The following is a 56,733-nucleotide window of genomic DNA, read 5'->3' as shown; positions in this document are numbered from 1 at the left end:
CGGACACCGACGGCGTCGCCAGCAGCCACATGACCACGCGCACGACGTCGTCGACATAGATGAAGTCGCGGCGCTGGTCGCCGTCTTCGATGCCCTCGCGATGCGACTTGAACAGCTGCACGACGCGGCCCGCCTTGACGTCGTCGAAGCGCCGCGCCAGCACGCTCATCATCGAGCCCTTGTGGTATTCGTTGGGGCCGAACACGTTGAAGAATTTCAGCCCGGCCCATTGCGGCGGCAGCGGATCGCCGTTCGCCACGCGCCCGGCAACCGCGAGATCGAACATGTGCTTGCTCCAGCCGTAGAGATTCATCGGCCGCAACTTTCTCAGTGCCGGTAGCGAAGCGTCGTCGCCAAAGCCGGCCTCGCCGTCGCCATAGGTCGCCGCCGAGGATGCATAGATGAACGGCACCGCGTTCATCGTGCACCAGTCCAGCAGGCGCATCGACAGGCGGAAATTGGTCTCGAACACGAGGTCGCCGTCGGTCGCGGTGGTCGCGGAGATCGCCCCGACATGGATCATGGCGTCGAGCTTGCGGCCCTCAAGCCAGTCGGGCAGCTCGGCCGGGGGAACGATATCCACAAGCTGCCGCTTGGCGAGGTTGCGCCACTTGCCCTCGGTGCCGAGCAGGTCGCAGACCACGACGTCGCTGCGGCCGGCCTCGTTCAGCGCGGCCACGACATTCGATCCGATAAAACCGGCCCCGCCGGTCACCAGCAACATTCCAACTACCTGCCCGATTTTCTTAGTGCCCGGTCCTGCCGTAGCGCATGATCCGCCAAAGTGTAAGCGGTTTTGGGATCGTCGCTTCTGCCGGCTTTACCTGCCGGCCGGGAGCGGCTACCGAACCGCCAACATCAGCATGTCGTCGGTCCTAATTAACGAATGAATATTGATTCGCAATTTGTTGGAGATGCAGACCGGAGCGACACGCGCCCGATCCTGATCATTCCCTACATGTGGATCGGCGATTTCGTGCGGAATCATACCGTCGTGCGGGTCCTGAAGGAGCGCTGGCCGAACCGGCCGGTCGATCTCCTGACCACGTCGCTGTGCGCCCCGCTGATCGATTACATGCCCGGCGTGCGCGCTGGCATCGTCTGGGACCTGCCGCGCAGCCAGCTCGCAATGGGCCGCCAGTTCGGCCTGGCAAAGCTCTTTCGAAAGCGGAACTACGGTACCGCCCTGGTGCTGCCCCGGACCTGGAAGGCGGCGATCGCGCCGGCGCTGGCCGGTATTCCTGAACGGGTCGGCTTCGTCGGCGAGTTTCGGTTCGGCCTGATCAACCGCTGGCGCTGGGGCGAGAAGAGACTGCCCCGCTTCATCGACAAGAACGCCGCCCTGGCCCAGCCCGACGGCGCACCTCTCCCTCCGGAATGGCCGGTGCCGCAACTGCGGGTCCCGGCCGAGGAGATCGTCCGCTGGCGCGAGGCCAATCGCCTCGGCGCCGGAGCCGCCGTGGCGCTCGCCCCGGGCTCGGTCGGGGTCTCAAAACGCTGGACCTACTATCCCGAGGCCGCCCGCCTCCTGGTCGAGCGTGGCCTGGAGGTCTGGGTGGTCGGCGGCCCCGCCGAAAAGGGTCTGGCCCAGGAGATCGTTGCCGCGGGCGGCAAGGGGGTCCGGGACCTCACCGGCAACGATCTGCGCAACGGCGTCCTCGCCATGGCCGCCGCCGGCGTGGCCATCTCCAACGATTCCGGCCTGATGCACGTCGCCGCAGCCCTGGACACGCCCACCATGGGCATCTTCGGCCCCACCAGCCCCTACCTCTGGGCCCCCCTCAACCGCCTTGCGGCAACGGTGGTGCAGGACAAGGAAATGCTGCCCTGCCAGCCCTGCCAGAGCACGATCTGCAAGATGAACGATCACCGCTGCATGCGGGACCTCGCGGCGAGCGAGGTGGTGGCGATTGCGCAGCGCGTGCTGAGGGAGGCGGGAGCAAGGGCGATGACGTGAGGCGATCGGGGCTCGCGCCGATGGTGGCATCATGCCAGTGTTTTGCCCGACAAGTCAAAATCTGATTCGAAAAATCCGCAGTAGATCAAGCGCTCCGCCAAGCCATTGATTTTGCTGACCCGGCCTACTGTGCATGGGGTTGTTTTCGCGGTTTTTGTTGCTGCGCGCGCGAAAACCGCGTCACAGCAGCGGCCGATAGACCGCGCCGATCCGGGCGGCTTCGGCATCGAGGCTGAAGCGTTCGAGCACCCGCGCCCGCCCGCGCTCACCCATCGCGGTCGCCGCAGCCACATCACGCATCAGCGGCTCGAGCGCCGCAGCGAGCGCGTCGGCATCACCCGCCGGGACCAGCACGCCGGTGACGCCATCCTCCACCACGAGCTCGGCCGCGCCGGCGCGTGACGCGACGAGCGCGCTGCCCGCCGCCATCGCCTCGATCAGCGTCAGGCCAAAGCCTTCGTTGCGCGAGGTGAAGGCGTAGATCGTCAGCCGTTGATACCAGCGCTGCACCGCTTCGATCGGCAGCTCGCCTGTGATGACGATGCGCGATTGCAGGTTGGCTGCGTCGATCCGCTTCTTCAGGTCATTGGCAAAGGGCATCTGCTCGGGCGTGACCTGACCGACGATGACGGCGGTGAAATCGGGATAGCGCGGCAAGAGGCGGCACATCGCATCGACGAACACGTCGGTGCCCTTCTGCGCCCGCACGCGGCCGAAGCAGCCGATGGCGTAGCGGCCCGGCAGCGCGGCTTCCGCGAACGCGCCAGCGCGATCGGTCGGCGGCGCATAGACGTCGGTGTCGACACCGTGCGGAATCACCGTCGCCTTCACCTTCAGGAACGAGGCCGAGATGTCGCTCGTTGCGATGATCGCGTCCATGCGCCGGATCAGCCAGCGCGTGATCCAGCTGTGATGCCGCTGCGCCGCCGAGGTGAACACCAGCTTCAGCGGCCAGCCGAGCGCGCGCAACGCCACGCCTGCGATCATCTCGTTGTTGCGGCGCGCATGCCAGATCACGGGCCGCTTGCGGCGCCACAACTTCAGAAAATCGGCAACGCTCAGCCGCGCGATCCCCTCCGGCACGTCCGAGCCGAACCAGGCCGCGCGGTACAGTTTCGCCAGCCGCGGCGCCACCATCCGGTTGGTCGCGGTGACCCCGGAATAGCGCCTGTGCAGATTTGGCACGATCACGTCGAGATCGCCGGGGAAACTCGCCACGTCACACTCCATTTAGCAAATTCCCTATACGCAACATTAAGCATAGTGACCAGTTCAGCCGCGCCGATACCCCCTCTTCACCACGCAAGCGCTAGCTTCGCGCGTTGATCGAAGACGGGTGAGATCATGACTGTGCTAGTCACCGGCGGCGCCGGCTACATCGGAAGTCACACGGTCCTGGCGCTGGCGGAAGCCGGCGAGGACGTCGTCGTGATCGACGATCTCTCCACCGGTTTCTCCGCTTACCTGCCCGAAGGCGTGCCGCTGTTCATCGGCGATGCCGGCGATGAAAACCTGCTCGAAGGCGTGATCGCCCAGCACGACGTCGAGAGCATCATCCATTTCGCGGGCTCGGTCGTCGTGCCGGATTCGATGCGCGATCCGCTCGGCTACTACCGCAACAACTTCACGACCGCGCGCAACCTGCTCAACGTCGCGGTCAAGCGCGGCATCGGTCGCTTCATCTTCTCCTCGACCGCCGCCGTCTATGGCAATCCGGACCAGGTGCCGGTGCCCGAGCACGCGCCGACGCGGCCGCTGTCGCCCTACGGCTCGTCGAAGCTGATGACCGAGATCATGCTGCACGACGTCGCCGCCGCCTTCGGCATGCAATACGTGACGTTGCGCTATTTCAACGTCGCCGGCGCCGACCCGCAGGCGCGCATCGGGCTCGCCACTGTCGGCGCCACGCATCTGCTCAAGATCGCGGTGGAAGCCGCGACCGGCCAGCGCGCCAAGATCGACGTGTTCGGCACCGACTATCCGACCCCGGACGGCAGCTGCATCCGCGACTTCATCCACGTCACGGACCTCTCGCAGGCCCACCGGTCGGCGCTCGCCTACCTGCGCAACGGCGGCGCCTCGACGACGCTGAATTGCGGCTACGGCCGCGGCTATTCGGTGCTGGAGACCATCGACGCGGTGCGGCGGGTTTCGGGCCGCAGCTTCGCCGTGCAGTACGCCCCGCGCCGGCCCGGCGACATCATGACCATGGTCGCAGACACCAGCCGCATCCGCAGCCTGCTCGACTGGCGGCCGCAATATGACGACCTCGAGACCATTGCGGCGCACGCCCTGGCCTGGGAGGACAAGCTGTTCCGCGAACGCCATGGCGAGCTCCGCCACGCCGTCTCGGCCTAGAATCATCCCAAGCGCAAGCCCTTAATTGGGCTTGAAAAACCCGGCTTGAGCGGGCACAGAGGCCCATCGATCCCTGACGCACGGGCAGGTCTTGTCCCGCGCCGTCAATGGACACCGGATGGCCCAGTTCCCGAAGAAAATCACCGACGATCCCTACGCGGCAGCGGTCCTGATTCGCCGCCTGGTCACGGAACAGGGCATCGTCTACTGGCGGCGCTACCTCGTCGCCTTCGCGCTGATGGCGCTCGCCGCAGGCGCGACCGCAGGCGCGACCTATGTGCTCGGCCAGGTCATCAACCAGGCCTATGTCGGCAAGAACATCCCGGGCATCGCGATGTTCTCGGGCATCACCGTCGCGTTGCTCTTCATCAAGGGCGTGGCGACCTACGGCCACATGGTGATCCTGACCAAGATCAGTAACGCGATTCTTGCCACCAACCAGCGCCAGCTGTTCGCCAAGCTGATGCGCGAGAGCGTCGGCTTCTTCTCCGAGCGGCATTCGTCCGAGTTCCTGGCCCGGCTGACGGCGGGCGCCAAATCCATCACCGACGTGCTCAACATGCTGGTCAACGCCATCGGGCGCGACCTGTTGATGCTGCTTGCCATGATCGGCGTGATGGTATGGCAGGATCCGCTGATGTCGTTCATCGGCCTCGTCGCGGTGCCGCCGGCAATGCTGGTGCTGCGCAAGCTGGTCAAGCGCATCAAGGGCCTCGCCTTCAACCAGTTCACCGGCACCGCCGACATCATGGAGACGATGCAGGAATCGCTGCAAGGCATCCGCACCGTCAAGGCGTTCACGCTCGAAGAGACCATGCAGAAGCGGATCGACGAGAACATCGCGGTCGTCGAGCGCAACGCCAACAAGATGGCCCGCGTCGCCAACCGCTCCAACCCGCTGATGGAAATGCTCGGCGGCTTCGCGGTCGCCGGCTGCCTGATGTACGGCGGCTATGCCGTGGTCGCGCTCAACGCCACGCCCGGCGCGTTCTTCTCCTTCATGACCGCGTTCCTGATGGCGACCGAGCCGGCCAAGCGGCTGGCGCGGCTCAACATCGACCTCAACAGCCAGCTGGTCGGTGCGCGCATGCTGCTCGAAGTCGTCGACAGCCCGGCGAGCGAGCAGTCCGACGACGACAAGCCGTCGCTGAAGCTGTCAGATGCCCGCATCGAGCTGCGCGACGTCAGCTTCTCCTATCGCGACGGCGAGACCGTGCTCAACCGCATGAGCTTCACGGCCGAGCCCGGCAAGGTCACCGCGCTGGTCGGTCCCTCCGGCGGCGGCAAGTCGACCGTGCTGGCGCTGCTCCTGCGCTTCTACGAGGTGACGCAAGGCGACATCGTGATCGACGGCCAGTCGATCGGTGCGGTCTCGCGCAAATCGCTGCGGGCACAGACCGCCTATGTCGGCCAGGACGTCTATCTGTTCCGCGATACCATCCGCAGCAACATCGCCTTCGGCCGGCCGGGCGCGAGCGAGGACGAAATCGTCGACGCCGCCAAGGCTGCCTGCGCGCATGATTTCATCATGGGCTTCCCGCTCGGCTACGACACGCCGGTCGGCGAGCACGGCACGCAGCTCTCCGGCGGCCAACGCCAGCGCATCGCGGTGGCCCGCGCGCTGATCAAGAACGCGCCGATCATCCTGTTGGACGAAGCCACCGCCGCGCTCGATTCCGAATCCGAGCGGCAGGTGCAGGAGGCGATCGAGCATCTCTGCCGTAACCGCACCACCATCGTGATCGCGCACCGCCTGCACACCATCATGCACGCCGACGCCATCCTGGTGGTCGAGGGCGGCGAGATCGTCGAGCAGGGCCGGCATGACGAGCTGCTCCGCCGCGGCGGGCGCTATGCCTCGTTCTTCCGGTTGCAGCATCGGGACAGCAGCCCCTTGGAGCTGGCGCCGATCAGCGCAACCGCCTAGAATTCTCTTCACCTCAAGTCCAGCGAGACCGCTTCATGAACGCCGCCTCCTACGTCATCCCGCTTCCGCCGCAGGCCTCGCTTCCCGTCGTCGGGGAGAGCGGCCGTTATCCGGTGCGCCGCATCTGGTGCGTCGGCCGCAATTATCTCGAGCACATCCGCGAGATGGGCAATGACGAGCGCGCCCCGCCGTTCTTCTTCGCCAAGCACGCCGACATGCTGGTGCCCGATGGCGCCACCATTCCCTATCCGCCGCTGACCAAGGACCTGCATCACGAGGTCGAACTGATCGTCGCGATGAAGAGCGGCGGCCTCAACATTCCCGCCGAGAAGGCGCTGGACCACGTCTACGGCTACGCCGTCGGCATCGATCTCACCCGCCGCGATCTCCAGATCGCCTCGCGCAAGAAGGAGCGTCCCTGGGAGATCGGCAAGTCGTTCGACTATTCGGCGCCCTGCTCCGCGATTCAGCCGGCCTCGAAAATCGGCCATCCTTCCAAGGGCAAGATCTGGCTGACGGTCAACGGCAAGGAAGCGCAGAAGGGCGACCTCACCGAGCTGATCTGGAACGTGCCCGAAATCATCTGGCAACTCTCGCAGCAGGTGAAGCTCGCCGCCGGCGACATCATCATGACCGGCACGCCCGCCGGCGTGTCGCAGCTCCAACCCGGCGACAAGCTCGAATGCGGCGTCGAAGGTGTCGGCACGCTGAAGGTGAGCATCGGCCAGCCGGAATAGCAGCGGCGAACGCATCAAAGCAAAAGCCCCGGAGCACGCTCCGGGGCTTTTCATTTCGCGAAGGCGCATCGCCGCCCGATCACCGCAGCGCGGACCACACGATGAGGCCGAGGATCAGCGCCGTCAGCGAGTATTTCAGCGTGTAGTAGACGTTGCGGTTCCACTCCTTGACCTTGCGGCTGGCGAGATGGATCTCGTAGAGCTTGCCGAACATCTTGTTGAGCACGCCGACATTCTCGCCATCGACGTTCTGGGTCGCCGACGCCTTGACGATGTGATGGCTGACCCAGCGGTTGATCGCGGTCATGAAGCCGTACTTCATCGGACGCTCGACGTCGCAGAACAGGATGATGCGGTTGACGTCGGTCGCATTCTCGGCGCTGTGAATGAAGGTCTCGTCGAACATGAAGGCCTCGCCATCGCGCCAGACGCATTCGACGCCGTCGACGACAATCCGACACTTGTTCGAGTTCGGGGTGACCAAGCCGAGATGGTAGCGCAGCGAGCCCGCGAAGGGATCGCGGTGGGCACCGAGCCTGCCGCCCGGGGGCAGCATCGCGAACATCGCGCCGTGCACGCTCGGGATCGCGTTCAGGAGCTCCACAGTCTTCGGGCACAGTGTGCGTGCCGAGGGCAGGAAGTCGTCGTACCATTTCAGGTAAAACCGCTTCCAGCCGCTCTTGAAGAACGAGTAGAAGCCCCAATCGTTGTTCTTCGCGGCAGCGCGAATGAAACCTTCGTCGAACAGGCGCACCGCCTCGTCGCGGATGGTCTCCCAATTCTCGCTCAGGGGCTTCAGCTCCGGAAACTGATCGACCGAGATCACCGGCTTGTTCGGCACGGCCGAGCCGGCGTACATCAGCACGTTGTAGGGCGCGAGATAGGTCGAGTGATCGCCGAGCTGGCGCGCGAAGCGCAGCCGCTGCTTGCCGCGGAAGTGAACGTAAATCGTCGAGGCCGCCAGCACATAAAGAATGACGAGTTGCGGCGCAAAAAGCTGTTTCAGCATTTCCCCAGTTCCCAAGTGAACCCAGCCGGGGACGTCATCTACTCCGGCCGAGCCCGAGCGACAAGATATTCACCGGAAGGTTGCAATCACGCTGGGGAGAGCGTTCGGCCCGGAACTTGGGGTTGAAAGGGCCGAAACCGTCCGAAATCAGGCCCGCGACAGCGCCTGCAGCCCCTTGAAGGTCAGGCGCTTCGGATCGGTGACGCCGGCCAGGTAAAGTCGGCGGATGAAGGCGATGACGGCCTCGCGGTCGCAATCGGTCAGCGCGACGACAGCGTCGACCGCGATCTTCTGGGCTTCCATTGGGCTCACCTCGGCTTTGCGAGTAACCCCGGCCGAGACAGGCTAGGACTCATCCGTTAAATCGGCGTTAACCGTTTTGGAACCCTCGCCGATTCAGCCGGGCCGCCGTATACGCAAAACAACGCATTGCGGGGGCGCGAAGCGGCTCAGCGCGCCTTGATGCTCTTCTTCAGCAGCGCAAACTGCTTCTTCAGCCGGGGCACGGCGAAGTCGGTGAAGGCCCGCACCTTCGGCACCGAGAGCCGGCCCTGCGGGCAGATCAAATGCGCAGGCATCTCCGGGTCCTCGTCGCCGGCCAGCACGATCTCGAGCTCGCCGCGCGCGACCTGCTCGGCGACCTGGTACGAATACATCCGCGCCACGCCGCGCCCGGCGACGGCAGAGGCCACTGCCGCATAGGTGCTGTTGACGACGAGCCGCGGGGTGAACTGCACCGAGCGCGGCACCGATGACGCCGCCTGCGGCGCGAAGGTCCAGGAATTGGGCAGATGCGCCATGGCGACGATCTGGTGCTTGGCGAGATCGCCGGGCTCGGCGATGCGCGGATGCTGCTTCAGATAGCGCGGCGCTGCCACCACGACACGGCTGATCTCTCCGACCCGCATGGCAATCATCGCCGAATCCGCCAAGGGACCGATGCGAAGCGCGACGTCGATCCCCTCCTCGATCAGATTGACCGCGCGATCGAACAGCAGGAGCTTTGCCGACACGGTGGGATAGGCATCGAGAAACGCATCCAGAATCGGCCGCAAGACCATCTCCCCCGAGACCACGGGAGCGGTGATCGTGAGCAGGCCGCGCGGCGCCGTGCGCGGTCCCGCCGCGATGTCGTCGGCTTCCTCGAGCTCGGCGAGCACACGGCGGCAGATCGCGGCATAGCGCTCCCCCTCCTCGCTCAGCTTGATCGAGCGCGTGGTCCGGTGCAGCAGTTCGGCGCCGACGCGTTCTTCCAGAAAGGCGATGGCCCGGCTCACCGCCGCCGGCGAGCGGCCGAGCTTGCGTCCTGCGGCGGCCAAGCTGCCTTCGTCCACTGCCAGGACGAACACTTTCATCGCATCCAGACGATCCATTCCCTTCCCGTCTTGCTCTGAGCTTCCGCTCGCAGGCTAGGCGTTCGCTGCAACCTCGACAACTACCGCCGGGCGCCGGCGCCGCATTCGTTCGCGCGGCGAAAGAGTGTGTGCCGGACGGCGGCTATTCGCGACCGGGCCGCCGCGGCGTACCTCAGCACGCAAGCCAGCCGCTGCTGGCGCAGGTCTCAAAGCCAACAACAGGAGCCCATCATGGGTATCGAGCAGAAGGTCGCCATCGTCACCGGTGCATCGCAGGGTATCGGCGCCGCGCTGGTGCAGGGTTTTCGCGATCGCAACTACCGCGTCGTCGCTACGGCGCGCTCCATCAAGCCGTCTGGCGACGATGATGTCCTCGCCGTTCCCGGCGACATCGCCGACCGTTCCACTGCCGAGCGCGTAGTCTCGCAGGCGATCGCCCGCTTCGGCCGGGTCGACACGCTGGTCAACAACGCCGGCATCTTCGTCGCAAAGCCGTTCACGCAATACACGGCCGAGGACTATGCGGCGGTGATGGGAACGAACGTCGCAGGCTTCTTCAACATCACGCAGCTCGCCATCGCCGAGATGGAGAAGCAGGGGTCCGGCCACGTGGTGCAGATCACGACCACGCTGGCGGATCAGGCCGATTCCAACGTGCCATCCGTGCTGGCCTCGCTGAGCAAGGGCGGGCTGAACGCTGCGACCAGATCGCTCGCGATCGAGTACGCCAAGCGCGGCATCCGCGTGAACGCGGTCTCACCCGGCATCATCAAGTCGCCGATGCATCCGGTCGCGACGCATGCGCAGCTCAGTGCGCTGCACCCGGTCGGTCACATGGGCGATATGTCCGACATCGTCGATGCGGTCCTCTATCTCGAGGGGGCCTCCTTCGTCACCGGCGAGATCCTGCATGTCGACGGCGGCCAGAACGCCGGTCATTGAGACGAGGAGAAGCACGATGCCCATCGTCACTATTCAAGTCACCCGCGAGGGAACGACGCCGGGAGCGGCGTCGCTCACTGCGGTGGAGAAGGCCGCGCTGATCAAGGGTTCAAGCCAGCTCCTGCTCGACGTGCTCGGCAAGCCGCTCGATTCCACCTTTGTGGTGATCGAGGAAGTGGACACCGACAATTGGGGCTGGGGCGGCCTGCCGGTGCAGGAATTCAGGCGCCGCCGCGCCGCCCGGACAGGATGATCCCGCCCGTCACTACGCGTAGGAGGTCGACAGGACCGACGCAGACACGAAGCAGCAATTCGTGAGCCGGCCGAAACCGCATTGCGGAGGCGCCGTCAGGAATAGCGCATCACACCGTCGTCGATCCGGCCAAGGCGCAGGGAGACGATGTCGAGCGCGTAGTTCTGGTGCAGCCGCCACGGCCGCTTCGAGCCCTGCTTCGGCATCTTGGCCACCGCGCGCTGCACATAGCCCGAGGTGAAATCCAGCGACGGCTGCGCTGTGATCGTCGAATCGTCGTTGTGCGGCACGCATTGACGGAAATTGTGCCGGTCCATGTAGTTGATGAGACGGCAGACATATTCGCAGGTGAGATCGCATTTCAGCGTCCAGGACGCGTTGGTGTAACCGAAGGCCGAGGCCATGTTGGGCACGTCGGCATACATCATGCCCTTGTAGGTCAGCGTATTGGCAAAATCGACGGCGCGACCGTCGACACTGACCTCGAGGCCGCCGACGACCTGGAGCACCAATCCGGTCGCCGTCACGATGATGTCGGCCGCAAGCTCGCTTCCGTCCTTCAGGCGGATGCCGTCATGCGTGAACGTGTCGATCTCGTTGGTAACGACGCTGGCGCGCTGCTCACGGATCGCCTTGAAGAGGTCGCCGTCCGGCACCAGGCATAGCCGCTGGTCCCAGGGATTGTAGCGCGGGGTAAAATGGGTTGCGACGTCGTAGTCGGGGCCGAGCGCCATTCGCACGCCCTTGAGAATGAGGTCCTTGACCTTGGCAGGCTTGCGCCGGCTGAGCTGGAAGAAGAACATCCCCCACATCACGTTGCGCCAGCGGATCAAATGATAGGCCAGCTGCGCCGGCAGATTGCGGCGCAACTTGTTGGCGAGGGGATCCTGCGCCGGCCGCGATACCACATAGGTCGGCGAGCGCTGCAGCATGGTGACCTGCGCCGCCTTCTTGGCGAGCTCCGGCACCAGCGTGACCGCGGTCGCGCCCGAGCCGATCACGACGATGCGCTTTCCCGCATAGTCGATGTCCTCGGTCCACTTCTGCGGATGCACGATGCGGCCGGCGAAATCCGCAGCGCCCTTGAACTCCGGCGTGTAGCCCGCCTCGTATTTGTAATAGCCCGAGCACATGAAGAGGAAATTGCAGGTAAAGCGAACCAGCTCGCTCGCGCCCTCGCCCGAGATGCGCTCGGCCTCCACCGTCCAGCGCGCGTCCGGTGTCGACCACACCGCGCGCTTGACGCGGTGATGATAGCGGATGTGCCTGTCGATGCCGTTCTCGGCTGCGGTCTCGCGCACATAGTTCAGGATCTGCGGCCCGTCCGCGATCGCCTTCGGATCGGTCCACGGCTTGAAGGAATAGCCGAGCGTGAACATGTCGCTGTCGGAGCGGATGCCGGGATAGCGAAACAGGTCCCAGGTGCCGCCGATGCAATCGCGCCCCTCCAGGATGACGTAGCTCTTGGTCGGACACCTGGTCTGCAAATGATAGCCCGCGCCGATGCCGGATAGCCCGGCACCGACGATGAGGACGTCGAAATGTTCTTTCGCTTCCGTCATGGCGCTCTCCCTCGCCGCAGCATGGCAGGGCCGCGCCGAATTGCAACCATCACGGGACGGTCGCGCCGTAGACCTTGGCGGTGTCGAAATACTCGTGGAATTCGACCGCCTTGCCGTCCTTGAAGCGCCAGTAATCGATCTTCGGCGTCTTCGCGACCTTGTTGGTCTTCTTGTTGGTCCATGCGCACTCCCCGCGCGCGACGACGGTGTCGCCCTGCGCGACGAATTCGTTCATCGTGTAGTACTGCATGCTCCAGTCAGCCAGCAGACCCTCGAAATAGCCGCGCAGTGCATTGCGGTCGTCATAACGCGTGGCAAAAGGCACCGCCGCATCCCCCTGCGGAATCGAATCGAACTTGATCTGCGGGCCGATGACCTTGTCGAACCAGTAGTCGACGTCTTGGCCCTTGCTGTCGCTCCACTGGCGATAGGCTTCCCTCAACAGCTGAACATTGGCTTCGCTGGACATCGCATTCCCTCCATATGCATTTCCGACAATGAACGTGGGAAATCGGCCGCCGGCTCTGGAAAGTGGCAGGCTTGTTTCGGCTCTACCTGAAAGCGTACCACAGGCAGACCCAACAAAAAAAGGCCCCAGATCGCTCCGGGGCCTTTGTGTCGCAACTGCGTACGGCTCAGTAGCGGTAATGATCCGACTTGTACGGACCTTCCTGCTTCACGCCGATGTAGTCGGCCTGGTCCTTGCGCAGCTCGGTGAGCTTGACGCCGATCTTGGCGAGGTGCAGGCGGGCGACCTTCTCGTCGAGCGTCTTCGGCAGCACGTAGACCTTCTTCTCGTACTTTCCGTCCTTGTTGTTGGCGAACAGCTCGATCTGCGCCAGCGTCTGGTTGGTGAAGGACGCCGACATCACGAAGGAAGGATGGCCCATCGCGTTGCCGAGGTTCACGAGGCGGCCCTCCGACAGCATGATGATGCGGTGCTTGTCGGGGAATTCGATCTCGTCGACCTGCGGCTTGATGTTGGTCCACTTCAGGTTACGGAGAGCCGCGATCTGGATCTCGTTGTCGAAGTGACCGATGTTGCAGACGATGGCGCGATCCTTCATCGCGCGCATGTGCTCGATGGTGATGATGTCCTTGTTGCCGGTCGCTGTGACGAAGATGTCGGCGCGGGGCGCGGCGTCTTCCATGGTCACGACCTCGTAGCCTTCCATCGCGGCCTGCAGCGCGCAGATCGGATCGACTTCCGACACCATGACGCGGCAGCCAGCCTGGCGCAGCGAGGCGGCCGAGCCCTTGCCGACGTCGCCGAAGCCGGCGACCATCGCGACCTTGCCCGACAGCATCACGTCGGTGCCGCGGCGGATGCCGTCGACCAGCGATTCACGGCAGCCATAGAGGTTGTCGAACTTCGACTTGGTGACGCTGTCGTTGACGTTGATGGCCGGCCACAGCAGCGTGCCCGCCTTCTGCATGTCATAGAGACGATGCACGCCCGTGGTGGTCTCCTCGGACACGCCCTTGATGCTCTTGGCGATGGCGGCGAAGTAACCCTTCGGCTTCTCCTTGAGCTGCTTCTTCAAAAGCGCGAAGAAGACTTCCTCTTCCTCGGAGCCGGGCTTGTCGAGGAAGGCGGCGTCGCCGTTCTCGGCGCGCAGACCGAGATGGACGTACATGGTGGCGTCACCGCCGTCGTCGAGGATCATGTTCGGGTGACCGCCGCCGTGCCAGTCGAACAGCTTCGCGGTGTAGTCCCAGTACTCGGTCAGCGTCTCGCCCTTGACGGCAAAGACGGGAATGCCGGCGGCCGCGATCGCGGCGGCAGCGTGGTCCTGCGTCGAATAGATGTTGCAGGAGACCCAGCGGATGTCGGCGCCGAGCGCGGCCAACGTCTCGATCAGCACGCCGGTCTGGATGGTCATGTGCAGCGAGCCGGCGATCCGCGCGCCCTTCAGCGGCTGCTTCGGGCCGTACTCCTCGCGGGTGGCCATCAGGCCGGGCATCTCGGTCTCGGCCAGCGAGAGCTCCTTGCGGCCGAAATCGGCGAGCGAAATGTCCTTGACGATGTAATCGGTGAAGCCGGGCTTCGCGTTCATGGGGGGTTCCTGTTTGTTGGCTCGTCATTCCGGGGCGCTCGTGAAACGAGCGAACCCGGAACGACGCAAGAGAACTAGAGCGCGCGCTTGAGCGGCTCGACGAGATCGGTCTTCTCCCAGGAGAAGCCGCCCTCGTTGTCGGGCGTGCGGCCGAAATGGCCGTAGGCAGACGTCCGCGCGTAGATCGGGCGGTTGAGGTCGAGATGGGTGCGGATGCCGCGGGGCGTGAGATCCATCGCCTGGGCCGCCGCCTTCTCGAGCTGATCCTCCGGCACCTTGCCGGTGCCGTGGGTGTCGATGTAGATCGACAGCGGACGCGCGACGCCGATGGCGTAGGCGAGCTGGAGCGTGCAGCGGTCGGCAAGACCGGCCGCGACGATGTTCTTGGCGACGTAGCGCGCAGCGTAGGCCGCCGAGCGGTCGACCTTGGTCGGATCCTTGCCGGAGAACGCGCCGCCGCCGTGCGGGGCCGCGCCGCCATAGGTGTCGACGATGATCTTGCGGCCGGTCAGGCCGGTGTCGCCGTCGGGACCGCCGATGAAGAACTTGCCGGTCGGATTGATGTGCCAGATCGTCTTCGGCGTGATCCAGTCCCTCGGCAGCGCCTCGCGCACATAGGGCTCGATGATGTCGCGGATTTGCTTGGAGGTGAGGTCCTCGACCAGATGCTGGTGCGAGACCACGATCTCGCGCACGCCGACCGGCTTGCCGTTCTCGTACTGCACGGTGACCTGGCTCTTGGAATCCGGACCGAGCACCTTCTCCTTGCCGGAGTGACGGGCTTCGGAGATCAGGCGCAGGATCTTGTGGGCGTAGAAGATCGGCGCCGGCATCAGGTCGGGCGTCTCGTTGGTGGCGTAACCGAACATGATGCCCTGGTCGCCCGCGCCTTCTTCCTTGACCTCGCCCGGCTGAAGCGCATCGACGCCCTGGGCGATGTCGGCCGACTGCGGATGCAGCAGGATCTCGATGTCGCAGGTCTTCCAGTGGAAGCCCTCCTGCTCGTAGCCGATGTCCTTGATCGCGCCCCGGACGACGCTCTCGATCTGCTCGTTGGTCACCGACTTCGGACCACGGGTCTCGCCGGCGATCACCACCTTGTTGGTGGTTGCGAGCGTCTCGCAGGCGGCGCGGATGGCCCACGGATCGATGCCCGCCTTCGGCCCTTCACGATAGAACAGGTCGACGATCTCGTCGGAGATCCGGTCACAGACCTTGTCCGGATGGCCCTCGGACACGGACTCGCTGGTGAAGAGATAGGACGCGCGCATCAGTAACCCCTTGTTCCGCCGCTAGCCGGCGGGCGTTTGCGATGTTTACCTTTAATGATGTCAATCACGCCGGCGCGAGATGACGTAGGATTCGTCGAGAAACCAGAGCCCATTGTACTTTCGAAGCACGTCCCTGGCGGCGTCCAGGGTGCGGCTGTTTTGAGTCATTTCCGTCAACCGGTCGTCCTCAATCTGAGCGACATACACTGCCGCATTCCACGCTGCAAAGGCCGTCGAGGTTCCGATAGTGCCCGTGACCTCGTTGGGCAGAGCTTCCATATCATACCTGAAGATCGAACGGTTGTCCGCGTAGGCATTAAAATTTAAGTCGCGGCCCACCGATCCAAGTTCATACTTAACTGCGCGCAATAGCTCATGACGGCTCACTGAGAAAGGGTTTTCTCCCGGCCAGATCGCCTGGATCATTTCCATGCCCGGATCCTGGCCATGGGAGTGGATTCCGATCAGCCGCCCCCCCGGTCGAAGCGCCCGCGCCAGGGGGGCAATGATGCGTTTGGCCCGGAAATTGACCGAGGACAGGGCCCGGTAGGGCTGGGAAGCGATGACGAGGTCGAAATTGGCCTCGGCCTGGCCCGGCCGCGGAATGGTCGCATCCAGAAGAAACCTATGGTCCTCGCGATAGAGAACGAGGACGACGGGCCGCTCGTAGAGCGGCATGGCGGTGCGGGGGCTGATCGCGGCGCGCCAGTTCTGCTCCAGGAATGGCCTCAGCTCCGCGATCTGCTGCTCGAACTCGCCCGACGAAGCGCCGCGGAGCGGCACCTCATGCCAGACGGTAGCGGCCGCCGCAGCCGGCGATGCCGGCGTGAGCCAGGGCGCCTCCGCGTAGAACATGTTGGTGAAGACGAATACCGACGCCGGATGCTCGAAAATGCGATCCGGCACCTTTTCCAGCGTCAGGCGCAGGTCCTCCAGACTGAGCTCCTTGCCGGCGACATAGAACGGCATGTGCGGAAAGCGCTGATGCGTTGCGCGCAGCACCCGCGCCAGCACCGTGCCGTCGCCGACGCCGGCATCGAACAGGCGCAAGGCCGGCGGGCGCGGATGGATGGAGGCCAGTTCCAGCGCGACCCTGTCTGCGATCACTCGCTTTTCGCTGCAGGTGTGGACGAACAGCAGGTATTTCTGGCGGTTCTCGAAGAACCGGAAATTGCCGCGTGGATCGCGCTTCTCGGGCGGGACCTGAAGTCCCCGCGGCGGCGGCATGCCGCCGGCGATCGATGCGGCCATATAGGCCTGGATCCGCTCCAGCGTGTCGATGGTGATGCGTTTTCCCTCGCGCAGGCGGTGCACGAGCTTCCCATCATTCACCGCGCGCCGGCCGAACGTCGATTCCGCCATGTCCGCCTTGCGGCAGAACTCCGTGATCTGGCTCAGGATTTCGTCGTTCTTCATGAGTGGGACACGGTGGGCAGAAGGGTTGGGTTACGCCTCCTAGCAAATTCTGCCCACCGAGGGAATAGCGGGATCGTCGCGACCATGGCGAGCCGGCCGCTTATCGCGTACGCGACGGCGCCGGCCGGGCCGCGCGCAACGCCGAAGGCGCGAAAACGTCGTTCTCCCCGGCTCTCGCGCATGTCGGCAAGCCGGCCTGAGGTGCAGCAGATGGTGAAGCGCGTGCAGGCTGAGGAGTCGCGGCAATGCGGAACACGCAGGTGCCGTGGTCGAACTCGTCGCTGCTGTGCGAGGTTTACTTGGCGGGGAAGCAACGACGCGCCGGCCTTGAACGCCGTGCCATTCGCTGAACATTCAACTGTCATCGCCCGGCCTTGACCGGGCGATCCAGTATTCCAGAGACAGGGGGAGACGCGGAGAAGCCGCGGCGTACTGGATTCCCCGCCTCCGCGGAGAATGACCGTGAGGATGTGGGGAGGCCTCGCCGTACTTACGGCCGGGGCGCGTGGGGCCTCAGTTGCCCCACACTTCCTTCGCGATCTCGACCGCAAGGCTGAGCTTGGCCCATTGCTCCTCCTCGGAGAGGACGTTGCCCTCTTCCGTCGAGGCAAAGCCGCATTGCGGCGAGAGCGCGAGCTGCTCCAGCGGGGCGAACTTGGCGGCCTCTTCCAGGCGGCGCTTGATATCGTCCTTCTTCTCGAGCTCACCGAACTTCGAGGTGATGACGCCGACCACGACGACCTTGTTGCCCTTGGGCAGGAAGCGCAGCGGCTCGAAGCCGCCGGCGCGGTCGCTGTCGTATTCGAGGAAGTAGCCGTCGTAATTGGTGCCGGCGAGCATGGTCTCGGCGACCGGCTCGTAGCCGCCCGAGGAGATCCAGGTAGAGCGGAAATTACCGCGGCAGACATGCGTCGTCACCACCATGTCGGCTGGCTTTTCGGCCAGCGCGTAGTTGATGATGCGCGCATAGATCTGCTGGAGACCGTCGGGATTGTCGCCGCGCTCACGCGCCTTCTGCAGCTCGTCCTGCGAGCAGAGATAGGCCCAGACGGTATCGTCGAACTGGAGATAGCGGCAGCCGGCGTCATAGAAGGCCTTCACCGCCTTGCGATAGGTCTTGCCGAGATCCTCGTAGAACGCATCGAGATCGGGATAGACGTCCTTGGAGATCGACTTGCGGCCGCCGCGGAAGTGGAGCACCGCCGGCGACGGGATCGTCATCTTGGCGGTGACGTGGGCCTGGTCGGCGTATTTCTTCAGGAAGCGGAAGTGATCCAGCATCGGGTGGTTGTCGGGGAAGTCGAGCTTGCCGATGACGCGGACCGCATCGTGACGGGTCTGCACGCCCGCGAACTGGATGCCGGTCTCGGGGTGGAACAGCTCGCAGCCGGTGAGCTTGGCCAGGAAGTCGAAATGCCACCAGGAGCGGCGGAATTCGCCGTCGGTCGCGAGCTTCAGGCCAATCGAGGCCTGCTTGTGCACGACCTTCTCGATCTCCAAATCCTCGATCTTGCGCAGATCGTCGGCCGAGATCTCGCCCTTCTCGAGCCTGGCGCGCGCCTCCTTGATCTTGGCCGGACGCAGGAGACTGCCGACCTCGTCGGCACGGAAGGGGGCTCTGGTTCGCTGCATTTCTGTTTCTCCCGAAATTTCAGTCGGCGCTCGTTGTACTCCTTCTCCCCGCAAGCGGGGAGAAGCGAAGAAATCAGTGGACCGCTACCCCTGCGACGCCGAGGTGGCGTTCCAGGACCGAGGGGTCGGCCTTCAGCGCGGCACTCGGGGCGTCGTGGACGATCGTTCCGCGTTCCAATATCACAACGCGATCGGCGAGCCCCAGAATCTTTTGGGCATTCTGCTCGACGATGATCGAGCAGATGCCGCCCGCCCGGGTGATGGTCCCGATCGCCTTGAGCAGCTCCTCGACGATGATGGGGGCGAGGCCCTCGGTCGGCTCGTCCAGCAGCAGGACCTTCGGATTGAGGGTCAGCGCGCGGCCGATCGCCAGCATCTGCTGCTCGCCGCCGGAGAGCTGGTTGCCGAAATTGCTCCGCCGCTCCTTCAGCCGCGGGAACATCTCGTAGACCTTCTCGACCTTCCAGGCGCCGGGCTGCGCCACCGCCGTCATGTTCTCTTCCACCGTCAGCGAGCGGAAGATGTTGCGCTCCTGCGGCACCCAGCCGATGCCGGCACGGGCCCGCTGGTCGGGACGCAGCGTCGTGACGTCGGCGCCGGCGAGCGCGATCGAGCCGGAGAAGCGGCGGGTGACGCCGACGATGGAGTTGATCAGCGTGGTCTTGCCGGTGCCGTTGCGGCCGAGCAGCGCCAGCACCTGGCCCTCGGCGAGGCGCAGGGACATGTTGGGCAGGACCACCGCCTCACCATAGCCGGCGCGCAGGGAATCGATCGCGAGCAGGTCAGACATTGACCGCCTCCTCGCCGAGATAGACAGCCTTCACCTGCGGATCGCGCGCGACCTGCTCGGGTGCCCCCTCCGTGAGCAGCGCGCCCGAGACCAGCACCGAGATGCGGTCGGCGAAGGAGAATACGAGATCCATGTCGTGTTCGATCAAGAGCACGGTGACGTCGCGCGGCAGCGCGCCGACGACGGCGAGAATGTCGTGGCGCTCGCTCTCGGGCACGCCGGCGGCGGGCTCGTCGAGCAGCAGAACGCGCGGCTTGGCGGCAATGGCAACCGCAATCTCGAGCAGGCGCTGCTTGCCGTAGGGCAGCGTCACGGTCTGTTCGTTCATGACGTCGAGCAGGTGGAAGCGCGCCAGCAGTTCGGCAATCTCGTCATTGACGTCATTGCGCGTGCCCATCCGTCGCCACCAGTCGCCCCCATGGCCGAGACGCTCGGAAACGGCAAGGCCAATGGTCTCGAGCGGGGTCAGGTCGGGATAGAGCTGGTTGATCTGGAAGGTGCGCGACAGGCCGCGCAGCACGCGCTTGTGCACCGGCAGATCGGTGATGTCCTGGCCTTCGAGCAGGATGCGGCCCGAGTTCGGCTTGAGCACCCCGGTGAGCTGGTTGATGACCGTGGTCTTGCCCGCGCCGTTCGGGCCGATCAGCGCGTGGCGGGCGCCCTGCTCGATCCTCAAGGACAAATCGCGGGTGACACGCAGGCCGCCGAACTGCTTTTCGAGATTCTTGGTTTCGAGCGCGATGGTCATGCGTCGCTCTCCGGCACGGCGACCACGGCCTTGCGCCCGGCGACCTGCTTGATCACCAGATTCGGCACATACAGCACCCAGCGATGCAGCCGCTGGCGGCCGACCAGCACGATCACGACCAGCACGAGGCCGATCCAGAACTGCCAGTATTGCGGCGTGATGGTGGAGAACAATTCCTGGAGCATGCGGAACACCACCGCGCCGATCAGCCCGCCATAGAGATAGCCGGTGCCACCGATGACGAGCACCAGCATCAGATCGGCCGATCGCTCGAAGGCGAACACGTCGAGCGAGGCGATCGCGGTGGTCTGGGTGAACAGCGCGCCCGCGATGCCGGCATAGAACGCGGCCAGTGTGTAGATGGCGATCAGGCGGCGATTGACGGGAATGCCGATCGCCGCAGCCCGAAGCGGGTTGTTCTTGATCGCGCGCAGCGACAGGCCGAATGGCGAATGCACGACGCGGCGAGCGAACAGGAACAGCAGGAACAGCACCGCCAGCGAATAGAAGAAGCCGGCCTTGCCGAACATGTCGAACGGAACCTGGCCGAAGATCGGCTGCATCTCGATGCCCTGCAGGCCGTCGGTACCGCCGGTGATGTTGGAGAAGCGCTCGGCGAGCGCTTCCAGCAGCAGTGCGATGCCGAGCGTGACCATCAGGCGGGTCAGGTCGACGCCGCGGATCACCAGGAAGCTGGTGGCAAAGCCGAGCACCATCGCGGCCAGGCCGGCGGCGACCAGTGCCAGCACGGGCTCGGTGACGATGCCGTGCAAGGCAAGCAGCCCCGCGGCATAGGCGCCGACCCCGAAAAAGGCGGCGTGGCCGAGCGAGACGATGCCGGCGTAGCCGAGGATGAGATCGAGCGACATCGTGAACAGCGCCAGCCGCAGGATGTCGGTCATGATCAGATAGCGCGAGGGAAAGGCGAAGCCGCAGGCCAGCACGATCAGCCAGAAGGCGATTTCGCCATAGTGCCAGCGCGCTTGGCGCTGGGCGTGATAACCGACGTCGGAAGCGGCGCTCATGGGCGAACTCAACGCGCGGCCGTGCGGCCGAACAGGCCGTTCGGACGCCAGATTAGGATCACGATCATCATGGTGTAGATCACGAACGGCCCCATCTTCGGCACGTAATATTTGCCGGCGACGTCGCCGATGCCGAGCAGGAGCGAGGCCAGGAACGGGCCGGTGATCGAAGAGGAGCCGCCCACGGTGACCACGATCAGGAAGTAGATCATGAACTTCAGCGGAAAATACGGGTCGAGGCCGAGGATCTCGGCGCTGAGTGCGCCGCCGAGGCCGGCAAGCCCGCATCCGAACGCGAACGTGAAGGCGAACACCTGCGGCACGTTGATGCCGAGGCCGCTGGCGGCGCGCGGGTCATCGACGGCGGCGCGCAGGCGGCTGCCGAAGCGCGTCTTGGCCAGCACCATCTGAAGCGCGATGGTGAGCAGGCCGCAGATCACGATGATCATCAGCCGGTAGCGGCCGATGCCGACGCCGAACAGGTCGAACTGGCCCTGGAGCGCGGCCGGCAAATTGATGAAGACGCGCGAGGAGCCCTGGATGTAGTCCACGGCCGCCACCGACATGAAGGTCAGGCCGATCGTGAACAGAACCTGGTCGAGATGGCTGCGCGCATAGAGGTGGCGGTACAGCGTTCGTTCGAGCACAATACCGATTGCAGCCGAAGAAACGAAAGCGAGCGGCAGGGCGGCGAAGAACGGCCAGCCCATCCGGTTGACTAGCACCATGCAGACATAGCCGCCGGCCATGGCGAAGGCGCCATGGGCAAGATTGACGAAGTTCATCAGGCCGAGCGTGACCGCGAGCCCGCAGGCGAGCACGAACAGCAGCATGCCGTAGGCAACGCCGTCGAACAGGTTGGTGAGGATTGCGGTCATCGGGGGCGGGTCGTTGTCCAGACAATTTGGTCTAGCGGAGCGGGCTGCTGTGCTCCCTCTCCCGCTTGCGGGAGAGGGTTGGGGAGAGGGTATCTCCGCAACGGGACAATCCCCGCATTGAGAGAACCCTCACCCGGCGGCGCTTCGCGCCGACCTCTCCCGCAAGCGGGAGAGGTTTGGAAGAGCGCGTCACTTCTTGGTCTTGCCGAGGTCCTTGACGGCTTCGAAGGTCGCGAACTCGACGTTATAGAGTTCGCCGTCGACCTTCTCGACCTTGCGGATGTAGATGTTCTGCACGATGTCACGGGTCTCGGGATCGATCGAGATCGGGCCGCGCGGGCTCTCCCACTTCTGGCCCTTCATGGCTTCGATCAGCTTATCGCCGTTGGTATCGCCGCCGGTCTTCTTCAGCGCCTCGTAGATCAGATGGATGCCGTCATAGCCGCCCACCGCCATGAAGCCCGGACGATTGCCGAAGGCCTTCTTGTAGGCTGCGACGAAATCCTTGTTCATCTGCGAGGGATGCGCCGCAGAATAGAGGTGCGCGGTGACGGTGCCGAGCACGGCATCGCCCATATTGTTGAGCAGGTCGTCGTCGGTGACGTCGCCGGGCCCGATCACCTTGATGCCGGCCTTGTCGAGGCCACGCTCGGCATACTGCTTCATGAAGTTGCCGCCCTGGCCCGCCGGCACGAACACGAAGATCGCGTCGGGCTTGGCGTCCTTCATGCGCTGGAGGAACGGCGCGAAGTCAGGATTTTGCAGCGGCACCTTGACCTCTTCGACCACCTCGCCGCCGCCGGCCGTGAAATGCTGCTTGAAGAAGTTGAGCGCGTCATTGCCCGGTGCGTAGTCCGAAGTCAGCGTCGCGACCTTCTTGATGCCGTTCTTCACCGCCCAGTCGCCGATGATGGTCGAGGATTGCGCCAGCGTGAAGCTGGTGCGCACGATATAGGGCGAGCGCTCGGTGATGATGGAAGTGCCGGCTGCCATCACGACTTCCGGAATCTTGGCCTGCGTGGCGAGCGGCGCGGCGGCAAGCGCGGCCGGCGTCACGCCGAAGCCGGCGATGAAGTTGACCTTGTCGTTGACGATCAGCTCCTGCGCGGCGGTCTTGGTCTTGTCCGGGATCGCAGCATCGTCCTTGACGATGATCTCGATCTTCTTGCCGGCGACGGTATCGCCCTTCTGCTGCATGTAGAGCTTGATCGCGTTCTCGATCTGCTTGCCGGTCGAGGCCTGGCCGCCGGTCATCGGCAGGATCAGACCGATCTTGACGGTGTCCTGGGCCTTCGCAGGCGCGAGGCCGGCAAGGCCTGCAATGGCCGCAACAGCGGCGGCCCAAGTCGCCTTGTGCGACAGTTGCTTGCGTTCGAACATCAGATGTCCCTCCCCTTCATTCCTGACTCTTGTGCCCTGGACCGAGTGCCCGGCCCTTGCCTTTGATCTTGGACCGCGCCCGAGCGCTCTCGGGTGCCACATGGGCGTCTTTCGCGCCCTGCTTGTCAATCGGACGTTCGGCGGCCCTTCGGCGCAACCCAAGTGTTCCGAAGACCGGTCGACCGGACGCGGTGCTACGATTGCGTCGGAGCAGTTCGAGCAACCCGCTCGTGACCGCCTTCATTTGTACGAATGTACAAACAAAATGGACTTGTCAACGAAAACCCCTGCTCGCGGACCAAGCCATGTTGTCGCGAGGCTCGCACCAAGTCTAGAAATGCGATGGATCGCGTGCATGGAGGATTTCGCCTTTCTTTTGCAGAATCTGTACATCCACGCGCCTCACCCGGCCGCCATTCGGTAACAAATTACCTACCTCGAATAAGTCTATTTTACCTTGTTGAAGGCTACGCTTCTTCCTGCCGGCCCGAACCGGCGTCCAATCACCGAACGCGTACACCATGCCCAAGACTCTTCGTTCCGCCCTCGTCCTCGTTGCGCTCGCCGCGGGGCTGTCCGGCTGCGGGACGGTCAACGAAAAACTCTCCGCCGGCATGGGCGACTACGTCCCGCAATGGGCCGGCGGCCTGCCCGCCGATGCTCCGCCGCGACCGGGCACGCCGCAATACGACGCCTACATGAAGGAACGCGAACGCAAGCGCCTGGTGCCGGCAGCGGATCGCGAGAAGGAAGAGCAGGCGCAGAAGGGTGCAGCGGGGACGACATCGGGGAGCCCGGTGCGCTAACGGAGCGAATGGCGAACAGGGAGTGGCGAATATATCCCTCTTCCTACTCGCCACTCCCCATTCGCTAATCCACGAACACCACCGTCTTGCGGCCGTTGAGGATGACGCGATCGTCGAGATGGTAGCGGATGGCCCGTGCCAGCACGCGGCGCTCGATGTCCCGGCCCTTCCGGACCAGATCTTCCGGCGTGTCGCGATGGCTGATGCGCTCGACGTCCTGATCGATGATCGGGCCCTCGTCGAGGTCGCGCGTGACGTAATGCGCGGTGGCGCCGATCAGCTTGACGCCGCGCTCATGCGCCTGGTGATAGGGCCTGGCGCCCTTGAAGCCCGGCAGGAACGAGTGGTGGATGTTGATGCAGCGCCCCGACAGCTTTGCCGACAGATCGTCCGACAGAATCTGCATGTAGCGGGCGAGCACCACCAGATCGGTCTTCGTCTTGCCGACGAGGTCCATGATCTGCGCTTCCTGCTCGCGCTTGGTCTCCTTGGTCACAGGCAGATGGTGGAACGGGATGCCGCCGAAATCGAGCCCGGCATAGACTTCGCGCGGATGGTTGGAAACGATCGCGGTCGGAATCATCGGCAATTCGCCGGTGCGCCAGCGGTAGAGGATGTCGACCAGGCAGTGGTCGGACTTCGACACCAGCAGCATCACCTTGCGATGCGCGGCGCGGTCGCGCATCTGCCACTCCATGCCGAAACGCTCGGCGATCGCGGCAAAGCCGGTCTGCAGCGCCGACAGTTCCACGGCGAGATCGGCCGCGGTGAACACCACGCGCATGAAGAATTTCCTGGTCTCGACGTCGTCGAACTGCTGGGCATCGAGGATGTTCTGTCCGTTGTGGGCAAGGAACGTCGACACCGCCGAGACGATGCCGGGGCGATCCGGACAGGACAGGGTCAGGACATATTGATGGTCGGGCATGTTGATGACGGGCTTGGCTCTTGATGAAGGTTTGTGCAGCGGAACCATCCGCGATTTGCGCCCTGCTCTAGCACCGACCCCGCCCTTGCGCCAATCCCGGGCGCAGAGTCAGGATGAACGGACGATTGCAACCCATGATCGGAGCACACCCATGGCCGACCGCTTGAACGGCTACCGCATCTTAATTCTGGAAACGCGGGAGGAGGCGCAGTTTTCGAAGCTTCTGGTCGAGCAAGGCGCCGAGGTCGTGCAATGCCCGATGTTCACTATCCATGATGCGCCGGACCCGGCTCCGGTGGAGGCCTGGATCCGCCGCACCATCGACCAGCCCTTCGACGATCTCGTGCTGATGACGGGCGAAGGGCTGCGTCGGATCATGAAGCTCGCCGGCGCCCGCGGGCTCGACACCGCCCTCGTCGCGGCACTTGCCAAGGCGCGAAAATTCACCCGGGGCCCGAAGCCCGGCAGGGCGCTGCGCGAGATCGGTCTCGAGGCGCAGCAGACCACGGAGAAGCCGACCACCGAGGGCGTGATCGAGATGCTGGCCAGGCTCGACCTGAAAGCACGACGCCTCGGTCTCCAGCTCTATCCGGACAAGGACCACAGCGCCCTGACCGGCGCGCTTGCCGCGCAAGGCGCCGCCGTCGATAGCGTGCTGCCCTATGTCTACGATTCCAAGGCGGCGGATGCGAACATCGTCGCCGCCATCGACGACATGGCCTCCGGGCGGATCGATTCCATCGCGCTGACCAATCTCGGCCAGGTCCGCCGCCTGATCGAGGCGGCGAAGGCGCATGGTGCCGAAGCGAAACTGCGTACAGGCCTCGAACGGACGTTGATCGCCTCGGTGGGGCCGGCGGTCTCCGGTGAACTCGCCGCGCACGGTCTGCGCACGGACGTCTCGCCGGCGGATGAAGCCTATTTCATGCGTCCGCTGATCTCGGCGATGGCCGCGGCGCTGGCGGAGCGGAAGCCGAGAGCCGCGGCGAGCTAAGAGCCGAACGCGGGGGCGGCCTGCGGCGGCTGCGATTGACACAAGCATCGCCGGCGCTAGCTTGCCCGACCGCAAGAAGAACAACAAGGCAAGGGAATCGCCGTGATACGCGTCATCGCGTCGTGAGCGTCACCGCACGACCTTCGGCGCTCGCGCCATTCCGCATCCGCAATTATCGTTTCCAGTGGCCGTCCGACCTGCTCACCTCCTGGGCCTTCGAGGTCGAGACGCTGGTGCTCGGCTGGTACATCATTGTCGAAACCGGCTCGGTGCTGCTGCTCACCGTGCTTGCTTCACTCCAATTCGTCGGAACACTGGTCGCGCCCGTGTTCGGCATGATCGGCGACCGCATGGGCCATCGCGATCTCCTGGTCGCAATGCGTCTTGCCTATACGGCGCTGTCGTCGACCATCATGGTCCTGGCGCTGACCGGTCACCTGTCGCCGCTGAGCGTCATGATCATCGTCGCGATCATGGGCCTGATCCGCCCTTCGGATCTCGGCGTCCGGGGCGCACTGCTTGCCGAGATCATGCCGCCTGAGCAGCTGGTCGGCGCCATCAGCGTTGCGCGCACGACCCAGGACAGCGCCCGCATCGCCGGGGCGTTGACTGGCGCCGGGCTGTTCGCCGTCCTTGGCATTGGGCTCGTGTATGTGGCGATTGCCGGCCTCTACCTCATGGCTGCGCTTCTGATGCTCTGCCTGACACGGCCGGAAAGGTCGGTCACCACGAGCAATCTCCCGGCGAACGGCCACGCGGTTTCGAGGTTGCTGGGCGATCTGAAGGAAGGCGTCGTCTATGCCTGGAATGGCCCGGGAATGCGCGCGGCGCTGTGCGTCGCCTTCCTGGCCAATCTCACCGCATTTCCCTTCACGGGCGGATTGTTGCCCTACATCGCGCGGGAGATCTTTCACACCGACCAGACCGGCCTCGGTTATCTCTCGGCGAGCTTCGCCGTCGGCTCGCTGATCGGCTCCATCACGCTCAGCCTGGTCAGTGGCGTGCGCATTGCCCGGCTTCTGATCGGCGCGACGCTGGCCTGGTACGCCATGCTGCTGGTCTTCGTCGAGGTCAGGACCATGCCGGTGGCGATGGCCTGCCTCGTGCTCGCCGGCATCGCCCAGAGCATGTCGATGATCTCGGCCGCCGTCATTCTGATGCGCACCGCGAGCGCACATCTGCGAGGCCGCGTCATGGGCGTGCGCATGATGGTCATCTATGGCTTGCCGATCGGACTGCTCGCAGCCGGCGGCCTGATCGACGTCATCGGCTATTCCGCGACGGGCTCGCTCTATGCCGCCGCGGGCTTCTTCGCGATGCTGGCGATCGCGGTGCGTTGGCGCGCCGACCTCTGGCCGGTCCACGCCCCCGCCAATGCGCGGTGACGAATATCCGCCCTAATCCCCGTACCCGCGCAGCCGCTCGATATCGAGGATGGTGACGCCGCCATATTCCAGCCGCAGCAGCCCCTCTTTCTCCAGCCGGTTCAGCGCGCGGTTGGCGTTCTGGCGGGACATGCCGGAAAGCGCCCCGATCTCCTCCTGCGTGATCTCCAGATGCGTGGTCGATTCGGGATAGAGGATCGGGTTGAACAGCGAAGCAATGCTGCGGGCGAGGCGCGCGGTGGCATCCAGGGTGCGGTTGACCTCGAGCATGCCGATGAACTGGCCGAGCCGCTCGTTGAGTTGGCGCACCAGAAAGCGGTTGAAGCCGACGCTGTTCTCGAACAGCCACATGAAGGCACTGCGCTCCATCAGTGCGACGCGGCTGTCGCGCAGCGCGACCACGTCATAGCGGCGCGGCTCGTTCTTGAGCACGCTGCCCTCGCCAAACCAGGCCCCTGCCGTCAGCCCGGCAAGGCTGGTCTCCTTGCCGTCGCGCGAGACCCCGCCCATGCGGGCCAGGCCGCTCACCATGCCGGCCCAATAGGCAAAAATGTCGCCGCGCATGAACACGGTCTCGCCGGTGCCGTAGGACCGCTCCGTGATTCCGGCACGCGCGACCTCGATCTCCGCTTGCGTGAGCTCGCGCGACCAGGCGGCGACGCGCTTCAGATGATCTTCTGAAATCATGATCTGGCGGCCAGCCGCACGATTTCGTCACTCTGCTTTCTGCTGCATTGCAACATGATGGTTTCGACCGCCATTCGACCAAAGATGAACGCCGCTGCCGCCCTGCAAACTTTGTCGCAGAATTGTCAGCCGGGAGACATTTCAAAATAGCGCTTTCCCCTATTGAGGACCACCTCGGGCGATACGGCTTTCGATCCCCAACGGGAACGAGAGTGCGCGGCTCCGGTCGAGACCATCTGATGCATGGCCTCACCGTCACCGCCGTACTAGGATCGCTCGACAGAACGGACGAAGAGCGCCGCTGAAATGCGCCATGACCGGGAGGGATTCGTTTGGTGGCTACCAGTCTTGAAGTGCGCGGCGTCTCCTTGCGATTCGGCGGTGTTCGAGCGCTGACCGACGTCGGCTTCGCCATTAGGGAGGGCGAGCTGTTCTCGATCATCGGCCCCAACGGCGCCGGCAAGACCTCGATCGTGAACTGTATTTCCGGCCGCTACAAGCCGACCGAAGGCCAGCTCTTCTACCAAGGCCGCGACATCACCGGTTTGCCGCCGAATGCCCGCGCTTCGCTCGGCATCGGCCGCACCTTCCAGAACCTGGCGCTGTTCCACCATATGAGCGTGCTCGACAACATCATGGTCGGCCGCCATCACCTCCTGAAGAACAACTTCCTCACGGGCTCGCTGTATTGGCTCACCGGCGCGCGCAAGGAAGAGCTCGAGCACCGCCGCAAGGTCGAGGAGATCATCGACTTCCTCGACCTGCAGTCGGTGCGCAAGGCGACCGCGGGCACGCTCTCCTACGGCCTGCGCAAGCGTGTCGAGCTCGCGCGCGCCATGGCGCTGGAGCCCCGTCTCATTCTCCTCGACGAACCCATGGCCGGCATGAACTTCGAGGAGAAGGAGGACATGGCCCGCTACATCGTCGATCTCAACGAGGAGTTCGGGATGACGGTGGTGATGATCGAGCACGACATGGGCGTGGTGATGGACATCTCCCATCGCGTCATGGTGCTGGATTTCGGCAAGAAGATCGCCGAAGGCGATCCGGCCACCGTGCTCGCCGATCCCCACGTCAAGCGCGCCTATCTCGGCGAGGAGGACGAGGTGCTGGTCGATCCCGACGACGCGCCGCCGGCGCAGGAGAGCGCGGCATGATGGATTATGCAGGCCGGGTCGCGCAGGCCGACACTTATCCGAAGATGCTACGGCTCAATGCCAGGGAGCACGGCAACGAGATCGCTTTGCGGGAGAAGGATCTCGGGCTCTGGCGCATTTTCACCTGGAACGACTACCAGATCCGCGTGCGCGATTTCGCGCTCGGCCTGGTCGAGCTCGGCCTTGGCCGCGGTGATGTCATCGGCATCATCGGCGACAATCGGCCCGACTGGGTCGCGGCGGAAGTCGCGACCCACGCGATCGGTGGTCTGAGCCTCGGACTCTATCGCGACGTGCTGGACGAGGAGGCCTCCTATCTCCTCAACTATGGCGAGGCGCAACTCGTCTTTGCCGAGGACGAGGAGCAGGTCGACAAGCTTCTCACCCTTGCCGAGCGCGCGCCCAAGCTGAAGCACATCATCTATTCCGATCCGCGCGGGATGCGGAAATATGACGACCCGAGGCTGATGTCGGCGGAGAAGTTTGCCGAGCTCGGCCGGGCACGTGCTGCGCGGGAGCCGGAGCTCTACGACAGGCTGGTCGATGCCACCAAGGGCGAGGACGTCGCGATCCTCTGCACGACGTCAGGCACCACCTCGCATCCGAAACTCGCGATGCTCGCGGCCGGGCGCGTGCTCGGCCATTGCGCGACCTATCTCGCCTTCGATCCGAAGGGACCCGATGACGAATACGTATCGGTGCTGCCGCTGCCCTGGATCATGGAGCAGGTCTACGTGCTCGGCAAAGGCCTCTTGTGCCGGATGAAGATCAACTTCGTCGAAGAGCCCGACACCATGATGAACGATCTGCGCGAGATCGCACCGACCTTCGTGCTCTTTGCCCCACGGGTCTGGGAATCGATCGCGGCCGACGTCCGCGCCAAGGTGATGGATGCGACGCCCTTCAAGCAGCGCCTGTTCGACATCGGCATGAAGAGCGGCCTCGCCGCACTCGAACAGGGCAAGCGCTCCGGCTTTGCCGACGCGATCCTGTTCCGCGCGCTGCGCGACCGCCTCGGCTTCACCCGCCTGCGGTCGGCCGCGACCGGCGGCGCAGCGCTCGGCCCGGAAACCTTCAAATTCTTCCAGGCCATGGGCGTGCCGCTGCGCACGCTGTACGGCCAGACCGAGCTGCTGGGGGCCTATACGCTGCATCCCCAAGGCAAGGTCGACCCTGATACGACCGGCGTGCCGATGGCCGACAGCATCGAGATCCGCATCGACAATGCCGACGTCCACGGCGTCGGTGAGATTGTGGTGCGGCATCCCAACATGTTCCTCGGCTACTACAAGAATCCCGAGGCGAGCGTCGCCGACATCAAGGACGGCTGGATGTGCTCCGGCGATGCCGGCTATTTCAATGCCGACCAGCAGCTCGTCGTCATCGACCGCATCAAGGATCTCGCGGAGACCTCGCGCGGCGAGCGCTTCTCGCCGCAATTCATCGAGAACAAGCTGAAATTCTCGCCCTATATCGCGGAAGCCGTGGTGCTGGGCGCCAGCCGCGACGCGCTCGCGGCAATGATCTGCATCCGCTATTCCATCATCTCGAAATGGGCGGAAAAGAACCGGCTCTCGTTCACGACCTACAGCGACCTCGCCTCGCGGCCCGAGGTTTACGCGCTGCTGCAGAAGGAGGTCGAGACCGTCAATGCCACGCTGCCGCCGGCCCAGCGCATCTCGCGCTTCCTGCTGCTCTACAAGGAGCTCGATGCCGACGACGGCGAGCTCACCCGGACCAGAAAGGTCCGCCGCAGCGTCATCAACGAGAAATATGAGGGCATCATCGACGCCATCTACCACGGCGTCGCGGATATTCCCGTCGACACCATGATCCGCTTCCAGGACGGCACCACGCAGCGGGTACGCACCACGTTGCGTGTGGTGGACCTGGGTGTGCGTGGGCACATGGCGGAGGCGGCGGAATGAGCCTTCCGGCCGAGCGCGCGATGCCAGCCCATGCGCCCTCTCCCCTTGTGGGAGAGGGCATCTCTGCAGCCGACCACACGCTCGCTCGGGTGAGGGGTTCTCTCTCCCTGCCTTCGCTGCCGAGAGAACCCCTCACCCGTCTTCGCTTCGCGAAGCCACCCTCTCCCACAAGGGGAGAGGGAAAGGGCGCGCCGAATTTGTCAACGAGCATCATTGCATGAACACCGCCTTTCTCATCCAGCTCCTGGTCAACGGCCTCGTGGTCGGCACGCTCTATGGCGTTGTCGCGATGTCGTTCGTGCTGATCTACAAGGCGACGCAGGTCGTCAATTTCGCGCAAGGGGAACTGCTGCTGGTCGGCGCATGGGTGTGCTGGGCGCTGCTGGCGAAATACCAGCTGCCGTTCTGGATCGGCATGCCGATCACGCTGGTATTCATGTTCGTGTTCGGCATCGCGATCCAGGTGCTCATCCTGCGTCCGATGATCGGCGAGCCAATCATCTCGGTGATCATGGTCACGATCGGCCTGTCGACAGTGTTGCAGGCGACGCTGAAGTGGCTGTTCGGCGTCAATCCGCAGCCGTTCCCGCGGGTGTTCGAAAGCCAATCCGTCAGCCTGTTCGGGCTCCAGATCCAGACCGTCTATGTCATGAGCCTCGTCGTCTCGGTCGCGATGATGATCGGCATGGCCTGGTTCTTCCGCGCCTCCAAATACGGCCTGGCGATGCGCGCCACCGCGTTCAACCAGCAGGTTGCGCAGTCGCTCGGCATCTCCGTCAAGAGCGTGTTCGCGATGGCCTGGGCGATCTCGGCAACGGTCTCGGCGGTCGCCGGCGTCGTCGTCGCAGTCGTGAACGGCGTGTCCTCGGGCCTTGCCGCCTACGGCATCAAGGTGTTCCCGGCGGCGATCCTTGGCGGACTGGATTCAGTTGGCGGCGCCGTGCTTGGCGGCATCATCATCGGACTGCTCGAGAACGTCGCGCAATATATCGACAGCGAGTACCTGCACTGGGGCAATCTCTACGAGATCGCGCCGTTCTACGTCCTCATCATCGTGCTGATGATCAAGCCCTACGGGCTGTTCGGCACCCACGACATCGAACGGATCTGACCCATGGCCAGCCCTGCCCTCATTCCTGCTGGTGATTTCCGCACCTCCTACGCGGCCGACACCACAATCTTCCCGACCGCGACGAGCCGCAACTTCGCCATCGCAGGCGCGCTTCTGCTGTGTCTGGCGCCGCAATTCTTCAGCGGTTATTGGCTGAGCATCCTGATCCAGATCGGCATCTTCTCGATCGCGGCGCTCGGCCTCAACATCCTGGTCGGCTTCACCGGCCAGATCTCGATCGGCCATGCCGCCTTCTTCCTGCTCGGCGCATTTACCTCCGCCTACATTTCCAACAACGCGCCGATCCCGGTGTTCTTCGCAATCCCGCTCGCCGGCGTCGTCACCGCGCTGGTCGGGCTGATCTTCGGCATTCCGGCTGCGCGGCTGAAGGGTCTTTACCTCGTCATTGCGACGCTGGCTGCGCAGTACATCCTGCTCGACTTCTTCTCGCGCGCCGAATGGTTCTCCGGCGGCTCGGTGCCGGCGAGCGCCGCGCCTTTCTCGATCTTTGGCTATACGCTGCGCGGCGACAGGCAGTACTTCTACGTCGTGCTGGCCTATGTGCTCGTGAGCTACGTCCTCGTCACCAATCTGATGCGCACCCGTGACGGCCGCGCGCTGGTGGCGATCCGCGACCATTATCTCTCCGCCGAAATCATGGGCATCAACCTCACCAAGTACCGGACGCTGTCGTTCGGGCTTGCCGCCTTCTTCGCCGGCATCGCCGGCGCGCTCTATGCGCACTACCAGCTCGTGGTGTCGCAGGAGGGCTTCGGCATCGAGCGTTCGATCCTGTTCCTCGCGATGATCATCATCGGCGGCACCGGCTCGATCATGGGCACGCTGATGGGCACCGCCTTCGTGGTGCTGCTGCCGGAATCGATGGAGTGGCTGAGCCATCATCTGAAGGGCGGAGCGATCGACCAGGCACTCTCGCTCAACAACAACATCACCTTTCTGCGCGAGATCGCGATCGGGGTGATCATCATCGCATTCCTGATGTTCGAGCCCGACGGGCTCGCGCATCGTTGGCGGCAGATCAAGGCGTATTGGAAACTCTACCCGTTCTCGCATTGAGCGCGGGCAACTTCACTTAAACAATAAACAGGAGGAACCGACCCATGACGACGAAGTCCCTTTTGAGCACCGCATCGCTCGTGCTTGCGATCGCCGCATTCTCGGCGAGCGCTCAGGCGCAGATCGCGATCGGGCATCTCGCCGACTATTCCGGCGGCACCTCGGACGTCGGCACGCCCTTTGGCCAGGCCGTCGCGGATACGTTCGCCTGGGTCAACAAGAACGGCGGCATCGGTGGCAAGCAGATCAACCTCGACACCAACGACTATGGCTACCAGGTGCCGCGCGCAATCGCGCTCTACAAGAAGTGGTCGGCGCCGGACAACAAGGTCGCCGCGATCATGGGTTGGGGCACCGCCGACACCGAGGCGCTGACCGGCTTCCTCGCTCAGGACAAGATCCCCGACATGTCCGCCTCCTATGCCGCCGCACTCACCGATCCCGAGGGCGTCAGCGGCAAGGCCAAGCCCGCGCCCTACAATTTCTTCTATGGCCCGAGCTATTCGGACGCGCTGCGCGCGATGCTGATGTGGGCGGCCGAGGACTGGAAGGCCAAGGGCAAGCCCGGCAAGCCGAAATTCGTGCACATGGGCGCCAACCATCCCTATCCGAACGCGCCGAAGGCCGCCGGTGAAGCCATGGCGCAGGAGCTCGGCTTCGAGGTGCTTCCGCCGCTGGTGTTCGCGCTCACGCCGGGTGACTACAGCGCACAGTGCCTGAGCCTGAAATCCTCGGGCGCCAACTACGCCTATCTCGGCAACACCGCCGCCTCCAACATCTCGGTGATGAAGGCCTGCAAGACCGCCGGCGTCGAGATCCAGTTCCTCGGCAACGTCTGGGGCATGGACGAGAATGCGGCCAAGACCGCGGGCGATGCGGCCAATGGCGTGATCTTCCCGCTGCGCACCGCGGTGAGCTGGGGCGGCGATGCGCCCGGCATGAAGACGGTGATGGAGATCTCGAAGATGTCCGATCCCACCGGCAAGGTCTATCGCCCCGTGCATTACGTCGCGGCCGTCTGCTCGTCGCTCTACATGAAGGAGGCGATCGAGTGGGCCGCCAAGAACGGCGGCGCCACCGGCGAGAACGTCGCCAAGGGCTTCCACCAGAAGAAAGACTGGGTGCCGGCCGGGATGGAAGGCGTCTGCAATGCCTCGACCTGGACCGAGAAGGACCATCGCGGCACGCTCAAGGTCGACCTCTACCGTACCAAGGTCTCAGGCGCGACCGACGGCGACCTCAACGACCTCATGGCCAAGGGCACGATCAAGCTCGAGAAGGTCAAGACCGTCGAGCTGCCGCGCAAGCCGGAATTGCTGGGGTGGTGAGCCGAGCATTTGCCGAGCCCAGAACTGTCATCCCCCGCGAAGGCGGGGGATCCAGTACGCCGCAGCCTTTCGGGGAACGTCAGGCGTCTCTGGAATACTGGGTCACCCGCCTTCGCGGGTGACGACACCGAGAAAGTAGCTGATCATGAGTGAAACGGCCCAGATCGAGCGTCCCTCCCCCAGCATCGTCCCCGCCCCGCCGCTCCTCGCCGTGCGCAACATCGAGGTCGTCTACGACGACGTCATCCTGGTGCTGCGCGGCCTCAGCCTCGACGTGCCGAAAGGCGCGATCGTGGCGCTCCTGGGCGCCAACGGCGCCGGCAAGTCGACGACGCTGAAGGCAATCTCCGGGTTGCTCAAGACCGAAGACGGTGAGGTCACGCGCGGCGAGATCCTGTTCGAAGGCGAGCGGATCAACGGCATCGACCCCGACAAGATCGTGCGCCGCGGCATCTTCCAGGTGATGGAGGGCCGGCGCATCGTCGCCGACATGACGTCGCTGGAGAACCTCAAGCTCGGCGCCTTCACCCGCAGGGACCGCGAGGTCGATTCCGACCTCGACATGGTCTTCAACTACTTTCCGCGCCTGAAGGAGCGCACTGGCCTTGCCGGCTATCTCTCCGGCGGTGAGCAGCAGATGCTCGCGATCGGCCGGGCCCTGATGGCGCGCCCCAAGATGATCTTGATGGATGAGCCTTCGATGGGCTTGTCGCCGCTGCTGGTGAAAGAGGTGTTCTCGATCATCCAGAAGATCAACCGCGACCTCGGCGTCACCATTCTGCTGGTCGAGCAGAACGCGCGCGCTGCGCTCTCGGTCGCAAGCCACGGCTACATCATGGAACAGGGCAAGGTCGTGCTCGACGGCAGCGCGGACGACTTGCGCGACAACGAGGACGTCAAGGAATTCTATCTCGGCGGCGCCGGCGACCAGCGCAAGAGCTTCAAGAACCTCAAGAGCTTCAAGCGGCGCAAGCGCTGGCTGTAGCGTTTTCAAGCGAAGCGGGAACCGGTTCGCGTGAAGAAAACGCGTCGATACAAAAGAGCTTCAACTCTCAAGCACCTGCTCCGCTTCCGTGACCGCGCAGAGAACATGATAGAACGACGACGCAGGAATGATGTCGATCAGCGATTTGCCGTCGCGATCGAACTGGTCGTACCAGCCGCCCTTCACGGGATGGCTGAGATAATGCCGTTCGAGCCGCACCAGCGCCGCGCGCGCCTCATCCGCCGCCCCCGCCTCGCCGGACTCGGCTTGCGCGATCCACGCCTTCGCGATCTCGGTCTGCGGCCACAGCCGGCGCGTGCTGCGGCGGATGTTGCCGACGTCGTCCCCCTCGTCGATCAGGCAGCCCGTAACCTCGTCGCGATAGCGCAGCGCGGTCGACAGCAGTTCGGCACGCCGCGGCGCGGTCGGGCAGCCCGTGATGCGCTCGAAACCCTTCAGCAGCCAGACCCATTCCGCCTGGTGACCGGGCTCGACGCTGACGGGCTCGATCTTCGACCAGTCTTCCTCGAAGTACTCGGTCAGGATGCGCTTCTGCTTGTCGTAGAGATTGGCCAGGAACAGTGCGAAGAATTCTCCGGCGCGGTTCTGAAACGACAGATCGTGGGTCGCCTCGAAGCACGCGATCATCGCCTCGAACAGATGCATGTGCGGGTTCTGCCGGCGCGGCAGCGAGATTGGAAGGCCTTCGTGAACGCCGCCATGCGGCGAGCGCAGATGGCCGTCGAGGAAGGCGAGCAGCGCATCGATCTCGGCGCGAACCTGCGCGTCCTGGTCGAGGGCGTAGACGGCCGCGAGCGCAAAGAGGACGAAGGCGTGGTCATAGGCATCGCGCCGGGCATCCAGCACCGCTCCCTCGGGCGTCAGCCGGTGCACGTAGCCGGGCCGGCCGTCGGGCGCCTTCGCTCTGGACAGCAGATGCTCCAGCCCCTTCAGCGCGATGCCACGCCCCTCAGGATACCATCCCATCTGCGCCGCCTTGGCGTAGCACCAGATCTGGCGCGCCTGCACGAACACGCGCCGGGGCGCGGCCGCGTCGGCCGTGCCGTCGCGGTGCAGCCGGTCGATGAAACCGCCCGCAGCCTGATCCCAGCCGACCGTCGACCACAGCGGCAGCGCCTCGTCGATCATGCAGCGCTTCAGGCGCGCGATGACGTTCGACGCCTCGTCCGCCGCAATGATTCCTTCGTCCGCCATCGGGTCCTCTCTAGGCCTCACCAATGGCGGTCTGATACCCATGCTGGTGGCGGCGCGCAACGGATGCCAACACGGAAAGAACAGCCATGACCGCCCACTACGACGCCCGCGAAACCCGTGAACAGGCAGCGCGCGAGGCCGACCTGTTCTCCCGCCTGCCAGGGGTGCTGCGAGCTGCGATGGCCGCTCCGGCCTATGCCGAGCGGCTCAAAGGCTGCGATCCCGCCGCCGTGACCTCCCGGGCGGCCCTGGCGGGCCTGCCGGTGTTGCGCAAATCGGAGCTGCCCGCTCTGCATAAGGCCTTTGCGCCTTTCGGCGGCCTCGTGGCGGGGCCTCCCGGCTCGTTCGCCCGCCTCTTCACCTCCCCCGGCCCGATCTTCGAGCCGGAAGGACGGCAAGGAGATCCCTGGCGCGGCGCGAGGGCGCTGTTCGCGGCCGGGTTCCGTCCTGACGATATCGTCCTCAATACCTTCAGCTACCATCTCACCCCCGGCGGCTTCATCTTCGACGCCTCCGCACGCGCACTCGGCTGCGCGGTCATCCCGGCCGGCCCCGGCAATACGGAACAGCAATTCGAGCTGATCGAGGCCTATCGCCCGGTTGGCTACAGCGGCACGCCGGATTTCCTGAAGATCCTGCTCGACGCCGCAGCAAGCTCCGGGCGCGACATCTCCTCGATCAAGCGCGCGCTGGTCTCGGGCGCCGCGTTCCCGCCCTCGCTCCAGGCCGAGATCAAGGCGCGCGGCATCGACGCCTACCAGGCCTTCGGCACCGCCGATCTCGGCCTCATCGCGTTCGAGACCGAGGCGCGCGAGGGCATGGTCGTGAACGAGGACCTGATCCTGGAGATCGTCAAGCCCGGCACCGGAGATCCGGTTGCGCCGGGCGACGTCGGCGAGATCGTCGTGACCTCGCTCGATCCGCACCATCCCTGGATCCGGCTCGCCCTCGGCGACCTCACCGCGGCCCTACCCGGCACGAGCCCATGCGGGCGCACGAACATGCGCATCAAGGGCTGGATGGGCCGCGCCGACCAGACCACCAAGGTCAAGGGCATGTTCGTCCGGCCCGAGCAGATCGCCGAGATCGGCACGCGCCATTCCGCACTCGGAAGATTGCGCCTCGTCGTCACACGCCAGGGCGAGGCCGACGCGATGACGCTGCGTGCGGAAACGGCGGCCGCGAACGATGCCCTGCGTGATGAGATCGCAGCCAGCCTGCGCGCAGTGACGAAACTCGGCGGAAGCGTCGAACTGGTCAGTCCCGGCACGCTGCCTAACGACGGCAAGGTGATCGCGGACGAGCGGTAACGTCGACCGACGTCGACGGCAAGATCGCTCTCGCGAACGCAACGAACAGGCGACAGTTAAGCGGACTGGTGTCCGCATGGACACCCCGGATGTGCGAAGCGCATTCCTTCCGCGGCTGCGACCAACTCGCCGGCGCGCAGCGGCATGGCGCGGTGTTTCCGCACTTAATCCACGAGCTGATTCCAACATTCATCTCGTGTCGACCCGTTAACGTGCGCCTTCACTAAGAGCCGTGGCCACTATAAACGGGCGCTTCGTGGCCGAAGCGCTTGACAAGCGCCGTTTTCGCGTAGTGCCCCGGGGGCGCAGGAACCTTGCATCGTCCCCGCGGCTCCCGTATTACCAACCGCTGCTACAATATGGCCTGGAATTGGCCCCTTCCGGATCCAAAACGTGCTTGAACCGACCCTCGTCACCATCGCCGAGACCGAGACCATTGAGGAAGCCTTCCGGCGCCTGAATGCGAATATGCTCGGCATCCTGTTCGCACAGGACGCGAGCGGACGAATCGTCGGCGCCGTGACGGACGGTGACATCCGCAGGCGCATGCTGACCGGCATCACGATCCAGGACCGGGTCGCGTCCTGCATCAATCGCAACTTCGTCTGGGCGCCGACCGGCGGCCCGCGCGAGCAGATCCTGAAGCTGCTCGACCAGCGCGTGCACGTGGTGCCGATCCTCGATGGCGAGGGACGGCTGGTCGACGTATTCAGCCGCGAGCTGTTCAACCTCTCGGAAGAGAGCGAGGTGTTCGCGCGTGCCCGATCGCCGGTGCGGATCAGCTTCTCCGGCGGCGGCACCGACCTGACGCATTACTTCGTGGCGAATGACGGCGGCGCGGTCATCAGCGCCACGATCAAGATGTACGCTCACGCGACGCTGCGGCGCCGGAGCGATCCCAGCATCAGGATCTACTCGCACGATTTCCGCCGCACGGTCGAGGCCGACAGTCTCGCAGAACTCGGAACGGGCGGAGATCTCGCGCTGATCAAGTCGGTCGTGCGCCTGATCAAGCCGACTTATGGATTCGAGCTCGAAGTCTCCGCCGACTTCCCGGTCGGCTCCGGCCTCGGCGGCTCCGCTGTGGTCACCTCCGCCATCATCGGTTGCTTCAACGAATTCCGGGGCGATCAGTGGGACCGCCACGAGATCGCGGAGATGGCCTTCCAGGCCGAGCGGCTGATGCTCAACATTCCCGGCGGCTGGCAGGATCAGTACGCCACCGTGTTCGGCGGCTTCAATCACATGGAGTTCTTCTCCGACCAGAACACCATCGTGCCGCTTCGTCTCGATCCCAACATCATCGCCGAGCTCGAGGAGAGCCTGGTGCTCTGCTACACCGGCTCCGGCCGCGATTCCGGCGCCATTCACCGCGACCAGAAGGCTCAGCACGAGACCAGCGACGCCGTCGCCGCCGCTGCCAAGCAAAAGGAAGTGACGCGCGACATAAGGCGGCATCTGCTGCGCGGCCAGCTCCTGGAATGCGGCCGGCTGATCGACGAGGCCTGGCACGCCAAACGGAAGCTGAGCTCGAAGATCTCGTCGGACGCGATCGACGCGATCTATGATTTCGCCAAGCAGCACGGCGCAGTCGGCGGTAAGCTCCTGGGCGCCGGCGGCGGCGGTTATTTCCTGTTCTTCGTACGTCCGTTCGAGCGCTACCAGCTCATCGCGGCGCTGGAACAGCAGGGGCATCGCTGTTCGCGCATCATGTTCGAAGAGAACGGGCTGCGGACGTGGAAGTCGCGCGTTCCCGCACGGCTCGCCTGACGCATATGAGACGAGAATGTTGATGACATCGCCCAAACAGTCTGCTCCGGTCCGCATTGGCAACCGTCTTCTGGGCGAAGGCGAACCCTGCTACGTCATCGCCGAAATCGGCAACAACCACAATGGCGACTTCGACCGCGCCATTGCGCTGGTCGATGCCGCGGTCGCGGCCGGGGCAGATTGCGCGAAATTCCAGATGCGCAAGCTGGACGAAGTCTATCGCGCATCGAGCCTGTCCGGGAAGGACGACGACCTTGCCGTCGAATATACGCTCGATCTCCTTCGCCGCTTCGAGCTGCCGACCGCGCAGCAAAAGAAGATCGCCGAGTACTGCGCAGCCAAGGGTATCGAGTACCTCTGCACGCCCTGGGACGCGAAGAGCGTCGCCGTGCTCGAAGGCTTCGGCGTGCAGGCCTACAAGATCGCCTCGGCCGACCTCACCAACCTGCCGCTGCTCGCTCGCCTCACCGCCACCGGCAAGACGCTGATCGTCTCGACCGGCATGAGCACGACGGACGAGATCAAGGCCGCGGCGAAATTCCTCGACGACCGCAATGCCAGCTACGCGCTCCTGCATTGCCAGAGCACCTATCCGGCAGCGCTCCACAACATCCACCTGCGTTTCATGGAGACGCTGCGCGAGATTCATCCGGTCGTCGGCTATTCCGGACATGAGCGCGGCATCGCCGTTTCGACGGCCGCTGTCGCGCTCGGCGCGGTGATCATCGAACGCCACATCACGCTCGACCGCGAGATGGAAGGTCCGGACCATGCCGCGAGCCTGGAGCCGGAGGAATTCAAGGCGCTCGTCTCCGGCATCCGCGAGGTCGAGGCGGCGCGCGGCGAGAAGCTCGCGGAACGCGCGCTGAGCCAGGGCGAGCTCATCAACCGCGAGAACCTCGCCAAGAGCCTGGTGGCCGCGCGCGACCTTCCGGCCGGTACGATGATCACCGAGAGCGACATCGCCGTGAAGAGCCCGGGACAGGGCCTGTCGCCGTTGAAGATGCCGGCGCTGCTCGGCCGCAGGCTGACGCGGACGATGGCGGCGGACGACTATTTCTTCCAGAGCGACCTCGACGAAGGCGTCGCGAAGGCACGGCGCTACCGTTTCGACCGGCCCTGGGGTGTGCCGGTGCGTTATCACGATACCGCGCGCTTCCTGGAGATCTGCGACCCCGACATCATCGAATTCCACCTCAGCTACAGCGACATGGAGCGCGATCCCGCGGCCTATCTCTCCGGTACCTATGATCTCGGCTTCGTCGTGCATGCGCCGGAGCTGTTTGCCGGCTCCAAGCTGATGGATCTTGCAACCCCCGACGAGGCGCTGCGGCGCTACTCGCTGGAGCAGACGCAAGCGGTGATCGACATCACCCGCGGCCTCAAGAAGTTCTTTCCCAAGACCAAGCGCCCGCCCATCGTCGCCAATATCGGCGGCTTCACCATGGACGAGCCGCTGCCGCCGGAGGAGAAGGCCGAGCGCTATCGCATCTTTGCGCAGAGCTTGACCGAACTCGACATGGACGGCGTTGAGCTGACGCCGCAGACCATGGCGCCGTTCCCCTGGCATTTCGGCGGCCAGCGTCATCAGAACATCTTCATCTTCCCGGAGGAGTCGGCCGCATTCTGCGCCAAGCATGATCTGCGCATGTGCGTCGACATCTCCCACACCAAGCTCGCCGCCAATCATTTCGGCTTCGACTTTGCACAAGGCCTCGCCCAGCTCGGGCCGCACACTGCACATCTGCATTTCGGCGATGCCAAGGGGCTCGACGGCGAAGGACTCCAGATCGGCGAAGGCGAGATCGATTTCGACGAGATCGGACAGGTGCTGCGCAAGCATGCGCCGACGGCGTCATTCATTCCCGAGATATGGCAGGGCCACAAGAACATGGGCGAAGGCTTCTGGACCGCGCTCGAGCGTCTCGAGGGACACATCTGATGGCGCGCAAGACGCTGGCCGTGATCGCCGCGCGCGGCGGCTCCAAGGGCATCCCGCACAAGAACCTGCTCGATCTCTGCGGCAAGCCGCTGATCGCCTGGACGGTCGAGCAGGCGCGCGCCGCACGCGGCGTCGACGTGGTGGCGGTCTCGTCGGACAGTGACAATATCCTGGCCGCGGCCGAGGCCGCCGGCGCCGTCGGCGTGCGGCGTCCGGATGACATTTCGGGTGACCTCGCCTCCTCCGAATCCGCCTGGCTGCATGCCCTCGATGCGACCGAGGCGAGCATGGGACGGTTCGAGCGCATCGTCGCACTTCAGGCCACATCGCCGATCCGCGAGCCGGGCGACATCGAGAACGCGCTTGCAACCTTCGATCGCGACCATCTCGATAGCCTGCTTTCGGTCTGCGAGGTCGAGGATTACTTCAACTGGCGGATCGGCGCGAGCGGACCGGAGCCGATCAATTACGACTATCGCAACCGCCGCATGCGGCAGCAGATCGAGAAGCGCTACCTCGAGAACGGCTCGTTCTACGTCCTGATCCCATCCCTCCTGCGCGAGCAGAACAATCGTCTCGGCGGCAAGATCGGCTTCCACGTGATGGAGCGTCACAAGATGTTCCAGATCGATCGTCCCGAGGACGTCAAGCTTTGCGCCGCCATCATGCGCAGTTACGGCTATGCCTGAGCTCAGCGCCTTCTCTCTCGCAGGCAAGATCGCGGTGGTCACCGGCGCCTCGCGAGGTATTGGCGCAGCGATTGCCAGCGGCTTGCAGGGTGCGGGTGCCACGGTGTTCGGCCTCAGCCGGTCCGGGACCGCGCCGCAGGGCGTCACTGCCATTGCCTGCGATCTCTCCGACGATGAAGCGATCGACAACGCGTTCCGCGCCATTGCGGCAAAAGCCGAACGCATCGACGCGCTCGTGAATGCCGCCGGCATCAGTCTTCCGGCCCAGAGCGCCGAAAGCGAGCTCGCGCGCTTCCGCGCCACGGTGGCAACCGATCTTACCGGCGTCTACGCCACCATCCTCGCCGCCTATCCGCTCCTGAAGAACGCCGGCTCGGCCGCAATCGTCAACGTCACCAGCATCAACTCGATCCGAGGCTTTCCCGGCAATCCCGGCTACGTGGCGGCGAAGGCGGGCCTTGCCGGGCTGACGCGGGCACTCGCTGCCGACTACGCATCCGACGGCATCCGCGTCAACGCGCTTGCTCCGGGCTATGTCGCTACCGAGATGACCGCGAAGAGCTTTGCCGATCCGGTCATGCACGAGGCGAGGCGCCGCCACACCATGCTCGGCCGCTGGGGGCAGCCCGCCGACATGATCGGCGCCGCCATCTTCCTGGCGTCGGACGCCTCCGCCTACGTGACCGGCCAGGAAATCTTCGTCGATGGGGGCTGGACCACCAAGGGCCTCGCCATCAGCTCGGATAGCACATCGTGACCGCAACATTGCAACGCATCGGCTTCATGCAGGGACGCCTGTCGGCACTGGTCGACGGCAAGATCCAGGCGTTCCCGTGGAATGAATGGCGCGAGGAGTTTCCCCGCGCCAAGGCACTCGGCCTGACGCGAATGGAATGGACCATCGATCAGGAGCGGCTGAGGGAGAACCCGCTGATGACCGAGCCGGGACAAGAGGAGATTCTGACACTGTCGCGCGAGAACGGCGTGCGCATCCCGAGCCTGACCGGCGATTGCTTCATGCAGGCGCCGTTCTGGAAGGTCGATGCCGTCGTACGCGACGCGCTCGTCGCCGACCTCGACCTCCTGATCGCCGCCTGCAGCCGGATCGGCATCGAATTCGTCGTGATCCCGCTGGTCGACAACGGCAAGATCGAGCGACAGAGCGAGAGCGATACGTTGAAGCGCGTGCTGCTCGCGCGTTCGGAGACACTTGCGAGGCGCAATATCAGGATCGTCTTCGAGTCCGATCTGCCCCCGCGCGAGCTTGCCCGGTTCATGGAGGCATTTCCGGCGGAGGTCTTCGGCATCAACTACGACAGCGGCAACAGCGCTTCGCTCGGCTACGACAGCGCCGAGGAGATCGATGCCTACGCGCCGCGCATTCTCAACGTGCATGTGAAGGACCGTCTCAGGGGCGGCACCACCGTGCCGCTCGGCACCGGCAATGCTGACCTGGCGAAGACGATCCGTCTGATCGAGCGCTCCGGCTACAAGGGACAATACATCCTGCAGACCGCGCGAGCCGGCGACGGCGATCACGCCGGTGCGCTGGCGAAATATCGCGACATGACGGTTCGCTGGATCGAGGACGCAGCGCGATGAAGCTCGAGCTGAACGATCGCGTCGCCCTCGTCACCGGCGCCAGCCGTGGGATCGGGCTTGCGATCGCAACGACGCTCGCAGCGGAAGGTGCCAAGGTCGCGCTCGCCGCGCGCGGCACAAATGCGCTGGATGCCGCACGGGCCGCGGTCGGCGGGAGCACATCGGTACACGTGGCCGATGTCACCGATCCGGCTGCCGCGGCGACGCTGGTGCAGGAGGTCGAACGGCAGTGGGGGCGCCTCGACATTCTCGTCTGTAACGTCGGCAGCGGAGCTTCCGTACCTCCCGGGAAGGAAACCACCGCGGAGTGGTCGCGGATAATGGACCTCAATCTCTTCGCTACGACCAACGTGGTCGAGGCCGCCCGGCCGTTGATGGCGCGCGGCAGCGGCGACCGGGCCATCGTCTGCATCTCTTCGATCGCGGGCATGGCGGCGCTTGGCGCGCCCGTCACCTACTACGCCGCAAAAGCCGCGCTGAATGCGACCGTGCGCGGCCTGGCCCGGCCGCTGGCGCTCGAAGGTATCCGCATCAATGCGGTGGCACCGGGCAACATCCTGGCCGCAGACGGCACCTGGGCGCGCAAGCTCGCCGAGGACAGCGCTGCGGTCGAGGAGATGCTCGTCCGCGACGTGGCGCTGCGCCGGCTGGGCAAGCCGGAAGAGATCGCCGACCTCGTCGCCTTTCTCGTCTCGCCCCGCGCTTCATTCATCACCGGCAGCGTGATGGTCGCCGACGGCGGCCAGTTGCGTAGCTGAACAGGAGCCTCCGATGGCAAGCCCGTCCTCACGCTATGACCTGACCGGCCGCACCGCTCTCGTGACCGGCGCAGGCGGCCTGCTCGGGCGGCAGCATGTCGCCGCGCTTTCGGAAGCGGGTGCGCGCGTCGTCGTCACCGACGTCGGGCTTGCGCAGGCCGAAGCAGCCGTTGCCGCGCTCAAGCAGAACACGCCGTCCGCCGACCTGATCGCGCTTGCGATCGACGTCACCTCACTTGACTCGGTGCGGGCTGCAAACGAGCAACTTTCCGGCCGCGGCGTCTCCATCGACATCCTCGTCAACAACGCGGCGATCGACCCCAAGGTGACCTCCGCACCCGGCGTGATGCATTCTTCCCGCTTCGAGGCGTTTCCGGTGCCGCAATGGCAGACCGAGATCGCCGTGGGCCTGACCGGTGCTATGCTGTGCGCGCAGGTGTTCGGTGGCGCGATGGCCAAACGCGGTCGCGGCGTGATCCTCAACATCGCCTCCGATCTCGGCGTGATCGCGCCGGACCAGCGAATCTACCGCCAGCCACAGGTGACACGCGAGGAGGAGCAGCCGGTGAAACCGGTGACTTACTCGGTGATCAAGCACGGCCTGATCGGGCTGACGAAATATCTGGCGACCTATTGGGCCGGCCACGGCGTCCGCGTCAACGCGATCTCGCCCGGCGGCGTCTTCAACAACCAGGATCCCGCCTTCGTCGAGCGACTGACGCGCCTGATCCCCATGGCTCGCATGGCCGATGTCGACGAGTACCGCGCTGCGGTGCAGTTCCTCTGCTCCGATGCCTCGAGCTACATGACCGGGCAGAACCTGGTGATCGACGGCGGGAGAAGCGTGTGGTAGCGGCGGCACTATCGTTCGTAACGGAGGCGAGACAACACTGCCCTGCGCTCCGATGATCGATTTCCCTAATGCTGCAAAATACCGGCGAGGTTCATATGCGCTGGCCGCGAATGCTCGATGCCCAGCAGTGTTCGCCGGTTATCGTTCGTGCGCTGTAGATGCAGACTCGCGAGCGTGACGCCTACGCAGGTCGTGACGGTGGATCCGCGGCCGCCGAACGGCTTTAGGAAGTCGAACACCCGACTGCCGAACATGTCGACGACCGACATCTCGCGCGCCCCGAGCGGCGGAATCTCGCCGAAATCGGCCTCGATCTGCTCGCCATCCTCGCGGATCAGCTTCGATGTCGGCCGCGCCGCATGAGCATATTCGGGATCGGAGGAGTGATTGATCAGCATCAGACTGCTGACGATGTCGCTGGTCGCAATGATCTTCGGATTGATCCCGGTGAACCCGATATGCGCCTTGAGTCTGCCTTCGTTCAAGGGCCGGGCAAAGGCTCCGGTGCGATAGATCGCGACGTTATCCTGATCGACATAGGTCATCGAATAGCTGGCAGGCGAGGATCGGAAGCCGTCCATACGCCCGCGCGACATCACGGCGATGACCAGATAATCCTCCTGTGGCAGCTTGAGCGAGGCGAAAAGACGCGACAGCTCGATCTCGACGGAGGAACCCGGCGCATAATTGTCCGGAAACTCGTAGGTCGCACGGTACTCGCCGTCGCGGGACAGGATGTGCAGCTTGAACCTGAGCTTCTTGCTGAAGCCCGAGGCAACCAGGCTGGCGAGCTCGGGAACGAGATCCTTGACTGTTTCGCGGAAATTCTTGCGCAGGCTGCCGGCGACGAGGCTGCGGAGATACCTGATGTCGACGGGGCGATACCAAGCAGGGATCGAGAAACCCATGCGCGACTCGACACCCGCAAAGGTCGGGAACATGAATCTGGGCTCGTAGGGCTTCCAGGGACTGGACGAGAAACGTGTCACGGACGCGCCCCTAAAAATGATGCAAGCTGAATTTGCCGTTGGCAAACTCATAATAGCTGAAAGGGCTGGCGATGTTGGTGCCCTTGAACTCCAGAGCGAAACCTTCGGCTGCGCCGATCAACCTTTCAGCCTCGGGGAAAAGATCAAGCGTGCTGATGCGGACGGCTCCCATCGGCGCGATCTCCGGCAGCGCGCGCTGGCCCAATGCAGTGCCATCCAGGGCCATGAGCCGGGCGGTCCCAACCGAGACGCCCTCGGGCGCCATGCAGGAGTTCACGAGCACCACGCCGGACTCCTTCAGGAATCGCGTAAGATAGGATTGCATCCAGGCCGAGGTCGGGAACGGCGCCGCCGCCACGGGTTCGCGCTCGTGTGACAATGTCACCGCACCGTGCTGCGAGAAATATTGTGCATAGTAGCCGGTGGTCACCTTCCGTCCGGGACGAAGCTTGGTCTCGTGCTTCGGGACCAGCGCCATCGCCACCGTTCCCGAAACCTGCGGACACAGCTCCGAAGTCTGCAACTGCAGCTGTCCGTTGATGCCGAGCTCCCTGTGGAAATACCCGGCCTGCGTGCCCGCTCCGTCGAAGAGCCAGACATGCGCATCCACTTCCGGATGATCATTCATAAAGATCGAGAAGTAGTTGAATGCGCAGACTTGCGTCGTGACGGTCTCGTCGTTGCGCAGGTAGAGCACGGCGGGCGGATAACCTCTCGCGACGGCCTCTCCGATCTGCAGTTCACCGGACATTCGATTAAGACTCGGCGGGAGAGCAATGGACCGGCACAGACCAAATCGACCGGCAGCTTTCGACAAACCATACGCGATTTTCCGGCCCGCATGCTGAAACGTCGACGTAATTTGAGCGTCTGTTTACGCTCAGCCGACCGTTGAATCAACCGGGAATGGCGCGCCACGCCGAGCTGTTCCGAAGACACGGCTCGCCACGAGCATGTCAGCAGCTTGGAGGGCAACCTGTCTCTGCGGCCGCGACGTAGCCGGAAAAGAGGCACTTCGACCTCGGTCGGACTTGCCCCCGAGCCCGCCCCGCAACCTTGCGTTGCGCCTGCCGCTCCCATATAACCAAGCTGGCTATGCGACTTGATCCCTGCCTGAACAGCCGGATCAGGGCCCACCCTGGACACCCAGCATGCTTCAACGACCGTTCGTCAGCGCCACTCCAACCACGGCGTCCTTTCAGCCGAGGAATCGGTGACGTGCGCTGGCAGACAAAGGCGCGAGCATTCTCGGTGCTGTCGAGCATCCCGTTCGGCGAAGACATCCACTACGCCCTGCAGCGCTACGTCACACGGCGGCTGCCGCGGCCCGAGAAGCAGGTCAAATCCGTCTACACGCTCGCGCAGCGGCTGCTGGGCGTTCACGAAGCGTACAGTCTACGGCCGCTACGGGATTCGACCTGCTTCGAGTTCGGCACCGGGCGCGATCTGATCATTCCGCTCGCCTTCAGCGCGCATGGAGCGCAGCGCTTCATCACGGCCGACATCGCGCGCTTGGCCAAGCTGGAGTTGATCCGCTCCAATGCCGCCGTCATTTCCAGACTCAGCGGCACCAGCCACCCCGATATCAATTCCCTAGACGACCTCGAACGTTCCTGGAGGATCGACTATCGCGCGCCAGCCGATGCCCGGACGACAGGCCTGCCGGCCGGTTCGATCGACTGCGCGGTCTCCGTCGAAACGCTCGAACACATTCCCAAGGATGACATCGCGGCGATCTTGAAGGAGCTGCGACGCATCATCCGTCCTGATGGACTGGTCCTCATGCAGATCGACTATGGCGACCACTTCAAAGGCTTCGATCCGTCCATCAGCTCGTTCAACTTTCTGACCTATTCCGAGGAGGATTGGGCGCCCTTCCAGTCGCGCTTCCAATACGTCAATCGTTTGCGCCACAGCGAGTATCTGAAACTATTTAGAGAGGCCGGGTTTGAGCTACTCAGCGATCGGCCCGATCGCCGGCCGCCGGAGCGGCATATTTTGGAACGATTGGCACCATGCTTCAGAGGCTTCTCCGAAGAGGATCTGTTCACGCTTGGCTCCCTGATCATCGGCCGTCCGGCCGATCCATCGAACCGAGATTGAAGATCGCCATTTGCTCGTTGCTTGGCAGAATTGCGGGCTATGTTAGGGCAATTGCCGACGTCCCACCACAAAGCGGCGAAACAATCGAGTCCTGTCGGCCAGCACCCACGGTAGAATGGGCGCCCGCTCCTCGATAATGATTGCCGCAAACAGCGCAGCAATCTTCACCCAATATGTCGGCGTCGCGACAAAGTTCAGCATGCCGCCGATGTACATCACGTAGATGCCGTACAGCACGTAAAAAGATAGAGCCGCCGTCACATATCGTTCGGCGATGATCGACCGGATCATGACAGCTGAGAGGAGCGCAGTGAGCCAACCGGCCCCCAGCAGGAAGATCCAGCCGAAATAAGGACCAAACAGTTCGAAGAAAATTTCGGGAAATCCGCCCGCGAACTGAAAACCGCCTGTGATGTGTTCCGTCGTCCGCGGCTCACCAATGGTTTCGGACATCAGAAGCTGCGGGGTCGTGTTCCGTCCCGCAACGATGGGGCGGTCGAACAGGAAATCGAAGGCGTGGCGCGCGTCCCAATCTCCGTTGACCAGAACGCGTTGATAGGACGCCCATCCTATCTCCGAGGGCTGCACCAGAACGCGCTCGACAAAAGCATCCAGCGCCGCCTGACCTTCGAACCCTCGGACCCTGGTCAGATTCCAATAGAGCGCGAATGCAATCATCATGGCGATCAGCACAATGACGCCGGTGCCGGCCAGCACGATGCGGCGGTCGCTAACCCGGGGCAGCAAGCTGAACAAACTTGCGCTCCCGAGATCTCGCGCCTGAACGATCAGCACCGCGGAAAACGGTATGACAAAGAACGCACAATATCGGTAGAACGGCGAGAAGCGCCCGCCTGCGAGAAACATGTAGAAGGTGAGGACGGCCAGCAAACCCACGAAGCGGTAATCGTATCGCTGGCGTCGCAATCGCTCGGCCACAAACATGGTCCCCCACCAGAAGCAGAGCATGTCGCCTCGCTCGACCACCAGGCGATGGAGGAAGCTGGCCTGTTCGTTGAAGGTCCAACGCTCGATCTTGGCAAACAGCGGAATGACACCTCCCTGAATCAGGGCACCGAAAAGCAAGATCAAGAAGAGGACGGACGCGTAGAACGTGACGTCCGAAAGGGTCAGTTGAGATTGGGACGCAGGCAGTCCGGGAGTTGGAGCCGCCCGTGCCCATTCATCGAGCGCCCTCGAATTGAAGACCCAGAGGAAAGGAAGAAGCGTCAGAAAATACGCGATCGACTGGAACACCGTCATGACGCCGGGTCCAATGAACATCTCAAGCTGGGACGAGAACACGGGCCCCGTGAGATCGATATAGAGCGACGAGATCGTCCGCCATGCGAAGGTAAACAAAAGGAAGGCAAGACAAATGAGGATCGCCGACCTGAACAGCCCCAGCCAGACGAAGAAGAGTAGTATGGAGGCTCCAGCCAGAAGGGTCATTGCCTAAGTCCTAGCCGAGACGCGCCGGCCGCCTCAGAAAGAAGGTCAAAAGACCGACGAAAAGCAGAATGCCCAAGCCCGCCAGGATGGCTCTCTGCACGAGATTGACTTCCCTCGGCCCTTCCGTCGCGGGAGACAAACCATCTTGCGGCCCCGTCATTTTCACGGTGCGTTCGATATAAGCCAGCAGAGCAATGCGCGTATCAACATTGAGCATCCTGTCGACCGAAGCCCCTGGACTCTCAACGAAAGCAGCCCCGATGGAACCCCCGTCCGGCCGAGCCGGCGCCAAGTCCATACTGCTCTTCCTCAATGCATCGTTGAGCAGCACTCTCGCATCTTGCAGGCGCGCGCGCACCGAATGCAACAACTCCATCCTCGGCTCGAATAATCTCTGGTGTGCGGCCTGGATCGCAAGAACAGCCTGTTGAAGCAGGGTCGCCGCCTCCTCCTTCGAGGCGGAGCTCGCCTCCAGGCGGATCGACGAATCGCCAATAACGATCCCGCGCAATGAGGCTCCGCCGAACGCCCCACGCGAGTCGGGAAGCGCCTTTCGAGCATCGGCCAGAACAGTGCTCTGAAATTGGACCGCTCCGATTCGCGTCACCAGATCACGGGCACTCTCCACGGGTTCAACTCCTGCCCCAGCGAGCCCGAGAATACTTTGAAGGGTGGGCATCGTACCAATCGCGATCGTCGAGGTCGCGGTCCAGGATTCCACCTTTCGGCCGACGGCAAGGGAGCCAAGAGCAGCCAACAAGATCGCCCCGATCATGAGCGAAAGGACCCAATGTTTCCGCGCTGCTCGGACAGCAACATGGAACCATCTCGCAAGCTGCAGAAACGCTGGAGCTCGCGGCGTACGCTCGGCCATCGGCATGTGACTCTTGTCCCCGGCAACCCCCACAATACGGATGGGGAACCCGGTCATTATCATACTGAGCTATCTCTGGTTGATCAATCGGCCCATAGCCAAGGGCTCTCGATGATCGACCCTCATATGATCGCCCGCCTGCGCTCCGCCCGGCCGGTTCGTTCGACAAGAGAATCCTCGCCTTCTCCCTTGCTCGTTGCCTCCGGGCGTCGCTAAGCGTAAACAGAGCCCGCAACAGTTCCTGTCGCAGCGGGCAGCTCGCCATTGACGGGCGTTGGTGCGGGGGCTTTTTCACTCAGTGTCGCGTTCGCTAAGCCTTTGTCGACGATCGACCGACGTTGGGAGAAGATCCGGCCACCACAGCTCGATCCAACGAGAGCCAGAACCTTGAGACAAACATTTGCTGCTCACCTTCGACCGAGGCGCCGATGGGGAGAGCCGTCATGCTGAGACAGGCCGCGATCCTCGTCGGGGGACTCGGCACCCGCCTCGGCGAACGCACCAAAACCGTGCCGAAGCCGATGCTCGACATCGGCGGGCGACCGTTTCTCGACACGCTGATCGACGAACTCGCACGCTATGGCGTGTTCGATGAGATCCTGCTGCTGGCGGGCCACAAGGCGGAGATCGTCGAGACGCACTACGCGGCAGCCGCCAGGGGGCAGACGCGAATCGTCGTGTCCCGCGAGACGGAGCCGCTCGGCACCGGCGGCGCGCTCATCCATGCGCGCAACCTGCTGCACGATCGCTTCCTGCTGCTGAATGGAGATTCTCTGTTCGACTTCAACCTGCTCGACCTGATCGTGCGCGCCCAAGGGGGACGCGTTCACATGGCACTGCGCGACGGCGTCGTCGGGGACCGCTATGGACGCGTCGTCCTCGACGGTGACGTAGTGCGTGACTTCATCGCCCCGGGTGCGGGTGCCACGGGACCGGTCAATGCCGGCATCTACGTCATCGACAAGTCCGTTCTTGCCGACATCACGATGCTTCCCGCCTCGCTCGAGCAGGACGTATTTCCTGGCCTGACCAAGTCCGGCGCACTGCGCGGCACGGCCTATCGCGGTTACTTCATCGATATCGGCATTCCCGACGACTTTGCGCGCGCCGACCGCGAATTGCGGAACAAGCTGCGTCGGCCGGCCGTGTTTTTCGATCGCGACGGCGTGCTCAACCATGATTCGGGATACACTTTCGAGACGCACAGGCTCGAATGGATCGAGGGCGCACGCGAGGCCGTGAAGGCCGTCAACGACGCTGGCTATTTTGCCTTCGTCATCACCAATCAGTCCGGGGTCGCTCGCGGCTACTACGAGGAGCATCACGTGGTCGCGCTGCACCGCTGGATGGCGGACCAGATGGCGCTGATCGGCGCGCATGTCGATGCATTCGAATATTGCCCCGATCACCCCGAAGGCACCGTCGCGCGCTATTGCCGCACGAGCGACCGGCGCAAGCCGGCGCCGGGCATGATCATCGATCTCGCACAGCGCTTTCCGGTCGACATGACGCGCAGCATGGTGATCGGCGACAAGCCGAGCGACATCGAAGCCGCTCGTGCGGCCGGCCTCGCCGGCCACTTGTTCGAGGGCGGCAACCTGGAGACCTTCGTGAGACAGCGCCTCATGCCGGCCGGCCAGGCCTAGGGGCGCGTCACGAAAACTGCTGCATCCCCGGGCATTTGGCAGCTTTCTGGCGCTGCTCTGTTGCGCGCAACCGCCAGTGTGCTATAGCGCCATCTTGTTGCGAACACAGGCTTAATCGCCTTCTGGGGTCCGGCATGGCAGATCTAAGGGACGCCCGCGTCCTCGTTACCGGCAGCGACGGCTTCATCGGTTCGCATGTCGTCGAGGAGCTGGTGAAGGCCGGGGCTCGCGTCAAGGCGATCGTCTACTACAACTCCTTCAATTCCTGGGGCTGGTTGGACACGGTTCCCGCTGACATCATGAAGTCCGTGGAGGTGGTCGCCGGCGATATCCGCGATCCGCACTTCATGATCGCAACCGCCAGCGGCTGCACCGACGTGCTGCACCTGGCGGCGCTGATCGCGATCCCCTTCTCCTACGTCGCGCCCGACTCCTATGTCGACACCAACGTCAAGGGCACGGTGAACGTGCTCCAGGCGGCGCGCATGGCGGGCGTGCGGCGCTTCGTGCAGACCTCGACCAGCGAGGTCTACGGCACGGCGCAGATCGTCCCGATCAAGGAGAACCATCCGCTGGTTGGCCAGTCACCCTACTCGGCCTCGAAGATCGCATCCGACCAGATGGCGCTGTCGTTCCACGCCTCGTTCGACATGCCGGTTGTCGTGATCCGCCCGTTCAACACCTTCGGCCCCCGGCAGTCGGCGCGCGCGGTGATTCCGACCATCATCAGCCAGATCGCGACCGGCAAGCGCAAGATCCGTCTTGGCGCCGTCAGTCCGACGCGGGACTTCTCCTTCGTCACCGATACCGCGCGCGGCCTCATCGCAGGACTTACCGCGCCGGCCGAGCAATGCGTTGGCCAGACCATCAATCTCGGCAGCGGCTTCGAGATCTCGGTCGGCGCGACCGTCGAGATGATCGCCGATGTCATGGGGACCGCGATCGAAATCGAGACCGACGAGACGCGCCTCCGTCCGGCCAACAGCGAGGTCGAGCGGCTCTGGGCCGACAATTCCAAGGCACGCCAGCAGCTCGGTTGGAGCCCTGAATTCGGCGGTGTCGAGGGCATGCGTCGCGGCATGGTCAAGACCGTCAACTGGTTCACCAATCCCGCAAACCTCAACCGCTACAAGGCTGACGTCTACAATGTCTGAGGTGATGGTGGACAGTGTCATGACCAGCTCAGACTTCAAGCCGGAGACGATCGTCGATGCCGTGCGGCACGCGGTGGGGACGCCGAACGGCGTCCTCGGCCTGCACGAACCGGTGTTCGCCGGAAACGAGATCGCCTACCTCGAAGAGTGCATCAAGAGCACCTTCGTTTCCTCGGTCGGCCCCTTTGTCGATCGGTTCGAGCGCATGCTGGAGGAGGTCACCGGCGCCAAACGCGCGATCGCCGTCGTCAATGGTACCGCCGCGTTGCATGCCTGCTTCAGGCTCGCCGGCGTCGAGCCCGGCGACGAGGTCATCTCGCCAGCGCTGACTTTCATCGCGACGACGAACGCGATCGCCTATTGCGGCGCAACGCCGCATTTCGTCGACAGCTCGCTTGCCACGCTCGGCATGGATCCCGGCGCACTCGCGGTGCGCCTCGGGGCGATTGCGGAGCGGACCGCAGGAGGCACGATCAATCGCGAGACCGGTCGCCGCATCGCGGCGATCTCGCCGATGCACACGTTCGGGCATCCCGTTGCACTCGACGAGATCGCAGCGATCGCGCACGACTGGGGCATCGCGCTGGTGGAGGATGCCGCGGAATCGCTCGGCTCGACCTACAAGGGTCACGCCGTCGGATCGCAGGCGCGGCTCGCGGCGCTGAGTTTCAACGGCAACAAGATCGTCACCACCGGCGGCGGCGGCGCCATCCTCACCAATGACGAGGAGCTGGGACGCCGCGCCAAGCATCTCACCACGACCGCGAAGCTGCCGCACAAATGGGCCTTCGTGCATGACGAGATCGGCTTCAACTACCGCCTGCCCAACCTGAACGCCGCGCTCGGTTGCGCCCAGCTCGAGCAGCTCGACGGCTTCCTGGCGAGCAAGCGCCGGCTGGCGGCCGCCTACGAGCGTGTCTTTGCCGGCGTGCCCGGCGTGCGCTTCTCGCGCGAGCCCGCGGGTACGACGAGCAATTACTGGCTGAACGCGGTCCTGCTCGACGAGGCGCATGCCGAGCGGCGCGACGACGTGCTCACGGCATTGAACGAGGCCGGCTTCGGCGCGCGCCCGGCCTGGACGTTGATGCACAGGCTGCCGATGTTTGCGCAAAGCCCCCGCGGCGATCTTTCCACCGCGGAATCCATAGAGCGCCGGCTGATCAACCTGCCCAGCAGCGCCAGCATCAGGCCCCGCGATGAGTAGTCGCGCACGAAAAATCTGCTTCGTCACCGGCAGCCGGGCCGATTTCGGCCTGCTGGTCTGGCCGATGCACGCAATCCGTCAGACGCCAGGCCTGACGCTTCAGCTCATCGCCACCGGCATGCATCTCGCGCCAGAGTTCGGCTACACCTTCAACTCCATCCGCGAGGAAGGTTTTGAGGTTGACGAGCGCATCGAGACGCTGCTGAGCAGCGATACCGGCGCCGGAGTCGCCAAATCGGTCGGACTCGGCGTGATCGGCTTTGCCGACGCCTTCACGCGGTTGCAGCCGGATCTCGTTGTCGTGCTCGGCGACCGGTTCGAAATGTTCGCGGCCGCGCAGGCCGCGATGTTCATGCGACTGCCGATGGCGCATCTGTTCGGCGGAGACGTCACCGAAGGCGCGGTCGACGAATCCACGCGCCACGCCATCAGCAAGATGTCGCATCTGCATTTCACCAGCAATCAAGGCTCGACGCGGCGATTGATGCAGCTTGGCGAGCACCCGTCCCGCATCCATACCATCGGCTCGGTCGGCATCGACGCCATCAAGCATCTCGATCTGATGAACCGCGACGACATAGGCGACGCGATCGGGATGCCGCTCGGCGAACGCAATGCACTGATCACGTTTCACCCCGTCACGGTCGAAGCCGGGCGGTCGGTGGCCGAGTTGGAAGAGTTGTTCGCTGGCCTGTCGACACTCGATCCCGCCTTCCGTCTTGTCTTCACGCTCGCCAATGCCGATGCCGAAGGGCGCGCGCTGAACGATCGGACCAAGGCCTTCGCGGCGCGCCGGCCGAACACGATCGCGGTCGCCTCGCTCGGGCAGCTCCGCTACCTCAGCCTGATGAGCCAAGTAGACGTGGTGATCGGCAACTCCTCGAGCGGCGTGCTCGAAGCACCCTCCTTCGGCGTTCCCACGGTGGATATAGGCGACCGTCAGAAGGGGCGTGAGCGCGCGGCCTCGGTGTTTCATGCAGCGCCCGAACGTGGCGCAATTGCCGCCGCGATCTCGGCAGGACTCCAGCGTGGCCGCGAAGCCACCGTCAACCCCTACGGCGACGGCGAATCCAGCCGGCGATTTGCCGACATTATCGCCGACATCCCCGATTTCAGGCGGCTTCTGGCCAAGGGCTTTTACGAACTTCCCGCAAGCGGAGCGCGGCCATGACGACGCACACGCTGATCATCGCGGAAGCCGGGGTCAATCACGACGGCAGCCTGGAAAAGGCGCTGGCCTTGGTCGACGCGGCAGCCGATGCCGGAGCCGACATCGTCAAGTTCCAGACCTTCAATGCAAAGGCGTTGGCGGGCGGCGCGGCGAAGAAGGCCGACTATCAGCAGCGCACCACCGATGCCGGCGAGAGCCAACTAGCCATGCTCGAACGTCTCGAGCTGCCGCAGGCTGCGCATGAGACGCTGATCGCGCGCGCCAAGGAGCGCGGCATCGAGTTTCTGTCGACGCCGTTCGATAGTACTTCGCTCGACT

At 64.2% G+C, this 56,733-nt stretch carries 52 protein-coding genes (2 of these 52 cut by a window edge); 29 read left to right on the top strand and 23 right to left on the bottom strand.

Features of this window, described 5'->3' with window-relative positions; genetic code table 11:
• On the bottom strand, positions 1 to 724 hold the 5' portion of the coding sequence (gene rfaD, locus AC1RQP_RS31340; protein ID WP_492940709.1) for an ADP-glyceromanno-heptose 6-epimerase. 257 nt of this gene lie to the left of the window's left edge; only the first 724 of its 981 coding nucleotides appear in the window; it begins with the start codon at positions 722 to 724; its stop codon lies off the left edge, out of view.
• 162 nt (positions 725 to 886) lie between these two features.
• Here rfaD and waaF point away from each other — a divergent pair, with 162 nt between their 5' ends.
• Entirely contained in the window at positions 887 to 1,957 is a 1,071-nt protein-coding gene (waaF, locus tag AC1RQP_RS31335) for a lipopolysaccharide heptosyltransferase II (protein WP_492940707.1), read from the top strand.
• A 180-nt stretch (positions 1,958 to 2,137) separates the two neighbouring features.
• Here the strand turns inward: waaF and AC1RQP_RS31330 are convergent, their stop codons facing one another.
• Positions 2,138 to 3,175 carry a glycosyltransferase family 4 protein gene (locus tag AC1RQP_RS31330; RefSeq protein ID WP_492940705.1) on the bottom strand — a complete coding sequence of 346 codons (1,038 nt, stop codon included), beginning with the start codon at positions 3,173 to 3,175 and terminating at the stop codon, positions 2,138 to 2,140.
• 126 nt (positions 3,176 to 3,301) lie between these two features.
• On the opposite strand from AC1RQP_RS31330, the gene galE reads away from it, so the two are divergent.
• From galE to AC1RQP_RS31315, 3 genes are all read left to right on the top strand, one after another.
• Complete coding sequence (gene galE / locus AC1RQP_RS31325; protein ID WP_492940703.1) at positions 3,302 to 4,315, top strand: UDP-glucose 4-epimerase GalE; 1,014 nt, start codon at positions 3,302 to 3,304, stop codon at positions 4,313 to 4,315.
• Between the two features lie 118 nt (positions 4,316 to 4,433).
• A complete protein-coding gene (locus AC1RQP_RS31320) occupies positions 4,434 to 6,242 on the top strand; it encodes an ABC transporter ATP-binding protein (protein ID WP_492940701.1) in 1,809 nt (602 codons plus the stop codon).
• A gap of 35 nt (positions 6,243 to 6,277) precedes the next feature.
• Positions 6,278 to 6,979, top strand: a complete 702-nt coding sequence (locus AC1RQP_RS31315; RefSeq protein WP_492940699.1) for a fumarylacetoacetate hydrolase family protein — start codon at positions 6,278 to 6,280, stop codon at positions 6,977 to 6,979.
• 79 nt (positions 6,980 to 7,058) lie between these two features.
• Here the strand turns inward: AC1RQP_RS31315 and AC1RQP_RS31310 are convergent, their stop codons facing one another.
• The 3 genes from AC1RQP_RS31310 to AC1RQP_RS31300 form a co-directional block, all read right to left on the bottom strand.
• Positions 7,059 to 7,988: an aspartyl/asparaginyl beta-hydroxylase domain-containing protein gene (locus AC1RQP_RS31310; RefSeq protein ID WP_239625238.1), complete on the bottom strand. Its 930-nt coding sequence runs from the start codon at positions 7,986 to 7,988 to the stop codon at positions 7,059 to 7,061.
• 147 nt (positions 7,989 to 8,135) lie between these two features.
• Positions 8,136 to 8,291, bottom strand: coding sequence for a hypothetical protein (locus tag AC1RQP_RS31305; RefSeq protein WP_162832013.1), 156 nt, complete (start codon positions 8,289 to 8,291; stop codon positions 8,136 to 8,138).
• Positions 8,292 to 8,437: 146 nt separating this feature from the next.
• Positions 8,438 to 9,361 (bottom strand): LysR family transcriptional regulator, encoded by a 924-nt coding sequence (locus AC1RQP_RS31300; protein WP_492940697.1) that lies wholly within the window; start codon positions 9,359 to 9,361, stop codon positions 8,438 to 8,440.
• A gap of 213 nt (positions 9,362 to 9,574) precedes the next feature.
• Here AC1RQP_RS31300 and AC1RQP_RS31295 point away from each other — a divergent pair, with 213 nt between their 5' ends.
• Positions 9,575 to 10,285, top strand: coding sequence for an SDR family NAD(P)-dependent oxidoreductase (locus AC1RQP_RS31295; RefSeq protein ID WP_492940695.1), 711 nt, complete (start codon positions 9,575 to 9,577; stop codon positions 10,283 to 10,285).
• A gap of 16 nt (positions 10,286 to 10,301) precedes the next feature.
• Positions 10,302 to 10,538: a tautomerase family protein gene (locus tag AC1RQP_RS31290; protein ID WP_492940693.1), complete on the top strand. Its 237-nt coding sequence runs from the start codon at positions 10,302 to 10,304 to the stop codon at positions 10,536 to 10,538.
• Positions 10,539 to 10,633: 95 nt separating this feature from the next.
• Here the strand turns inward: AC1RQP_RS31290 and AC1RQP_RS31285 are convergent, their stop codons facing one another.
• From AC1RQP_RS31285 to AC1RQP_RS31235, 11 genes are all read right to left on the bottom strand, one after another.
• A complete protein-coding gene (locus AC1RQP_RS31285; protein ID WP_492940691.1) occupies positions 10,634 to 12,100 on the bottom strand; it encodes a flavin-containing monooxygenase in 1,467 nt (488 codons plus the stop codon).
• A 49-nt stretch (positions 12,101 to 12,149) separates the two neighbouring features.
• A complete protein-coding gene (locus AC1RQP_RS31280) occupies positions 12,150 to 12,569 on the bottom strand; it encodes a nuclear transport factor 2 family protein (protein ID WP_239625246.1) in 420 nt (139 codons plus the stop codon).
• 166 nt (positions 12,570 to 12,735) lie between these two features.
• Positions 12,736 to 14,157 (bottom strand): adenosylhomocysteinase, encoded by a 1,422-nt coding sequence (gene ahcY / locus AC1RQP_RS31275; RefSeq protein WP_126255762.1) that lies wholly within the window; start codon positions 14,155 to 14,157, stop codon positions 12,736 to 12,738.
• A 74-nt stretch (positions 14,158 to 14,231) separates the two neighbouring features.
• Positions 14,232 to 15,428, bottom strand: coding sequence for a methionine adenosyltransferase (gene metK / locus AC1RQP_RS31270; protein ID WP_492940688.1), 1,197 nt, complete (start codon positions 15,426 to 15,428; stop codon positions 14,232 to 14,234).
• A gap of 60 nt (positions 15,429 to 15,488) precedes the next feature.
• Positions 15,489 to 16,844, bottom strand: coding sequence for a hypothetical protein (locus AC1RQP_RS31265; protein WP_061878907.1), 1,356 nt, complete (start codon positions 16,842 to 16,844; stop codon positions 15,489 to 15,491).
• Positions 16,845 to 17,357: 513 nt separating this feature from the next.
• Entirely contained in the window at positions 17,358 to 18,476 is a 1,119-nt protein-coding gene (locus tag AC1RQP_RS31260; protein WP_492940686.1) for a cobalamin-independent methionine synthase II family protein, read from the bottom strand.
• 73 nt (positions 18,477 to 18,549) lie between these two features.
• Entirely contained in the window at positions 18,550 to 19,266 is a 717-nt protein-coding gene (locus tag AC1RQP_RS31255) for an ABC transporter ATP-binding protein (protein WP_492940684.1), read from the bottom strand.
• The gene (locus AC1RQP_RS31250) at positions 19,259 to 20,014 is read right to left on the bottom strand and encodes an ABC transporter ATP-binding protein (protein ID WP_028180557.1); all 756 of its coding nucleotides are present in this window, start codon (positions 20,012 to 20,014) and stop codon (positions 19,259 to 19,261) included. Before AC1RQP_RS31250 ends, AC1RQP_RS31255 begins: the two co-directional genes overlap by 8 nt.
• Positions 20,011 to 21,039 (bottom strand): branched-chain amino acid ABC transporter permease, encoded by a 1,029-nt coding sequence (locus AC1RQP_RS31245; protein WP_492940682.1) that lies wholly within the window; start codon positions 21,037 to 21,039, stop codon positions 20,011 to 20,013. Before AC1RQP_RS31245 ends, AC1RQP_RS31250 begins: the two co-directional genes overlap by 4 nt.
• Positions 21,040 to 21,047: 8 nt before the next feature.
• On the bottom strand, positions 21,048 to 21,917 hold the full coding sequence (locus AC1RQP_RS31240) for a branched-chain amino acid ABC transporter permease (protein WP_035674417.1): 870 nt from the start codon (positions 21,915 to 21,917) through the stop codon (positions 21,048 to 21,050).
• A 189-nt stretch (positions 21,918 to 22,106) separates the two neighbouring features.
• Positions 22,107 to 23,297, bottom strand: coding sequence for an ABC transporter substrate-binding protein (locus AC1RQP_RS31235; protein WP_492940680.1), 1,191 nt, complete (start codon positions 23,295 to 23,297; stop codon positions 22,107 to 22,109).
• A gap of 521 nt (positions 23,298 to 23,818) precedes the next feature.
• Here AC1RQP_RS31235 and AC1RQP_RS31230 point away from each other — a divergent pair.
• A complete protein-coding gene (locus AC1RQP_RS31230) occupies positions 23,819 to 24,103 on the top strand; it encodes a hypothetical protein (protein ID WP_239625263.1) in 285 nt (94 codons plus the stop codon).
• Positions 24,104 to 24,167: 64 nt separating this feature from the next.
• On the opposite strand, the gene purU is transcribed toward AC1RQP_RS31230, so the two are convergent.
• Entirely contained in the window at positions 24,168 to 25,031 is an 864-nt protein-coding gene (gene purU, locus AC1RQP_RS31225; RefSeq protein WP_492940815.1) for a formyltetrahydrofolate deformylase, read from the bottom strand.
• A gap of 151 nt (positions 25,032 to 25,182) precedes the next feature.
• Here purU and AC1RQP_RS31220 point away from each other — a divergent pair, with 151 nt between their 5' ends.
• Positions 25,183 to 26,025 (top strand): uroporphyrinogen-III synthase, encoded by an 843-nt coding sequence (locus AC1RQP_RS31220; protein WP_492940678.1) that lies wholly within the window; start codon positions 25,183 to 25,185, stop codon positions 26,023 to 26,025.
• Positions 26,026 to 26,147: 122 nt separating this feature from the next.
• Entirely contained in the window at positions 26,148 to 27,410 is a 1,263-nt protein-coding gene (locus AC1RQP_RS31215; protein ID WP_492940676.1) for an MFS transporter, read from the top strand.
• 12 nt (positions 27,411 to 27,422) lie between these two features.
• Here the strand turns inward: AC1RQP_RS31215 and AC1RQP_RS31210 are convergent, their stop codons facing one another.
• Complete coding sequence (locus AC1RQP_RS31210; RefSeq protein WP_028181433.1) at positions 27,423 to 28,097, bottom strand: Crp/Fnr family transcriptional regulator; 675 nt, start codon at positions 28,095 to 28,097, stop codon at positions 27,423 to 27,425.
• 335 nt (positions 28,098 to 28,432) lie between these two features.
• Here AC1RQP_RS31210 and AC1RQP_RS31205 point away from each other — a divergent pair, with 335 nt between their 5' ends.
• From AC1RQP_RS31205 to AC1RQP_RS31180, 6 genes are all read left to right on the top strand, one after another.
• Positions 28,433 to 29,254: an ABC transporter ATP-binding protein gene (locus tag AC1RQP_RS31205; protein ID WP_492940674.1), complete on the top strand. Its 822-nt coding sequence runs from the start codon at positions 28,433 to 28,435 to the stop codon at positions 29,252 to 29,254.
• On the top strand, positions 29,251 to 31,182 hold the full coding sequence (locus AC1RQP_RS31200) for a long-chain fatty acid--CoA ligase (protein ID WP_492940672.1): 1,932 nt from the start codon (positions 29,251 to 29,253) through the stop codon (positions 31,180 to 31,182). The genes AC1RQP_RS31205 and AC1RQP_RS31200 overlap by 4 nt, the downstream gene beginning before the upstream one ends.
• 217 nt (positions 31,183 to 31,399) lie before the next feature.
• The gene (locus AC1RQP_RS31195) at positions 31,400 to 32,293 is read left to right on the top strand and encodes a branched-chain amino acid ABC transporter permease (RefSeq protein WP_239625274.1); all 894 of its coding nucleotides are present in this window, start codon (positions 31,400 to 31,402) and stop codon (positions 32,291 to 32,293) included.
• Positions 32,294 to 32,296: 3 nt separating this feature from the next.
• Positions 32,297 to 33,370, top strand: a complete 1,074-nt coding sequence (locus tag AC1RQP_RS31190; protein WP_492940670.1) for a branched-chain amino acid ABC transporter permease — start codon at positions 32,297 to 32,299, stop codon at positions 33,368 to 33,370.
• 44 nt (positions 33,371 to 33,414) lie between these two features.
• A complete protein-coding gene (locus AC1RQP_RS31185; RefSeq protein WP_492940668.1) occupies positions 33,415 to 34,698 on the top strand; it encodes an ABC transporter substrate-binding protein in 1,284 nt (427 codons plus the stop codon).
• Positions 34,699 to 34,843: 145 nt separating this feature from the next.
• A complete protein-coding gene (locus tag AC1RQP_RS31180; RefSeq protein WP_239625278.1) occupies positions 34,844 to 35,683 on the top strand; it encodes an ABC transporter ATP-binding protein in 840 nt (279 codons plus the stop codon).
• A gap of 60 nt (positions 35,684 to 35,743) precedes the next feature.
• Here AC1RQP_RS31180 and AC1RQP_RS31175 read toward each other — a convergent pair whose 3' ends face one another.
• Entirely contained in the window at positions 35,744 to 36,898 is a 1,155-nt protein-coding gene (locus tag AC1RQP_RS31175; protein WP_492940666.1) for an AGE family epimerase/isomerase, read from the bottom strand.
• An 86-nt stretch (positions 36,899 to 36,984) separates the two neighbouring features.
• Between AC1RQP_RS31175 and AC1RQP_RS31170 the strand changes: the two genes are divergently transcribed.
• The 8 genes from AC1RQP_RS31170 (at position 36,985) to AC1RQP_RS31135 (ending at position 45,822) form a co-directional block, all read left to right on the top strand.
• Positions 36,985 to 38,208, top strand: a complete 1,224-nt coding sequence (locus tag AC1RQP_RS31170; RefSeq protein WP_492940664.1) for a phenylacetate--CoA ligase family protein — start codon at positions 36,985 to 36,987, stop codon at positions 38,206 to 38,208.
• Between the two features lie 393 nt (positions 38,209 to 38,601).
• Positions 38,602 to 39,978 carry a GHMP family kinase ATP-binding protein gene (locus tag AC1RQP_RS31165; RefSeq protein ID WP_492940662.1) on the top strand — a complete coding sequence of 459 codons (1,377 nt, stop codon included), beginning with the start codon at positions 38,602 to 38,604 and terminating at the stop codon, positions 39,976 to 39,978.
• Between the two features lie 22 nt (positions 39,979 to 40,000).
• Positions 40,001 to 41,920 carry an N-acetylneuraminate synthase family protein gene (locus AC1RQP_RS31160; RefSeq protein ID WP_492940660.1) on the top strand — a complete coding sequence of 640 codons (1,920 nt, stop codon included), beginning with the start codon at positions 40,001 to 40,003 and terminating at the stop codon, positions 41,918 to 41,920.
• Complete coding sequence (locus AC1RQP_RS31155; RefSeq protein ID WP_239625288.1) at positions 41,920 to 42,609, top strand: acylneuraminate cytidylyltransferase family protein; 690 nt, start codon at positions 41,920 to 41,922, stop codon at positions 42,607 to 42,609. The genes AC1RQP_RS31160 and AC1RQP_RS31155 overlap by 1 nt, the downstream gene beginning before the upstream one ends.
• Positions 42,602 to 43,366 carry an SDR family oxidoreductase gene (locus AC1RQP_RS31150; RefSeq protein ID WP_239625290.1) on the top strand — a complete coding sequence of 255 codons (765 nt, stop codon included), beginning with the start codon at positions 42,602 to 42,604 and terminating at the stop codon, positions 43,364 to 43,366. The genes AC1RQP_RS31155 and AC1RQP_RS31150 overlap by 8 nt, the downstream gene beginning before the upstream one ends.
• Entirely contained in the window at positions 43,363 to 44,211 is an 849-nt protein-coding gene (locus tag AC1RQP_RS31145; RefSeq protein ID WP_492940658.1) for a sugar phosphate isomerase/epimerase family protein, read from the top strand. Before AC1RQP_RS31150 ends, AC1RQP_RS31145 begins: the two co-directional genes overlap by 4 nt.
• Positions 44,208 to 44,969, top strand: a complete 762-nt coding sequence (locus AC1RQP_RS31140) for an SDR family NAD(P)-dependent oxidoreductase (RefSeq protein WP_492940656.1) — start codon at positions 44,208 to 44,210, stop codon at positions 44,967 to 44,969. Before AC1RQP_RS31145 ends, AC1RQP_RS31140 begins: the two co-directional genes overlap by 4 nt.
• Before the next feature lie 13 nt (positions 44,970 to 44,982).
• Positions 44,983 to 45,822 (top strand): SDR family oxidoreductase, encoded by an 840-nt coding sequence (locus AC1RQP_RS31135; protein WP_492940654.1) that lies wholly within the window; start codon positions 44,983 to 44,985, stop codon positions 45,820 to 45,822.
• Positions 45,823 to 45,887: 65 nt separating this feature from the next.
• Here the strand turns inward: AC1RQP_RS31135 and AC1RQP_RS31130 are convergent, their stop codons facing one another.
• Together AC1RQP_RS31130 and AC1RQP_RS31125 are read right to left on the bottom strand one after the other, a co-directional pair.
• Entirely contained in the window at positions 45,888 to 46,811 is a 924-nt protein-coding gene (locus AC1RQP_RS31130) for a hypothetical protein (RefSeq protein WP_492940652.1), read from the bottom strand.
• 10 nt (positions 46,812 to 46,821) lie between these two features.
• The gene (locus AC1RQP_RS31125) at positions 46,822 to 47,628 is read right to left on the bottom strand and encodes a hypothetical protein (protein ID WP_492940650.1); all 807 of its coding nucleotides are present in this window, start codon (positions 47,626 to 47,628) and stop codon (positions 46,822 to 46,824) included.
• Between the two features lie 278 nt (positions 47,629 to 47,906).
• On the opposite strand from AC1RQP_RS31125, the gene AC1RQP_RS31120 reads away from it, so the two are divergent.
• Positions 47,907 to 48,914 carry a class I SAM-dependent methyltransferase gene (locus tag AC1RQP_RS31120; RefSeq protein ID WP_492940648.1) on the top strand — a complete coding sequence of 336 codons (1,008 nt, stop codon included), beginning with the start codon at positions 47,907 to 47,909 and terminating at the stop codon, positions 48,912 to 48,914.
• A gap of 42 nt (positions 48,915 to 48,956) precedes the next feature.
• Here the strand turns inward: AC1RQP_RS31120 and AC1RQP_RS31115 are convergent, their stop codons facing one another.
• Both AC1RQP_RS31115 and AC1RQP_RS31110 read right to left on the bottom strand, forming a co-directional pair.
• Positions 48,957 to 50,366 (bottom strand): DUF6418 domain-containing protein, encoded by a 1,410-nt coding sequence (locus AC1RQP_RS31115; protein WP_492940646.1) that lies wholly within the window; start codon positions 50,364 to 50,366, stop codon positions 48,957 to 48,959.
• A 10-nt stretch (positions 50,367 to 50,376) separates the two neighbouring features.
• Positions 50,377 to 51,141: a hypothetical protein gene (locus tag AC1RQP_RS31110; RefSeq protein WP_492940644.1), complete on the bottom strand. Its 765-nt coding sequence runs from the start codon at positions 51,139 to 51,141 to the stop codon at positions 50,377 to 50,379.
• Positions 51,142 to 51,683: 542 nt separating this feature from the next.
• Here AC1RQP_RS31110 and AC1RQP_RS31105 point away from each other — a divergent pair.
• The 5 genes from AC1RQP_RS31105 to neuB all read left to right on the top strand — a co-directional run.
• Positions 51,684 to 52,886 (top strand): HAD-IIIA family hydrolase, encoded by a 1,203-nt coding sequence (locus AC1RQP_RS31105; protein WP_492940642.1) that lies wholly within the window; start codon positions 51,684 to 51,686, stop codon positions 52,884 to 52,886.
• A gap of 134 nt (positions 52,887 to 53,020) precedes the next feature.
• On the top strand, positions 53,021 to 54,040 hold the full coding sequence (locus AC1RQP_RS31100) for an NAD-dependent 4,6-dehydratase LegB (protein ID WP_492940640.1): 1,020 nt from the start codon (positions 53,021 to 53,023) through the stop codon (positions 54,038 to 54,040).
• A 19-nt stretch (positions 54,041 to 54,059) separates the two neighbouring features.
• Positions 54,060 to 55,244, top strand: coding sequence for a LegC family aminotransferase (locus AC1RQP_RS31095; RefSeq protein WP_492940638.1), 1,185 nt, complete (start codon positions 54,060 to 54,062; stop codon positions 55,242 to 55,244).
• Entirely contained in the window at positions 55,237 to 56,415 is a 1,179-nt protein-coding gene (neuC, locus tag AC1RQP_RS31090) for a UDP-N-acetylglucosamine 2-epimerase (protein WP_492940636.1), read from the top strand. Before AC1RQP_RS31095 ends, neuC begins: the two co-directional genes overlap by 8 nt.
• A protein-coding gene (neuB, locus tag AC1RQP_RS31085) for an N-acetylneuraminate synthase (protein ID WP_492940634.1) crosses the window boundary here: on the top strand, positions 56,412 to 56,733 show its 5' portion. It continues 749 nt past the right edge of the window; only the first 322 of its 1,071 coding nucleotides appear in the window; the start codon lies at positions 56,412 to 56,414; the stop codon falls past the right edge of the window. Before neuC ends, neuB begins: the two co-directional genes overlap by 4 nt.

The organism is Bradyrhizobium sp. GW821-FHT13H06 (genome assembly GCF_058803975.1).
The sequence above is the reverse complement of the archived record's forward strand: the minus strand, read 5'-3'. Positions and strand labels throughout refer to the sequence as shown.

Excerpts from the sequence above, each read along its gene's own strand:
- AC1RQP_RS31110 (WP_492940644.1), bottom strand. The coding sequence starts at position 51,141 with ATGATCGGGGCGATCTTGTTGGCTGCTCTTGGCTCCCTTGCCGTCGGC.
- AC1RQP_RS31200 (WP_492940672.1), top strand. The coding sequence starts at position 29,251 with ATGATGGATTATGCAGGCCGGGTCGCGCAGGCCGACACTTATCCGAAG.
- AC1RQP_RS31095 (WP_492940638.1), top strand. The coding sequence starts at position 54,060 with ATGACCAGCTCAGACTTCAAGCCGGAGACGATCGTCGATGCCGTGCGG.
- AC1RQP_RS31190 (WP_492940670.1), top strand. The coding sequence starts at position 32,297 with ATGGCCAGCCCTGCCCTCATTCCTGCTGGTGATTTCCGCACCTCCTAC.
- AC1RQP_RS31250 (WP_028180557.1), bottom strand. The coding sequence starts at position 20,014 with ATGACCATCGCGCTCGAAACCAAGAATCTCGAAAAGCAGTTCGGCGGC.
- AC1RQP_RS31260 (WP_492940686.1), bottom strand. The coding sequence starts at position 18,476 with ATGCAGCGAACCAGAGCCCCCTTCCGTGCCGACGAGGTCGGCAGTCTC.
- waaF (WP_492940707.1), top strand. The coding sequence starts at position 887 with ATGAATATTGATTCGCAATTTGTTGGAGATGCAGACCGGAGCGACACG.
- neuC (WP_492940636.1), top strand. The coding sequence starts at position 55,237 with ATGAGTAGTCGCGCACGAAAAATCTGCTTCGTCACCGGCAGCCGGGCC.
- AC1RQP_RS31280 (WP_239625246.1), bottom strand. The coding sequence starts at position 12,569 with ATGTCCAGCGAAGCCAATGTTCAGCTGTTGAGGGAAGCCTATCGCCAG.
- galE (WP_492940703.1), top strand. The coding sequence starts at position 3,302 with ATGACTGTGCTAGTCACCGGCGGCGCCGGCTACATCGGAAGTCACACG.
- AC1RQP_RS31310 (WP_239625238.1), bottom strand. The coding sequence starts at position 7,988 with ATGCTGAAACAGCTTTTTGCGCCGCAACTCGTCATTCTTTATGTGCTG.
- AC1RQP_RS31320 (WP_492940701.1), top strand. The coding sequence starts at position 4,434 with ATGGCCCAGTTCCCGAAGAAAATCACCGACGATCCCTACGCGGCAGCG.
- ahcY (WP_126255762.1), bottom strand. The coding sequence starts at position 14,157 with ATGAACGCGAAGCCCGGCTTCACCGATTACATCGTCAAGGACATTTCG.
- AC1RQP_RS31230 (WP_239625263.1), top strand. The coding sequence starts at position 23,819 with ATGCCCAAGACTCTTCGTTCCGCCCTCGTCCTCGTTGCGCTCGCCGCG.
- AC1RQP_RS31305 (WP_162832013.1), bottom strand. The coding sequence starts at position 8,291 with ATGGAAGCCCAGAAGATCGCGGTCGACGCTGTCGTCGCGCTGACCGAT.
- AC1RQP_RS31290 (WP_492940693.1), top strand. The coding sequence starts at position 10,302 with ATGCCCATCGTCACTATTCAAGTCACCCGCGAGGGAACGACGCCGGGA.
- AC1RQP_RS31115 (WP_492940646.1), bottom strand. The coding sequence starts at position 50,366 with ATGACCCTTCTGGCTGGAGCCTCCATACTACTCTTCTTCGTCTGGCTG.
- AC1RQP_RS31160 (WP_492940660.1), top strand. The coding sequence starts at position 40,001 with ATGACATCGCCCAAACAGTCTGCTCCGGTCCGCATTGGCAACCGTCTT.
- AC1RQP_RS31105 (WP_492940642.1), top strand. The coding sequence starts at position 51,684 with ATGCTGAGACAGGCCGCGATCCTCGTCGGGGGACTCGGCACCCGCCTC.
- AC1RQP_RS31155 (WP_239625288.1), top strand. The coding sequence starts at position 41,920 with ATGGCGCGCAAGACGCTGGCCGTGATCGCCGCGCGCGGCGGCTCCAAG.
- AC1RQP_RS31265 (WP_061878907.1), bottom strand. The coding sequence starts at position 16,844 with ATGAAGAACGACGAAATCCTGAGCCAGATCACGGAGTTCTGCCGCAAG.
- AC1RQP_RS31210 (WP_028181433.1), bottom strand. The coding sequence starts at position 28,097 with ATGATTTCAGAAGATCATCTGAAGCGCGTCGCCGCCTGGTCGCGCGAG.
- AC1RQP_RS31120 (WP_492940648.1), top strand. The coding sequence starts at position 47,907 with ATGCGACTTGATCCCTGCCTGAACAGCCGGATCAGGGCCCACCCTGGA.
- AC1RQP_RS31285 (WP_492940691.1), bottom strand. The coding sequence starts at position 12,100 with ATGACGGAAGCGAAAGAACATTTCGACGTCCTCATCGTCGGTGCCGGG.
- AC1RQP_RS31140 (WP_492940656.1), top strand. The coding sequence starts at position 44,208 with ATGAAGCTCGAGCTGAACGATCGCGTCGCCCTCGTCACCGGCGCCAGC.
- AC1RQP_RS31220 (WP_492940678.1), top strand. The coding sequence starts at position 25,183 with ATGGCCGACCGCTTGAACGGCTACCGCATCTTAATTCTGGAAACGCGG.
- AC1RQP_RS31245 (WP_492940682.1), bottom strand. The coding sequence starts at position 21,039 with ATGAGCGCCGCTTCCGACGTCGGTTATCACGCCCAGCGCCAAGCGCGC.
- AC1RQP_RS31175 (WP_492940666.1), bottom strand. The coding sequence starts at position 36,898 with ATGGCGGACGAAGGAATCATTGCGGCGGACGAGGCGTCGAACGTCATC.
- AC1RQP_RS31255 (WP_492940684.1), bottom strand. The coding sequence starts at position 19,266 with ATGTCTGACCTGCTCGCGATCGATTCCCTGCGCGCCGGCTATGGTGAG.
- AC1RQP_RS31240 (WP_035674417.1), bottom strand. The coding sequence starts at position 21,917 with ATGACCGCAATCCTCACCAACCTGTTCGACGGCGTTGCCTACGGCATG.
- AC1RQP_RS31170 (WP_492940664.1), top strand. The coding sequence starts at position 36,985 with ATGACCGCCCACTACGACGCCCGCGAAACCCGTGAACAGGCAGCGCGC.
- AC1RQP_RS31100 (WP_492940640.1), top strand. The coding sequence starts at position 53,021 with ATGGCAGATCTAAGGGACGCCCGCGTCCTCGTTACCGGCAGCGACGGC.
- AC1RQP_RS31315 (WP_492940699.1), top strand. The coding sequence starts at position 6,278 with ATGAACGCCGCCTCCTACGTCATCCCGCTTCCGCCGCAGGCCTCGCTT.
- purU (WP_492940815.1), bottom strand. The coding sequence starts at position 25,031 with ATGCCCGACCATCAATATGTCCTGACCCTGTCCTGTCCGGATCGCCCC.
- AC1RQP_RS31300 (WP_492940697.1), bottom strand. The coding sequence starts at position 9,361 with ATGGATCGTCTGGATGCGATGAAAGTGTTCGTCCTGGCAGTGGACGAA.
- AC1RQP_RS31295 (WP_492940695.1), top strand. The coding sequence starts at position 9,575 with ATGGGTATCGAGCAGAAGGTCGCCATCGTCACCGGTGCATCGCAGGGT.
- AC1RQP_RS31195 (WP_239625274.1), top strand. The coding sequence starts at position 31,400 with ATGAACACCGCCTTTCTCATCCAGCTCCTGGTCAACGGCCTCGTGGTC.
- AC1RQP_RS31235 (WP_492940680.1), bottom strand. The coding sequence starts at position 23,297 with ATGTTCGAACGCAAGCAACTGTCGCACAAGGCGACTTGGGCCGCCGCT.
- AC1RQP_RS31185 (WP_492940668.1), top strand. The coding sequence starts at position 33,415 with ATGACGACGAAGTCCCTTTTGAGCACCGCATCGCTCGTGCTTGCGATC.
- AC1RQP_RS31150 (WP_239625290.1), top strand. The coding sequence starts at position 42,602 with ATGCCTGAGCTCAGCGCCTTCTCTCTCGCAGGCAAGATCGCGGTGGTC.
- AC1RQP_RS31180 (WP_239625278.1), top strand. The coding sequence starts at position 34,844 with ATGAGTGAAACGGCCCAGATCGAGCGTCCCTCCCCCAGCATCGTCCCC.
- metK (WP_492940688.1), bottom strand. The coding sequence starts at position 15,428 with ATGCGCGCGTCCTATCTCTTCACCAGCGAGTCCGTGTCCGAGGGCCAT.
- AC1RQP_RS31135 (WP_492940654.1), top strand. The coding sequence starts at position 44,983 with ATGGCAAGCCCGTCCTCACGCTATGACCTGACCGGCCGCACCGCTCTC.